Origin of the sequence: Pseudomonas sp. IT-P294, assembly GCF_949767865.1 — a bacterium.
Taxonomy (GTDB): Bacteria; Pseudomonadota; Gammaproteobacteria; order Pseudomonadales; family Pseudomonadaceae; genus Aquipseudomonas.
On record NZ_CATKQW010000058.1, the window covers coordinates 224,617 to 281,143 of the forward strand.

General features: G+C 60.0%; 53 protein-coding genes (2 of these 53 running past the window's edge). 24 read left to right on the forward strand and 29 right to left on the reverse strand.

What is annotated here, in order from left to right:
* Positions 1–754, forward strand: the 3' portion of a protein-coding gene (locus ACM6I0_RS29915) for a methyltransferase domain-containing protein (protein ID WP_414923956.1). 65 nt of this gene lie to the left of the window's left edge; the window shows 754 of its 819 coding nt (coding positions 66–819); the start codon falls outside the window, past its left edge; it ends in the stop codon at positions 752–754.
* A gap of 74 nt (positions 755–828) precedes the next feature.
* Here the strand turns inward: ACM6I0_RS29915 and pcaC are convergent, their stop codons facing one another.
* The 11 genes from pcaC to pcaR all read right to left on the reverse strand — a co-directional run bounded on the left by pcaC (position 829) and on the right by pcaR (position 11,659).
* Positions 829–1,221, reverse strand: coding sequence for a 4-carboxymuconolactone decarboxylase (gene pcaC / locus ACM6I0_RS29920; protein WP_008147336.1), 393 nt, complete (start codon positions 1,219–1,221; stop codon positions 829–831).
* Between the two features lie 10 nt (positions 1,222–1,231).
* Positions 1,232–2,023: a 3-oxoadipate enol-lactonase gene (pcaD, locus tag ACM6I0_RS29925; protein ID WP_414923957.1), complete on the reverse strand. Its 792-nt coding sequence runs from the start codon at positions 2,021–2,023 to the stop codon at positions 1,232–1,234.
* 11 nt (positions 2,024–2,034) lie between these two features.
* On the reverse strand, positions 2,035–3,399 hold the full coding sequence (locus ACM6I0_RS29930) for a 3-carboxy-cis,cis-muconate cycloisomerase (RefSeq protein ID WP_414923958.1): 1,365 nt from the start codon (positions 3,397–3,399) through the stop codon (positions 2,035–2,037).
* Positions 3,400–3,444: 45 nt separating this feature from the next.
* Positions 3,445–4,749, reverse strand: a complete 1,305-nt coding sequence (locus ACM6I0_RS29935; RefSeq protein WP_285430177.1) for an MFS family transporter — start codon at positions 4,747–4,749, stop codon at positions 3,445–3,447.
* A 128-nt stretch (positions 4,750–4,877) separates the two neighbouring features.
* Positions 4,878–5,444 (reverse strand): protocatechuate 3,4-dioxygenase subunit alpha, encoded by a 567-nt coding sequence (pcaG, locus tag ACM6I0_RS29940; RefSeq protein ID WP_414923959.1) that lies wholly within the window; start codon positions 5,442–5,444, stop codon positions 4,878–4,880.
* A 1-nt stretch (position 5,445) separates the two neighbouring features.
* On the reverse strand, positions 5,446–6,150 hold the full coding sequence (gene pcaH / locus ACM6I0_RS29945; protein ID WP_285430179.1) for a protocatechuate 3,4-dioxygenase subunit beta: 705 nt from the start codon (positions 6,148–6,150) through the stop codon (positions 5,446–5,448).
* 36 nt (positions 6,151–6,186) lie between these two features.
* The gene (pcaF, locus tag ACM6I0_RS29950) at positions 6,187–7,392 is read right to left on the reverse strand and encodes a 3-oxoadipyl-CoA thiolase (protein ID WP_414923960.1); all 1,206 of its coding nucleotides are present in this window, start codon (positions 7,390–7,392) and stop codon (positions 6,187–6,189) included.
* On the reverse strand, positions 7,389–8,168 hold the full coding sequence (locus ACM6I0_RS29955; RefSeq protein WP_017336838.1) for a CoA-transferase subunit beta: 780 nt from the start codon (positions 8,166–8,168) through the stop codon (positions 7,389–7,391). Before ACM6I0_RS29955 ends, pcaF begins: the two co-directional genes overlap by 4 nt.
* On the reverse strand, positions 8,168–9,025 hold the full coding sequence (locus ACM6I0_RS29960; RefSeq protein ID WP_007947285.1) for a CoA transferase subunit A: 858 nt from the start codon (positions 9,023–9,025) through the stop codon (positions 8,168–8,170). The genes ACM6I0_RS29955 and ACM6I0_RS29960 overlap by 1 nt, the downstream gene beginning before the upstream one ends.
* A 305-nt stretch (positions 9,026–9,330) precedes the next feature.
* Complete coding sequence (locus ACM6I0_RS29965; RefSeq protein ID WP_414923961.1) at positions 9,331–10,677, reverse strand: MFS transporter; 1,347 nt, start codon at positions 10,675–10,677, stop codon at positions 9,331–9,333.
* A 139-nt stretch (positions 10,678–10,816) separates the two neighbouring features.
* Positions 10,817–11,659, reverse strand: coding sequence for a pca regulon transcriptional regulator PcaR (pcaR, locus tag ACM6I0_RS29970; RefSeq protein WP_010462552.1), 843 nt, complete (start codon positions 11,657–11,659; stop codon positions 10,817–10,819).
* Positions 11,660–12,336: 677 nt separating this feature from the next.
* Between pcaR and ACM6I0_RS29975 the strand changes: the two genes are divergently transcribed.
* Both ACM6I0_RS29975 and ACM6I0_RS29980 read left to right on the forward strand, forming a co-directional pair.
* Entirely contained in the window at positions 12,337–12,537 is a 201-nt protein-coding gene (locus ACM6I0_RS29975; RefSeq protein ID WP_007935837.1) for a hypothetical protein, read from the forward strand.
* Between the two features lie 378 nt (positions 12,538–12,915).
* The gene (locus ACM6I0_RS29980) at positions 12,916–14,391 is read left to right on the forward strand and encodes an inorganic phosphate transporter (RefSeq protein WP_285430184.1); all 1,476 of its coding nucleotides are present in this window, start codon (positions 12,916–12,918) and stop codon (positions 14,389–14,391) included.
* Between the two features lie 1,106 nt (positions 14,392–15,497).
* On the opposite strand, the gene ccoM is transcribed toward ACM6I0_RS29980, so the two are convergent.
* From ccoM to ACM6I0_RS29995, 3 genes are all read right to left on the reverse strand, one after another.
* Positions 15,498–15,611 (reverse strand): cytochrome c oxidase subunit CcoM, encoded by a 114-nt coding sequence (gene ccoM / locus ACM6I0_RS29985; RefSeq protein WP_010462558.1) that lies wholly within the window; start codon positions 15,609–15,611, stop codon positions 15,498–15,500.
* 144 nt (positions 15,612–15,755) lie between these two features.
* Positions 15,756–15,917: a hypothetical protein gene (locus ACM6I0_RS29990; RefSeq protein ID WP_007935839.1), complete on the reverse strand. Its 162-nt coding sequence runs from the start codon at positions 15,915–15,917 to the stop codon at positions 15,756–15,758.
* 72 nt (positions 15,918–15,989) lie between these two features.
* A complete protein-coding gene (locus ACM6I0_RS29995; RefSeq protein WP_090180963.1) occupies positions 15,990–16,331 on the reverse strand; it encodes an aspartate-semialdehyde dehydrogenase in 342 nt (113 codons plus the stop codon).
* A gap of 218 nt (positions 16,332–16,549) precedes the next feature.
* Between ACM6I0_RS29995 and rapA the strand changes: the two genes are divergently transcribed.
* A complete protein-coding gene (gene rapA / locus ACM6I0_RS30000; protein WP_285430188.1) occupies positions 16,550–19,396 on the forward strand; it encodes an RNA polymerase-associated protein RapA in 2,847 nt (948 codons plus the stop codon).
* Between the two features lie 195 nt (positions 19,397–19,591).
* Here rapA and ACM6I0_RS30005 read toward each other — a convergent pair whose 3' ends face one another.
* Positions 19,592–20,941, reverse strand: coding sequence for a spinster family MFS transporter (locus ACM6I0_RS30005; protein WP_285430190.1), 1,350 nt, complete (start codon positions 20,939–20,941; stop codon positions 19,592–19,594).
* 281 nt (positions 20,942–21,222) lie between these two features.
* Between ACM6I0_RS30005 and ACM6I0_RS30010 the strand changes: the two genes are divergently transcribed.
* Positions 21,223–21,588 (forward strand): YkgJ family cysteine cluster protein, encoded by a 366-nt coding sequence (locus tag ACM6I0_RS30010; RefSeq protein WP_414923962.1) that lies wholly within the window; start codon positions 21,223–21,225, stop codon positions 21,586–21,588.
* A 147-nt stretch (positions 21,589–21,735) separates the two neighbouring features.
* Positions 21,736–24,018, forward strand: a complete 2,283-nt coding sequence (locus tag ACM6I0_RS30015; RefSeq protein ID WP_414923963.1) for a putative bifunctional diguanylate cyclase/phosphodiesterase — start codon at positions 21,736–21,738, stop codon at positions 24,016–24,018.
* On the opposite strand, the gene ACM6I0_RS30020 is transcribed toward ACM6I0_RS30015, so the two are convergent.
* Complete coding sequence (locus ACM6I0_RS30020; protein ID WP_414923964.1) at positions 23,909–24,805, reverse strand: NAD(P)-dependent oxidoreductase; 897 nt, start codon at positions 24,803–24,805, stop codon at positions 23,909–23,911. The genes ACM6I0_RS30015 and ACM6I0_RS30020 overlap by 110 nt on opposite strands.
* A 198-nt stretch (positions 24,806–25,003) precedes the next feature.
* Here ACM6I0_RS30020 and ACM6I0_RS30025 point away from each other — a divergent pair, with 198 nt between their 5' ends.
* Entirely contained in the window at positions 25,004–27,205 is a 2,202-nt protein-coding gene (locus ACM6I0_RS30025) for a hypothetical protein (RefSeq protein WP_222590063.1), read from the forward strand.
* A 206-nt stretch (positions 27,206–27,411) separates the two neighbouring features.
* On the opposite strand, the gene ACM6I0_RS30030 is transcribed toward ACM6I0_RS30025, so the two are convergent.
* Positions 27,412–27,717, reverse strand: a complete 306-nt coding sequence (locus tag ACM6I0_RS30030; RefSeq protein WP_285430200.1) for a DUF2288 domain-containing protein — start codon at positions 27,715–27,717, stop codon at positions 27,412–27,414.
* 350 nt (positions 27,718–28,067) lie between these two features.
* Between ACM6I0_RS30030 and ACM6I0_RS30035 the strand changes: the two genes are divergently transcribed.
* The 9 genes from ACM6I0_RS30035 to ACM6I0_RS30075 all read left to right on the forward strand — a co-directional run bounded on the left by ACM6I0_RS30035 (position 28,068) and on the right by ACM6I0_RS30075 (position 35,794).
* Entirely contained in the window at positions 28,068–29,195 is a 1,128-nt protein-coding gene (locus ACM6I0_RS30035) for a branched-chain amino acid ABC transporter substrate-binding protein (protein ID WP_090180945.1), read from the forward strand.
* Between the two features lie 232 nt (positions 29,196–29,427).
* A complete protein-coding gene (gene livH, locus ACM6I0_RS30040) occupies positions 29,428–30,351 on the forward strand; it encodes a high-affinity branched-chain amino acid ABC transporter permease LivH (protein WP_090180942.1) in 924 nt (307 codons plus the stop codon).
* Positions 30,348–31,604, forward strand: coding sequence for a high-affinity branched-chain amino acid ABC transporter permease LivM (locus ACM6I0_RS30045; protein WP_285430204.1), 1,257 nt, complete (start codon positions 30,348–30,350; stop codon positions 31,602–31,604). Before livH ends, ACM6I0_RS30045 begins: the two co-directional genes overlap by 4 nt.
* Entirely contained in the window at positions 31,601–32,368 is a 768-nt protein-coding gene (livG, locus tag ACM6I0_RS30050) for a high-affinity branched-chain amino acid ABC transporter ATP-binding protein LivG (RefSeq protein ID WP_090180937.1), read from the forward strand. The genes ACM6I0_RS30045 and livG overlap by 4 nt, the downstream gene beginning before the upstream one ends.
* The gene (locus tag ACM6I0_RS30055; protein ID WP_030128348.1) at positions 32,369–33,070 is read left to right on the forward strand and encodes an ABC transporter ATP-binding protein; all 702 of its coding nucleotides are present in this window, start codon (positions 32,369–32,371) and stop codon (positions 33,068–33,070) included.
* 292 nt (positions 33,071–33,362) lie between these two features.
* Positions 33,363–33,668 (forward strand): DUF2282 domain-containing protein, encoded by a 306-nt coding sequence (locus tag ACM6I0_RS30060; RefSeq protein WP_285430207.1) that lies wholly within the window; start codon positions 33,363–33,365, stop codon positions 33,666–33,668.
* Between the two features lie 25 nt (positions 33,669–33,693).
* Entirely contained in the window at positions 33,694–34,548 is an 855-nt protein-coding gene (locus tag ACM6I0_RS30065; protein ID WP_414923965.1) for a DUF692 domain-containing protein, read from the forward strand.
* Positions 34,545–35,306 carry a DUF2063 domain-containing protein gene (locus ACM6I0_RS30070; RefSeq protein WP_414923966.1) on the forward strand — a complete coding sequence of 254 codons (762 nt, stop codon included), beginning with the start codon at positions 34,545–34,547 and terminating at the stop codon, positions 35,304–35,306. Before ACM6I0_RS30065 ends, ACM6I0_RS30070 begins: the two co-directional genes overlap by 4 nt.
* A complete protein-coding gene (locus tag ACM6I0_RS30075) occupies positions 35,303–35,794 on the forward strand; it encodes a DoxX family protein (RefSeq protein ID WP_414923967.1) in 492 nt (163 codons plus the stop codon). Before ACM6I0_RS30070 ends, ACM6I0_RS30075 begins: the two co-directional genes overlap by 4 nt.
* On the opposite strand, the gene ACM6I0_RS30080 is transcribed toward ACM6I0_RS30075, so the two are convergent.
* A complete protein-coding gene (locus ACM6I0_RS30080) occupies positions 35,785–36,699 on the reverse strand; it encodes a LysR family transcriptional regulator (protein ID WP_285430214.1) in 915 nt (304 codons plus the stop codon). The genes ACM6I0_RS30075 and ACM6I0_RS30080 overlap by 10 nt on opposite strands.
* Before the next feature lie 105 nt (positions 36,700–36,804).
* Between ACM6I0_RS30080 and ACM6I0_RS30085 the strand changes: the two genes are divergently transcribed.
* A complete protein-coding gene (locus tag ACM6I0_RS30085) occupies positions 36,805–37,404 on the forward strand; it encodes a short chain dehydrogenase (RefSeq protein ID WP_414923968.1) in 600 nt (199 codons plus the stop codon).
* A 19-nt stretch (positions 37,405–37,423) separates the two neighbouring features.
* Here ACM6I0_RS30085 and ACM6I0_RS30090 read toward each other — a convergent pair whose 3' ends face one another.
* Positions 37,424–38,524 carry an acyltransferase family protein gene (locus ACM6I0_RS30090; RefSeq protein WP_414923969.1) on the reverse strand — a complete coding sequence of 367 codons (1,101 nt, stop codon included), beginning with the start codon at positions 38,522–38,524 and terminating at the stop codon, positions 37,424–37,426.
* A gap of 134 nt (positions 38,525–38,658) precedes the next feature.
* On the opposite strand from ACM6I0_RS30090, the gene ACM6I0_RS30095 reads away from it, so the two are divergent.
* Complete coding sequence (locus tag ACM6I0_RS30095) at positions 38,659–39,312, forward strand: COG3650 family protein (RefSeq protein WP_414923970.1); 654 nt, start codon at positions 38,659–38,661, stop codon at positions 39,310–39,312.
* A gap of 95 nt (positions 39,313–39,407) precedes the next feature.
* Entirely contained in the window at positions 39,408–41,021 is a 1,614-nt protein-coding gene (locus ACM6I0_RS30100; protein ID WP_285430220.1) for an NAD(P)/FAD-dependent oxidoreductase, read from the forward strand.
* A gap of 122 nt (positions 41,022–41,143) precedes the next feature.
* Here the strand turns inward: ACM6I0_RS30100 and ACM6I0_RS30105 are convergent, their stop codons facing one another.
* Positions 41,144–42,241 carry a PLP-dependent cysteine synthase family protein gene (locus ACM6I0_RS30105; protein WP_285430389.1) on the reverse strand — a complete coding sequence of 366 codons (1,098 nt, stop codon included), beginning with the start codon at positions 42,239–42,241 and terminating at the stop codon, positions 41,144–41,146.
* A gap of 236 nt (positions 42,242–42,477) precedes the next feature.
* Between ACM6I0_RS30105 and nhaA the strand changes: the two genes are divergently transcribed.
* The 3 genes from nhaA to ACM6I0_RS30120 all read left to right on the forward strand — a co-directional run bounded on the left by nhaA (position 42,478) and on the right by ACM6I0_RS30120 (position 45,198).
* Positions 42,478–43,665: a Na+/H+ antiporter NhaA gene (nhaA, locus tag ACM6I0_RS30110; RefSeq protein WP_285430221.1), complete on the forward strand. Its 1,188-nt coding sequence runs from the start codon at positions 42,478–42,480 to the stop codon at positions 43,663–43,665.
* Between the two features lie 121 nt (positions 43,666–43,786).
* A complete protein-coding gene (locus ACM6I0_RS30115; protein WP_414923971.1) occupies positions 43,787–44,971 on the forward strand; it encodes a colicin E3/pyocin S6 family cytotoxin in 1,185 nt (394 codons plus the stop codon).
* Positions 44,968–45,198, forward strand: coding sequence for a hypothetical protein (locus ACM6I0_RS30120; RefSeq protein WP_285430223.1), 231 nt, complete (start codon positions 44,968–44,970; stop codon positions 45,196–45,198). Before ACM6I0_RS30115 ends, ACM6I0_RS30120 begins: the two co-directional genes overlap by 4 nt.
* Before the next feature lie 84 nt (positions 45,199–45,282).
* On the opposite strand, the gene ACM6I0_RS30125 is transcribed toward ACM6I0_RS30120, so the two are convergent.
* On the reverse strand, positions 45,283–45,747 hold the full coding sequence (locus ACM6I0_RS30125) for a glycine zipper 2TM domain-containing protein (RefSeq protein ID WP_285430225.1): 465 nt from the start codon (positions 45,745–45,747) through the stop codon (positions 45,283–45,285).
* 166 nt (positions 45,748–45,913) lie between these two features.
* On the opposite strand from ACM6I0_RS30125, the gene ACM6I0_RS30130 reads away from it, so the two are divergent.
* Positions 45,914–46,150 (forward strand): hypothetical protein, encoded by a 237-nt coding sequence (locus tag ACM6I0_RS30130; RefSeq protein WP_285430227.1) that lies wholly within the window; start codon positions 45,914–45,916, stop codon positions 46,148–46,150.
* A 5-nt stretch (positions 46,151–46,155) separates the two neighbouring features.
* Here the strand turns inward: ACM6I0_RS30130 and pdxH are convergent, their stop codons facing one another.
* The 5 genes from pdxH to dinG form a co-directional block, all read right to left on the reverse strand.
* On the reverse strand, positions 46,156–46,803 hold the full coding sequence (gene pdxH / locus ACM6I0_RS30135; protein ID WP_414923972.1) for a pyridoxamine 5'-phosphate oxidase: 648 nt from the start codon (positions 46,801–46,803) through the stop codon (positions 46,156–46,158).
* Between the two features lie 24 nt (positions 46,804–46,827).
* Positions 46,828–47,934 (reverse strand): OmpA family protein, encoded by a 1,107-nt coding sequence (locus ACM6I0_RS30140; protein WP_285430230.1) that lies wholly within the window; start codon positions 47,932–47,934, stop codon positions 46,828–46,830.
* 114 nt (positions 47,935–48,048) lie between these two features.
* Positions 48,049–49,194 (reverse strand): serine hydrolase domain-containing protein, encoded by a 1,146-nt coding sequence (locus ACM6I0_RS30145; RefSeq protein ID WP_414923973.1) that lies wholly within the window; start codon positions 49,192–49,194, stop codon positions 48,049–48,051.
* Positions 49,195–49,356: 162 nt separating this feature from the next.
* Entirely contained in the window at positions 49,357–51,867 is a 2,511-nt protein-coding gene (locus ACM6I0_RS30150; protein ID WP_414923974.1) for a beta-agarase, read from the reverse strand.
* A gap of 95 nt (positions 51,868–51,962) precedes the next feature.
* Positions 51,963–54,107 (reverse strand): ATP-dependent DNA helicase DinG, encoded by a 2,145-nt coding sequence (gene dinG / locus ACM6I0_RS30155; protein ID WP_222590044.1) that lies wholly within the window; start codon positions 54,105–54,107, stop codon positions 51,963–51,965.
* Between the two features lie 99 nt (positions 54,108–54,206).
* Between dinG and ACM6I0_RS30160 the strand changes: the two genes are divergently transcribed.
* Positions 54,207–54,671 carry a CopD family protein gene (locus tag ACM6I0_RS30160; protein ID WP_285430234.1) on the forward strand — a complete coding sequence of 155 codons (465 nt, stop codon included), beginning with the start codon at positions 54,207–54,209 and terminating at the stop codon, positions 54,669–54,671.
* Between the two features lie 112 nt (positions 54,672–54,783).
* Here ACM6I0_RS30160 and ACM6I0_RS30165 read toward each other — a convergent pair whose 3' ends face one another.
* The 3 genes from ACM6I0_RS30165 to ACM6I0_RS30175 form a co-directional block, all read right to left on the reverse strand.
* Positions 54,784–55,542, reverse strand: a complete 759-nt coding sequence (locus tag ACM6I0_RS30165) for a collagen-like protein (protein WP_285430236.1) — start codon at positions 55,540–55,542, stop codon at positions 54,784–54,786.
* Positions 55,535–55,813: a DUF1145 domain-containing protein gene (locus ACM6I0_RS30170; RefSeq protein ID WP_090180862.1), complete on the reverse strand. Its 279-nt coding sequence runs from the start codon at positions 55,811–55,813 to the stop codon at positions 55,535–55,537. Before ACM6I0_RS30170 ends, ACM6I0_RS30165 begins: the two co-directional genes overlap by 8 nt.
* A gap of 148 nt (positions 55,814–55,961) precedes the next feature.
* Positions 55,962–56,527: the 3' portion of an OmpA family protein gene (locus ACM6I0_RS30175; protein WP_414923975.1), read on the reverse strand. 154 nt of this gene lie beyond the right edge of the window; only the last 566 of its 720 coding nucleotides appear in the window; its start codon lies off the right edge, out of view — the gene reads right to left on this strand; it ends in the stop codon at positions 55,962–55,964.

Consider the following 56,527-nt stretch of genomic DNA (forward strand, 5'->3'; position numbering starts at 1 on the left):
ATTCTCAAGGCTTCGACAACGGCCGGTTAACGAGCTGCTCGACCGTGTCGAACTCCAACACCCCACACGCATTTATGACCTGGGTTGTGGCACTGGCATTGCCACGCAAGTACTGGCCAAGCGTTGGCCCCGCGCGCACCTCATGGGTGTCGACTGTTCGGAGCAAATGCTTCAGGAAGCCAAGTGTTTACCGATCAAGGCGCACTGGAAGCAGTGCGATCTACAAACCTGGCAACCAGAGCAACCTGCCGATCTGCTCTTTGCCGCCGCTGTGCTGCATTTCATCGGCGATCACGAACACCTGCTGCCGCGCCTGCTGGGTTATCTCAATCCGGACGGTTGTCTGGCGGCGCACATGCCCGACTGGCGGGACGCGGTGTGGTATCAGCTGATGCTGGACACCCTTGACGATGGCGGCCCCGAGGGCAAACCGCTGGGCACGCTGCAACTGCGCGAGGCCCTGGCTGCGCGGCCGTTACTGTCGTTGGAAAGTTATCACCGGTTGCTCTCGCCCATCACCCGTACGCTGGATATCTGGGAGACCGAACAGTTGCAGGTCGTTGACGGCAAGTCGCCGATCTATGACTGGATCAAGGTGTCAGCTTTGCGGTCGGTGATGCATGCGTTGAAGGATAACGAACAGGCGCGATTCATTTACCACTTCATGATGCGGGTGCATGCGCATTACCCGCATGAGAGCGATGGGCGCACGCTGTTTCCGTTCAAGCGGATTTTCATTGTCGCTACGGTTTGACTCTTAGCATTGATGCAAGCTGACGGGCCGCCTTCCGACGAAGGCGGCAGGTCAAGCAACATAAATCCCAATGATCACTCCCGAGACTCGACTCCCAGCTCATCCCACACCGACTCAGCCAAATGGAACGTCGCATTGGCCGCCGGAATCCCGCAGTAGATCGCGCTCTGCATGATCACTTCCTTGATCTCGCCTCGCGTCACGCCGTTGTTGGCGGCGGCGCGCAGGTGCAACTTGAGCTCTTCGTTGCGGTTCATGCCGATCAGCATGGCAATCGTGATGAGGCTGCGGGTGTGGCGCGGCAGGCCCGGACGGGTCCAGATGTCGCCCCACGCGTGGCGGGTGATCATCTCCTGGAACTCCGAGTTGAACTCGGTCAGGGCGTTCAGGCTGCGGTCGACGTGGGCATCGCCCAACACCGCGCGACGAACTTTCAGGCCTTCGTCGTAACGTTGTTTCTCGTCCAAAAGAAAATCCTCAGTGGCCTGCCAGAAATGCCAACACCCGCACGCTGAAAGCGTCGCCGGCCTGGACGTTGGACAAGTGCGCAGCGTAGAACTCGGCGTACTCGGCGCCCTGCACGTGCTCCTGAATGAAGTGCCCGCCGGACGGCGGCGTGACCGCGTCTTCGGTGCCGGCGATGACCAGCATCGGCACCTTGATCGAGGACAACTGGTCACGGAAATCGGCGTCGCGCACCGCGGCGCAATTGGCCGCATAACCTTCAGGCGAGGTGGCCGCGAGCATGTCGGTGATCTGCTTCGCCACCGCTGGATTGGCTTGGGCAAAATCCGCGGTGAACCAGCGCGCAATCGACGCATCACGCAACGCGACCATCGCGGCCGGACCGTCACGCAATACGGTTTCGATCCGTGGGTTCCACACCGACGGATCGCCGATTTTCGCGGCGGTGTTGCACACCACCAGTTTATGCAGGCGTTCGCCGGCATTGATCCCCAGCCACTGGCCGATCAAACCGCCCATCGACAACCCACAGAAATGTGCGCGCTCAATGTTCAGCGCATCCAGCAGCGCCAGCACGTCATGCCCCAGTTGCTCGATGCTGTACGGCCCCGGCGTCACCAGCGATTGGCCATGCCCGCGAGTGTCGAAACGCAGCACACGAAAATGCTCGGCGAACGCCGCCATTTGCGCGTCCCACATGTGCAGGTTGGTGCCCAGAGAGTTGGACAACACCAGTACGGGCGCGTCTACCGGCCCTTGAATTTGGTAGTGCAGTTCGCCATCGGCGAGTTGTACGAAAGCCACAGCAGTCTCCTTCAGGCAGTCAATGCGGAATGTTCAGCCACCGCTCGCTCGACCCAGGTATGGGCCTGGCCGAGGTAGTTGGCGGGGTCCATCAGACGATCCAGTTCAGCGGCAGAAAGCTGCGCGGTCACTTGCGGTTCCTCGCCCAGTACTGCGCGCAGATGACACTGTTGCGCCACGGCGCGTTTGCAGCACTGTTCCAGCAAATGGTGTGCAGTATCGCGGCCGACCCGCTGGGCCAGGACGATGCTCACCGCTTCGGCGAGCACCAGGCCCTGGGTCAGGTCGAGGTTGCGGGCCATGCGCTCGGCGTCCACTTCCAGAGCATCGGCCACCAGCAACGCCTGTTTCAGGCTGCCCGACACCAGGCAGCAAATCTCCGGCAGGGTTTCCCACTCGGCATGCCACAGGCCCAGGCTGCGCTCGTGTTCCTGAGGCATCGCGCTGAACAAGGTCGAGAGCAAACCGGGTACGCGAGTGGCCGCGCCGATCAGCACCGCCGCGCCCACGGGGTTGCGTTTGTGCGGCATGGTCGAGGAACCGCCCTTGCCCGGCGCCGCGGGTTCGAACACCTCCCCCGCTTCGGTCTGCATCAACAGGCTGATGTCACGGCCGAGCTTGCCGAGGCTGCCGGCGATCAAACCCAGCACCGCGCCGAACTCCACCAGCCGATCACGCTGGGTGTGCCAGGGTTGCTCCGGCAACGTCAGTTGCAGCTCACCGGCCAAGGCTTCGGCAATCGGCATCGCCTGGTCGCCGAGGGCCGCGAGGGTCCCGGAAGCGCCGCCGAATTGCAGCACCAACAGGCGCGGCTTGAGTTCTTGCAGTCGTTGTCGGCTGCGGCTGACAGCGCCCAGCCAGCCGGCGATTTTCATGCCTAGGGTGACGGGCGTCGCGTGTTGTAACCAGGTGCGGCCAGCCAGCGGTGTGGCGACGTAGCGCAACGCTTGGGTCGCCAACGTTTCGCCCAGCTGCGCCAGGTCTCGTTCGATCAACGCCAGTGCCTGGCGCAGTTGCAACACCAGACCGGTGTCCATGACGTCCTGACTGGTGGCGCCCAGATGCACGTAACGCTCGGCCTCGGCATCGCTGGCGGCAACTTGCTTGCCCAATGCCTTGACCAGCGGAATCGCCGAATTACCGGCCGTGGCAATCGCCTCGCCCAGTGCGGCAAAATCATAAAACCCGGCCTGACAGGCCGCTTCAATAGGCGCGACAGCGGTGTGCGGAATCAAGCCGACTTGTGCTTGCGCTCGCGCCAATGCCGCTTCGACATCAAGCATGGCCTGAACCCGGCCTTGATCGCAGAACACTTCACGCATGTCGCGGGCAGTGAAATAGGCATCGAACAATTGATTGCCCGGTCGCTGGTTCATAAACAATCCCTGAAGGCGTGGGCCGATGTGGCCCACGCGGATAGATCAAAGGTCGTGGTGCAGGTATTTGGCCTGTTTCGGTAAGCGCAGGCTGAACAGGAACGCCACCGCCATCATCACCGTCACGTACCAGTAGAAGGAGTTTTCCATGCCGCCGGCCTTGAGGCTCAGGGCCACGTACTCCGCCGAACCGCCGAAGATCGCGTTGGCCACCGCGTACGCCAGACCGACACCCAGCGCGCGCACTTCGGGCGGGAACATCTCGGCTTTTACCAGGCCACTGATAGAGGTGTAGAAACTGACGATCGCCAGCGCTACGGTAATCAGCACAAAGGCCAGGAACGGGCTGCTGACACTTTTCAGGCTAAGCAGGATCGGCACGGTGAACAGCGTCCCGAGGGCGCCGAACCAGAGCATGGAATTACGACGGCCGATCTTGTCCGCGAGCATGCCAAACAGCGGCTGCATGCACATATAAAGGAACAGCGCGCCGGTCATGATGTAGCTGGCGGTCTTGGCCTGCATGCCGGCGGTGTTCACCAGGTACTTCTGCATGTACGTCGTGAAGGTGTAGAAAATCAGCGAGCCACCGGCGGTGTAACCGAGCACGGTGATAAAGGCTGCCTTGTGATCGCGGAACAACGCGGCGATGCTGCCGGCGTCCTTGTTTTCACGCATTTCCTTGCTGGTGGTTTCCTTCAGCGAACGACGCAGGAACAGCGAAATCAGGGCCGCCGCCGCACCGACCACAAACGGGATCCGCCAGCCGTAGGCACGCAAGTCATCTTCGGTGAGGAACTGTTGCAGGATCACCACCAGCGACACCGCCAACAGTTGGCCGCCAATCAGCGTCACGTACTGGAACGAGGCGAAGAACCCGCGCTGGCCCTTGAGGGCCACTTCACTCATGTAAGTTGCGGTGGTGCCGTACTCGCCGCCCACCGACAGGCCCTGGAGCAAGCGCGCGAACAACAGCAGGATCGGTGCCCAGACGCCGATGTCCTTGTAGGTCGGCAGGCAAGCGACAAGCAACGAACCGAAGCACATCATCAGAATCGAGATCAGCATCGAATTCTTGCGCCCGTGCTTATCCGCCACCCGGCCGAAAATCCAGCCGCCGATGGGCCGCATCAGGAACCCGGCGGCGAACACGCCCGCCGTGTTGACCAGCTGCACCGTCGGGTTATCGGACGGGAAAAAGGCCGGGGCGAAATAGATCGCGCAAAAGGCATACACGTAGAAGTCGAACCATTCCACGAGGTTGCCGGACGAGGCACCGACAATGGCGAAGATCCGCTTGCTGCGCTCTTCGCCGGTGTAATGAACGGGGGTAGCCGTGGGTGTTGTCATTGTTTTTTTACTCAATGGGGACAGTGAGAGTCTAGACATACTTCGCAACAGTCCCGTTCCGCAGATAGATCAGCAACACATTTCCCCTGTGGGAGCGAGCTTGCTCCCACAGGGGTTGCGGTGATCAATCAATAATCGAAGAACACCGTCTCGGCGTCGGTGCCCTGCAAGATCACGTTCCACTGGTAAACACCGCTCGCATCTTGCTTCGCCAGCAACGTGCCGCGGCGGTCAGCCGGCACACATTCGAGCAGCGGATCAGCCACATTGGCCGGTTCGCCGTCAAAATAAATCCGCGTCAGCAGGTGCTTGACCAACCCGCGAGCAAACACCAGCACAACCAGATGCGGCGCCTGAGTCGAGCCCTTCAGCCCCTCCACGGTTCCAGGCTTGATCGTGGTGAAACGAAAGCGCCCTTCAGCATCCACCGGCACCCGGCCAAAGCCTTCAAAGTTGGGGTCCAGGGGTTTGTCCTGATCGTCTTCCGGGTGGTCATACTTGCCGGCAGCATTGGCCTGCCAGATTTCCAGCATCGCGTCGTTGACGATATCGCCATTGCCATCGATGACTTGCCCGGTGATCGCCACGCGCTCGCCCAGGGTCTGTTCGACGGTCAGGTTTTCGCGGTTCAGCCAAGTCAGGCCGATGTGGTAGTAAGGTCCGACGGTGTGGGACGTAGTCGCAGTCAGCGTCATCTTATTTCTCCATCGGCGTGGCATCGCGGCCGCGCAAGACGATGTCCCAGCGATAACCGAGGGCATAGGAAGGGATGGTTTTTTCCAGGTCGAAACTGGCGATCAAGCGCTCTTTGGCGCTGGTGTCGGGCACGCAGTTATAGATCGGGTCGTAAGCCAGCAGCGGGTCACCCGGAAAATACATTTGCGTGACCAGACGCGTCAGGATGCTCGGTCCGAACAGCGAGAAATGGATGTGCGCCGGGCGCCAGGCATTGTGGTGGTTGCCCCACGGGTAGGCACCGGGCTTGATGGTCTGGAATTGATACCAGCCATCGGCGTCGGTCACGGTGCGGCCAGTCCCGGTGAAGTTCGGGTCCAGCGGCGCATCGTGCAGGTCGCGGTCGTGGTTGTAGCGGCCGGCGGCATTGGCCTGCCAGATCTCCACCAGAATCCCCGGCACGGGAAGACCGTTTTCATCCAGCACACGGCCATGAATGATGATGCGTTCACCCAAGGGCTCGCCCTTGTGTTGGGACGTCAGGTCGTTGTCCTTCTCGTTGACGCGCTCTGCACCGACTGTCGGGCCGGTGATTTCCGACAGCGAATGGGGCAAGAACACCAACGGCTTGGACGGCGAGCGACGGTTGGTGGATTGATAGGCCGGGTGCAGGTAATCAGGCTGAGTGCCTTCCTGCGGACGGCGGTAACCAGGCTTGTCAGTCATTTCGCTTTCCTCTGTTCTTATTGTCACTGCTGCGCGTCAGACGCGTTCGATCGCCAAGGCCAGACCTTGGCCGACGCCGACGCACATGGTCGCCAGACCTTTCTTGCCACCGGTTTTTTCCAACTGATGCAACGCGGTCAGCACCAGGCGCGCACCGCTCATGCCCAGTGGATGGCCCAGAGCAATGGCGCCACCGTTCGGGTTGACCTGCGGCGCGTCATCCGCCAGCCCCAGTTCGCGCAGCACCGCCAGGCCCTGGCTGGCGAACGCTTCGTTGAGTTCGATCACGTCGAAATCGCTGACGGCCACACCGAGGCGTTCGGTCAGTTTGCGCACCGCCGGGACCGGGCCGATGCCCATGACCCGAGGCGCTACGCCGGCGCTCGCCATGCCCAGCACTTTGGCGCGAGCAGTCAGGCCGTGTTTTTTCACTGCTTCCGCCGACGCCAGGATCAGCGCTGCGGCACCATCGTTCACACCCGATGCGTTACCGGCAGTGACCGTTTTATCGGGACCATTGACCGGTTTCAGTTTGGCCAGGGTTTCCAGGGTGGTGTCGGCGCGCGGATGCTCATCCTGACTGACGACGGTTTCCCCTTTCTTGTGGGCAATTCGCACTTCAACGATTTCTTCAGCGAAAAATCCTGCAGCTTGCGCGGCGGCTGTCCGTTGCTGGCTGCGCAACGCGAAAGCGTCCTGATCTTCACGGGACACTTGGTAATCGTCAGCCACGTTGTCGGCGGTCTGCGGCATCGCATCGACACCGTATTGGGCTTTCATCAACGGATTGATGAAACGCCAGCCGATGGTGGTGTCTTCCAGCTTCATGTTGCGCGAGAACGCCGCATCAGCCTTGCCCATCACGAACGGCGCGCGGGACATCGATTCGACGCCACCGGCAATCGCCAACTCCATTTCACCGCTGGCGATGGCGCGGAACGCGGTGCCGATGGCATCCATCCCGGAAGCGCAGAGACGGTTGAGGGTCACGCCCGGAATGGTTTCCGGCAGCCCCGCCAACAGCAGCGCCATACGCGCCACGTTGCGGTTGTCTTCACCGGCCTGGTTAGCGCAGCCGAGGAACACTTCGTCGACCGCGTTCCAGTCCACCGACGGATTGCGCTCCATCAGCGCCTTGATCGGCACAGCGGCGAGGTCGTCGGCGCGCACCGCCGCGAGGCCACCGCCGAAACGGCCGATGGGGGTGCGAATCGCGTCGCAGATATAAACGTCACGCATCACGCTTCTCCGGGTGCTTGGCCGTGGGCGGCGGCTGTGCGGGCTTCCAGATCCCTGAGCGCCTTCAATTCGACCTCGGTCGGCTCGGCGGTGTTTTCCACCGTCTCGGCGAAGCGAATCGCCCAGCCGGTGGCGGCGGTCACTTGCTCGCGGGTCACGCCCGGGTGCAGTGCGGTGACCACGAATTCATGGGTGCCGGCTTCCGGTTCCATGATGCACAGGTCGGTAATGATGCCGACTGGGCCAGCGCCCGGCAGGCCGAGACGCTTGCGTGAATCACCGCCCTCGCCGTGGCCGACCGACGTAATGAAGTCGAGTTTGTCGACGAAGGAACGCGCCGACTGCTTGAGAATGATCAGCACGCTTTTGGCCGAACCGGCGATCTCCGGCGCACCGCCAGCACCCGGCAGGCGGACTTTCGGTGCGTGGTAATCGCCAACCACAGTGGTGTTGATGTTGCCGAAGCGGTCAACTTGCGCGGCGCCGAGGAAACCGACGTCAATGCGCCCGCCCTGCAACCAATAGCGAAAAATCTCACCGGTCGGGACGACCGTGTCGGCGGTTTCCGCCAATTCGCCGTCGCCGATCGACAGCGGCAGTACGCTTGGCTTGGCACCAATCGGACCCGATTCGTAGATCAGGACGACATCCGGCGAAGAGGTCAGGCGCGCCAGGTTGGCCGCTTTCGATGGCAAGCCGATGCCGACGAAGCACACTGAACCGTTTTTCAGGCGGCGGGCGGCGGCGACGGTCATCATTTCATTGGTGGTGTAAGTCATTACTTGGCCTCCGAAGCAGCGGCCAGCTTGGCCTGGAACTCGCTGAAGTCAGCGCAGCCGTGGATGTATTCGTTGATCCACGCGGTGAAGGTTTCACGGTCGCGGGCAATCGGGTCCCAAGCCTGGTAGAAACGGTTGTCGCGCTCGTTGTACCCATGGGCGTAGGACGGATGCGCACCGCCAGGGACGTGGCAGACCGCGCTCAAGGCCCAGGTCGGCAGCACACAGGAGTTCATCGGTGCGTTGAGGTCGTCAACGATTTCTTCAACGGTCACGATGCAACGCTTGGCGGCCAGCGCAGCTTCTTTCTGCACACCGAGAATGCCCCACAACAGCACGTTGCCTTTGCGGTCGGCTTTCTGTGCGTGGATCACGGTGATGTCCGGGCGCACCGAAGGTACGGCGGCCAACACTTCACCGGTGAATGGGCAGGTCACGGTTTTGATCAGCGGGTTGACCTTCGGCAGGTCGGAGCCGGCGTAGGCCCGCAGCACCGCGAATGGCAGGCCGGAGGCACCCGCGACGTAGGCATTGGCCAGGTCGGCGTGGCTGTGCTCTTCGATTTCCAGCGCATGCGGCCACTGCTTCTCGACCGCATCACGCAGACGGTGCAGCGAGCCGACGCCCGGGTTGCCGCCCCAGGAGAAAATCAGCTTGCGAGCACAACCGGCGCCGATCAACTGGTCGTAGATCAGGTCAGGCGTCATTCGTACCAGCGTCAGATCTTTCTTGCCCTGACGAATGATTTCATGACCCGCCGCCGTAGGGATCAGGTGAGTGAAGCCTTCGAGCGCGACAGTATCGCCGTCGTTAACGAATTGCTTCACCGCGTCGTGCAGCGAAAGGATTTCAGCCATGGGGCAGGCTCCCGTTTTTTATTAACCGACAGTGGAAGAAAAAGGCGCGATGCGCTGCGCCGGAATGACTGAAGATTAAGCCTGCGCAAAACGCCAAACAATCCGATAATCGACTGAGTGTTCGTTTATCGAACAGATTGTTGTTTGGCTACCGATCGTCGACTTGAGCGTTCCCACTCTGCGTGGGAATGCAGCCCGGGACGCTCAGCGTCCCAAAAGCGGACGCAGAGCGCCCATTTGAGGCATTCCCACGCGGACGGTTCGACGCCTCGACGTGGGAACGATCAGGTAACGCTCATATACCGTCAGGTCGCATCCGCATGACTGACCATGCCCTTGATCACCACGGCGGTGGTCGCCACGGCTGCGGGAATCACCAGCGCCGTCAGCACTTGCTCGAAATTCCAGCCCAGGCCCAGCAACGTCGCGCCCATCCAGGCCCCGAGGATCGCGCCGAAACGACCAATCCCCAGCATCCACGAGACGCCGGTCGCCCGCCCTTGCGTCGGGTAAAACCGCGCCGCCAGCGAAGGCATCGCCGACTGCGCGCCGTTGACGCACATCCCGGCCACCAGTACCAAGGTCGCCAGGAGCGTGATGTTGCCCAGGCTCTGCCCTACCGCGTAGGCAAACACCCCGGCCAGCAGGTAGAAAATGCCGATGACCTTGTGCGGATTGAACCGGTCCATCGCCCATCCCACACCCACGGCGCTCAACACGCCGCCAAACTGGAACAACGCACCAATGAAAGCTGCTTGCTCCATGCTCGCGCCGCTGTCACGCATCAGCGTCGGCAGCCAGCTGGTCAACAGGTAAACGATCACCAGACCCATGAAGTAGGTCAGCCACAGCAACAAGGTGCCGGTGCTGTAGGTGCCGGAGAAGATCACCGCGAACACGTTGCGCGCCTTCACGGTTTTTTGTTCCGGCACGCTGAAACTCGAGGCCTGAGCGACGACGGTCGGATCAATGGGAGCCAGGGTCTTGCGCACTTTGTCGGTGCCGCGATTGCGCACGACCAGGTAACGCGCCGATTCCGGCAACCAGAACAGCAATACGACGGCGAGGATCAGCGGCAGAATCCCGCCGATCAACAGCAGGCTGTGCCAGCCGAATGCAGGAATCAGTTTGGCCGAGATAAACCCGCCGCCGGCCATGCCGAGGTTGAAGCCACAGAACATGCTGGTCACCAGCAGGGATTTTTTGCGCTCCGGGGTGTATTCCGACAGCAACGTCGTGGCGTTTGGCATGCCGGCGCCCAGACCCAGGCCCGTCAGGAATCGCAGCACTAGCAATTGATCAACGTTAGTGCTGTAGGCCGACGCCAGGCTGAAGATGCCGAACAGCAATACCGCGCCGACCAGTACGACTTTTCGCCCGAAGCGGTCAGCCAACGGGCCGGAGCCCAGTGCGCCAAAGACCATGCCGATCAACGCGGCACTCATCACCGGGCCGAGACTGGCGCGGTCGATGCCCCAATCCTGGGACAGGGCCGGCGCGATGAAGCCCATCGCCGCCGTGTCGAGGCCATCGAGAAAGACAATCAGAAAACACAGGATCACCACTCGCCACTGGTAGCGCGAAATGGGTTGAGCATTGATGAAGGACTGCACGTCGAGGCAGTTTCCTACAGCAGACTGAGGCTGGTTCATTATTTTTATTCCACGCAAGAACGCAGTCGGACAGGTGCCAGCCAAGGCTGGCGCTGCCGCGACAGTAATGATCCCGGGGAAAGAGCGTCAATTCGATAAACGCGACTCTGTGCGTTTATCGAACAGCTTAGAAGAAGGCTCAGGCAAACAGTTGCGCGCTGAGGTCGCGACTGGCGCTCAGCAAACCAGGCAGGAAACGTTGCTCCAGTTCATTGCGGCTGACCCGTCCGGCGTGGGTGCTGACGTTCAGCGCGGCCACGACCTGACCAGATGCGTCGTACACCGGAACCGCAATGGAACGCAGGCCTTGCTCCAGTTCCTGATCGACAATGCACCAGCCTTGCTGCCGCACTTCTTGCAGGCATTCGAGCAACGCCTCAGGGGTGTGCAAGGTTCGGCTGGTCTTGGCCTGGAATTCGGCATGGTCGAGGTATTCGCGCAGCGAAGTGTCGTCCAGCGCAGCGAGAAGAATCCTGCCCATGGACGTGCAATAGGCCGGCAATCTCCCCCCCACCGACAGGTCCACGGAAATCAGGCGCTGGGTAGTGGCCGAGCGCGCGATGTACAAAATGTCGTCGCCCTCCAGCGTCGCCATGTTGCAAGCCTCGTGAAGCTGTTCACTCATGCGGTCCAGATATGGCTGGGCGGACACCGCCAGTGGCGTGGAGGATAAATAGGCATGACCCAGCGTCAGCACCTTGGGCAGCAGCGAATAGGTGCGACCGTCAGTAGTGGCATAGCCGAGTTTGATCAGGGTATGCAGGCAACGTCGCACAGCAGCGCGGGGAATTTCCGTGCGGTGACTGATCTGGGCAATCGTCAGGTGTCGCTTGCGCTCCTGGAACGCTTGCACCACTGCGAGTCCCCGGGCCAGGGACGTCATGAAATCCGGGTCGCCGGTCAGGGCCTGGATGCGCTTGGCGGGCGAGGCCACGATTGGCGGTGCCACTGAAGCGAAGGAGTTGCGCATTTGATCGTTCATATCGGGTCCTTTCCTACATCAGCGGCTATTACAAGCGGCTACCGGTTCTGCACACAAGCCATCGGCCGCCAAGATTGGGCGATTATCGAACCATCGACCGATAATCGCAATCGACCACAAGCAATGCCTGCCCGGCGTGCGCCCTGATGTTAACGTCGACACTAGATGTTTTTATTCTTGTTGGATCGCGGACTTTAAGGTGCGATGTAATTGGCGTAACTTGCTCGACTTTATGGCGCCAGAAAGACATCGGTGCCAAGTGACTTCAACGACGGGTAGTTGCCGCAAAAGTTGCCAGTAACAAAACAATCACACACGGTGAACTACTTTTAACTCCGAGGAGATAGTGTTCTTCGGTTCGACCGCTATAATGGATCTCAGTGGTGACCGGTTTTTACGTGCCGACTCCGCCACTCGACAGCCCGGTACTCTACCGTCGCTGCCCGCAGCAAACGCTTGACGCTCATTTCATATGCTCGACCAACGCGCGCGCTGAAACAGGTAACTGATGCTACGTCAGCTGTTTTTCTCTGGTGCCGTGGCCGCCTGCAACATGGAAGTATTGTTCACCTGCCGTAAAACGATGCCTTGTCCGGCATGGCCTTTCGGCAAGTGTGGTCAATAGATCCACGCAGCGCGTTTCACCAGAATTTATCTCAACTCATACAGGTAGCACTGTGACGAAAGACGAACTGCGCGCGGAACTTGAGCGCCAGGAACAACGTTACAAGGAAGTTTACGGCGGGGAAGTCACCACCTACGCCGCTCAGCCCGAACCCGAGCGCAAGCCTTGGCGTAAACGCGCCACCGTTCAGGATCAGGCGTTCACCCAGGAATTGCAAAAGATGGAAAAGGAACTCAAAGCCGAAGAGCCATGATTGCCTCGGCCTGAATACTTCCAAGGGGTCTGCATCTGCACCTGTTAAAAGCAGGTTGTACGGATGGTGCCTTTCGCGCCCGCTACAAGCGGGCAGCGGCCACCTCACCCATCGGTTGAGGCAAATGGCGCATGCCTGACCCTCTTTTCAGCTATTTCACACAAGCGTTCAAGCCTCTCGACTTTCCGAGCGAAACCCTTGTGGCTGTGGCCTTTCCTCAATAATTCAACGACTTGCAAAACCCCGAAAAAAGCTGGGTCATAAGCTATCAGCGCAAACTAATTCATTGAAGAATGTTACCGATGAGCAGCAAGTGCATCGATTAGCAGTCTTTTCTGGCATAATCGCGCCCCCTTATGACCGGGTCAGAAAACCTTCATGATCGATTTATTCAGCGGACTAGATGCTTGGGTGCTTGTGAGCCTCTTGCTCGCCCTGGCCTTTGTCCTCGCCTTCGAGTTCATCAACGGCTTTCATGACACCGCTAACGCGGTGGCCACTGTTATCTACACCAAAGCCATGCCGCCTCATCTGGCGGTGTTCTTTTCCGGTGTGTTCAACTTCCTCGGCGTGCTGCTGGGCGGCGTTGGCGTGGCGTATGCCATCGTCCACCTGCTGCCGGTAGAACTGCTGATCAATGTGAACACCGGTCACGGACTGGCCATGGTGTTCTCGTTGCTCGCCGCCGCCATCACCTGGAACCTGGGCACTTGGTACTTCGGTATCCCCGCCTCCAGCTCCCACACCCTGATCGGTTCGATCCTCGGTGTCGGCCTGGCGAACGCCTTAATCAACGATATTCCGTTGGCCGATGGCGTGAACTGGCAGAAGGCGATCGATATCGGTGCTTCCCTGGTGTTCTCGCCGTTGGCAGGTTTCATCGTCGCCGCGCTGGTGCTGATCGCCCTTAAATGGTGGCGTCCCCTGTCCAAGATGCACAAGACACCGGACCAGCGCCGCAAGCTCGACGACAAGAAGCACCCACCGTTCTGGAACCGCCTGGTACTGGTGATCTCGGCCATGGCCGTGAGCTTCGTGCACGGTTCCAACGACGGTCAGAAAGGTATCGGCCTGATCATGCTGGTACTGATCGGTATCGTGCCGGCGCAGTTTGTACTCGACCTGAGCAGCACGACTTACCAGATCGAGCGCACCCGCGATGCGACCTTGCACCTGAGCCAGTTCTACAAACGCAACTCTGACACCTTGGGCGAGTTCCTGGCGCTGGGCAAAAGCGTGGAAGGCGATCTGCCGGAGAAATTCCGTTGCAACCCGCAACAGACCGAACCGACCATCACTGCCCTGCTCGGCACCCTTAAAGGTGTAGCGGACTACCATTCGCTGCCATCGGAAAGCCGCATCGAAGTGCGTCGCTACCTGCTCTGCCTGGACGACACCGCGAAGAAAGTCAGCAAATTGCCTACCCTGGCAGCCCGTGAAAAAGCTGACCTGGACAAACTGCGCAAAGACCTGACCACCACCACCGAATACGCCCCATTCTGGGTGATTCTGGCCGTCGCCCTGGCCCTCGGCCTCGGGACCATGGTGGGCTGGAAACGCGTGGTACTGACCATCGGCGAGAAGATCGGCAAGCAAGGCATGACATATGCCCAAGGCATGTCGGCACAAATCACCACCGCGTGCATGATCGGCCTGGCGAACATCTTCAGCCTGCCGGTCTCCACCACCCACGTCCTGTCCTCCGGCGTCGCCGGCACCATGGTCGCCAACAAAAGCGGCCTGCAAGGCGGCACCGTCAAAACCATCCTGCTGGCCTGGGTTCTGACCCTGCCAGCAACAGTGGCCCTGTCGGCCGGCCTGTTCTGGCTGGCCTCGAAGGCACTGGGCAGCTGATATATAGCTGCAACGAAAAGGCGCGCACCGTGAGGTTCGCGCCTTTTTAATGCCTGCAATTCGGCCTCAGTGATCTACTGAAAGCGACGGGCTAGACGCGAGGCCCCATCGTCGGAACACCGCCCAGAGCAAGCCCGCTCCCACAGGGTTCGATGTACATCAGCAGGAGATTAGTCGGTTGGCGGGACGTCATCGCTGGCAGGCCAGCTCCCACAGTGGAACGGGCACACCTGAAAGAGACTGGTCGGCTGTCAGACCGCCATCGCGGGCAAGCCCGCTCCCACAGGGTTCGATGCACACTGCAAGAATCTGGTCGGCTGTCAGGCCGCCATCGCCAGCAGGCTAGCTAGCTAGCTCCCACAATAAAAACCGAAGTACACCGCCCGCTCTTCACCACTCAACAGGCCGAGCGGTAGCTCGCCTGCAGCTCTTGATCTTGATCCGCCCGTCCCTTTGGAACGCGGAGCGTCCCGGGCTGCATTCCCACGCGGAGCGTAGGGAACGATCAGTGGGGTAGCTGGAAGAGAATGGTCGGCTGGCAGGGCTTCATCGCTGGCAGGCCAGCTCCCACAGGGTTCGATGCACACCTGCAAGAGACTGGTCGGCTACCAGGCCGCCATCGCTAGCAGGCTAGCTCCCACAATAAAAACCGAGGTACACCGCCCGCCCCTCACCACTCAATAGGCCGAGCGGTAGCTCGCCTGCAGCTCTTGATCTTGATCCACCCGCCCCTTCGGCAGGCTGAGTGGAGGCGTTCATCTGGGGGGTAGGCGCGTAGCGCCGTTCGACGAAGTCGAACACATCGAGAGGAGGTCGAAGCGAAGCCGACCGGAGGCGATGCCCCCAGATGAATGCCGGAGCGAAGGAACACCGAGCCTAAGCGAGGGGCCGCACGCCGGGGCAAGCCTTTTTGGGTACTTTTTTGGCGTTTGAAAAAAGTGCCTCGCCGTAAGGGCGAAACCGCCAGCCGCCGTTACCGCAGCAACGGATATACACCCCGGTCAACCCAAAACATGGTCGGCCCAAAGGCCGCCACTACAAACAAAAAAAAAAGGGCAACCGAAGTCGCCCAAAATGCCTTGCGTGCTCATTACACCCAGAAAGACCTACGGCTTACGCTTATGCGAATCCTTCCAGATAAAAAATCCAAACCCTGCAAAAAACAGAACCATGAGGCCAACTGTCAGCACTCCGGCGATCACCACGTTATCGAAAAACATGACGTCCCTCCTGCACCTGCCCTGTTGCGATAGGGCTAAGTTAACCAATCAGACAGAAGAGAAAATTGACCGGGATCAATGTCGCCCAAGACAGGGCTTAAAGAAGGGAAAATAACTGACCTGCATCAACCGACGCTGGGTACTTCAACGCTTTTTCGGTTTGTTCTTCGGCTTTTTCTTGGCTTTGCCCAACGGCATCGCCTGCTCAAACGCCTGACGCACTTCATTCAGACGCTTTTCATTAAGGTCATGAACCCGCTTAGCGCGTTCAGAATTAAGATCAATCAACTTGTCATCTTGGCTCATGGTGCTCAATACATCGTTCGGCAGGTTTGTCGCAATAATGCCGCCTGGCGCCAGCGCTGACCAGCCGCAACCTCAAATCTGAATATCGACCCACAACCCCTGACGCGGCTGATCTTCCATCAACGGCGCCACCGGCACAGTATTGTCGGCATTGAGCTCATCACCGGGAACCGCCAGATGCTCCTGCGGATCCTCGTCAGCCTCACGACGTCGCCGGTCGCGCTCAAGTTTGCGGCGCTGCTCCTCGCGCAGCTGAAAAGCCGCCTCTTCGGGATCGCGCTGTTGCAGGTCGATCGTGCTTTCGTTGGAGCTTTCCTGCACCGGCACGACAGGCGGAATATCCGGGCGCTGACGGATAGGGTCGTGCTGTGAGGTGATCGGCACGGCACTCAAGGGGAGCATCGGTGGCAGCATAATTAGTAGTCTCCTGTCAGCAGGCTGTCGGCTGAGCGGATGGCGACTTGAGCCATCGGTCGCAAAGTGTGACCGGTTTGGCACGGATTGGTGCCCGAACCGGCACACGCTGCATCATTGGACTAACGTAAGTCTGCGAGTATTTATGAGAGTCCTTTGGCCCTGAAGCCCTCATTCCGTTAAGATAGCCCGCTTTTTCAAGGTGGGAGTCAGGCAGCATGGCGCAGCAGTATCAACCGGGGCAACGCTGGATCAGTGACAGCGAAGCCGAGCTGGGTTTAGGCACCGTTCTGGCACAGGACGGCCGCTTGTTGACCGTGCTCTATCCGGCCACTGGCGACACTCGCCAGTACGCGCTACGGAATGCGCCCCTCACCCGAGTGCGATTTTCGCCGGGCGATTCGATCACTCACTTCGAAGGCTGGAAACTGACGGTCCAGGAAGTCGACGACGTCGACGGCCTGCTGGTCTACCACGGCCTCAATGCGCAAAACGAAGTGGTTACCCTGCCGGAAACCCAACTGTCGAACTTCATTCAGTTCCGTCTGGCCAGCGACCGCCTGTTCGCCGGGCAGATCGACCCGCTGGCCTGGTTCTCCCTGCGTTATCACACCCTGGAACACACCAGCCGCCAATTGCAGTCCTCGCTGTGGGGACTGGGTGGCGTGCGTGCGCAACCGATCGCGCACCAGCTGCACATCGCCCGTGAAGTCGCCGACCGCATTGCTCCACGGGTATTGCTGGCCGACGAAGTGGGCTTGGGTAAAACCATCGAAGCCGGTCTGGTGATCCATCGCCAACTGCTCTCGGGCCGCGCCAACCGCGTGCTGATCCTGGTTCCTGAGAACCTGCAGCACCAGTGGCTGGTCGAGATGCGCCGCCGTTTCAACCTGCAAGTCGCGCTGTTCGACGAAGAACGCTTCATCGAAAGCGATGCCGCCAACCCGTTCGAAGACACGCAGCTCGCGCTGGTGGCTCTGGAGTGGCTGGTAGAAGACGAGAAAGCCCAGGACGCACTGTTTGCCGCCGGTTGGGACCTGATGGTCGTCGACGAAGCGCACCACCTGGTGTGGCACGAAGACAAGGCCAGCCCTGAATATTCGTTGGTCGAGCAACTGGCCGAAGTCATTCCCGGCGTGCTGCTGCTGACCGCGACCCCGGAACAACTGGGCCAGGACAGCCACTTCGCCCGTCTGCGCCTGCTTGACCCGAACCGCTTCCATGACCTGCACGCCTTCCGCGCCGAGAGCGAAAACTATCGCCCCGTGGCCGAGGCCGTTCAGGAGCTGCTGGACAAGGGGCGCCTGTCGCCTGAAGCGCACAAGACCATTCACGGTTTCCTCGGCAACGAAGGCGAAGCCTTGCTGACCGCGGTGAACGATGGCGACACCGAAGCCAGCGCCCGCCTGGTCCGCGAATTGCTGGACCGCCACGGCACTGGCCGCGTGCTGTTTCGCAACACTCGCGCCGCCGTGCAGGGTTTCCCGGAGCGCAAGCTGCACCCGTACCCGCTGCCATGCCCGGACGAATACCTCGAACTGCCGTTGGGCGATCACGCCGAGTTGTACCCGGAAGTCAGCTTCCAGGCCCAGCCGGACGCCAACGAAGAAGAACGCTGGTGGAAATTCGACCCGCGTGTCGAGTGGCTGATCGATACGCTGAAAATGCTCAAACGCACCAAAGTGCTGGTGATCTGCGCCCACGCCGAAACCGCCATGGACCTGGAAGACGCCCTGCGCGTGCGTTCCGGTATTCCGGCGACAGTGTTCCACGAAGGCATGAACATCCTCGAGCGTGACCGCGCCGCCGCCTACTTCGCCGATGAAGAATTTGGCGCGCAAGTACTGATCTGCTCGGAAATTGGCAGTGAAGGTCGCAACTTCCAGTTCTCGCACCACCTGGTGCTGTTCGATCTGCCGTCCCACCCGGATCTGCTGGAGCAGCGTATCGGGCGTCTGGACCGGATCGGCCAGAAGCACATCATCGAACTGCACGTGCCGTACCTGGAAACTAGCCCGCAAGAGCGCCTGTTCCAGTGGTATCACGAAGCGCTGAACGCTTTCCTCAACACCTGCCCGACCGGCAACGCCTTGCAGCATCAGTTCGGCCCGCGCCTGCTGCCGCTGCTGGAAAACGCCGACGACGGCGAGTGGCAAGCGCTGATCGACGAAGCCCGCGGCGAGCGTGAGCGTCTGGAAGCCGAACTGCACACCGGCCGTGACCGCCTGCTGGAACTCAACTCCGGCGGCGCGGGCGAAGGTGACGCGCTGGTCGAGGACATCCTCGAGCAAGACGACCAGTTCACCCTGCCGATCTACATGGAAACCCTGTTCGATGCCTTCGGTATCGACAGCGAAGACCACTCGGAAAACGCGCTGATCCTCAAGCCGAGCGAAAAAATGCTCGACGCCAGCTTCCCGCTGGGCGACGACGAAGGCGTGACTATCACCTACGACCGCAACCAGGCGCTGTCTCGCGAAGACATGCAGTTCATCACCTGGGAACACCCGATGGTGCAGGGTGGCATGGACCTGGTGTTGTCCGGTTCCATGGGCAACACCGCCGTGGCGCTGATCAAAAACAAGGCGCTGAAACCCGGCACCGTGTTGCTGGAACTGCTCTACGTCAGCGAAGTGGTTGCGCCGCGCTCGCTGCAACTGGGCCGTTACCTGCCGCCGGCGGCCCTGCGCTGCTTGCTGGATGCCAATGGCAACGACCTGTCGGCCCGGGTGTCGTTCGAGACCTTGAACGATCAACTGGAAAGCGTGCCGCGTGCCAGCGCCAACAAGTTCATTCAGGCCCAGCGCGATCAGCTGACGCCGCGGATCAACGCCGGCGAAGAGAAAATCTTCCCGCGTCACGCCGAGCGGGTTGCCGAAGCGCAACGTCGCCTGGCAGCCGATACCGACGAAGAACTGGCGCGCCTGACCGCGTTGCAAGCGGTCAACCCGACTGTGCGCGACAGTGAACTGGTCGCCCTGCGCAAACAGCGCGAGCAAGGGCTGGCCATGCTCGACAAGGCGGCGCTGCGACTGGAAGCGATCCGGGTGTTAGTGGCGGGTTAAGCCCCCTGCTCCACCGTTAAAAAGAAGGCCCGCAGCGATGCGGGCCTTTTTTTTGTCTGCTTGATGATCGTTCCCACGCTCTGCGTGGGAATGCCTCAAGGGACGCTCCGCGTTCCAGCTCTCGAAAGGGACGCAGAGCGTCCCGGGCTGCATTCCCACGCAGAGCGTGGGAACGATCAATTCCTGTGATGGCGATTAAGCAGTCACCGCAGAACCCACAGGCTCAACCACCGCCACCAAACCTTCTTTCATCCGCTTGGCATCCCTGACAAAACACCGCGACGCCAAGAACAGAAACACCATGGTGAAAAACAGCGCCACCGGGATCAAGTACATCGCGTCGTGCAAGCCCACGGCCTTGAACGCCTCGGTCATCTGTTCGGCACCGGCGGCGAACATCGCGGTATGCGCAAAGTGGTCGGACAGGCCACCCACCACCACCGGTCCCAAGCCACCGCCCAGCAAGTACAAGCCAGCAAAGAACAGCGCCATCGCCGTGGCCCGCAAACGGGGTTCGACCACGTCCTGAATCGCCGTGTAGACGCAGGTGTAGAAGTTGTAGGCAAACAGCCAGCCCAGGCTGAACACCGCCACAAACGCCCCGATCTCGATCCGCCCGGCATGCAGCGCCCAAGCGGTGCACACGGTCGAAACGATCAGGCTGAATGCTGCAAACAGCAGTCGCCCATTGGCCACCCGCTGGTGAATCTTGTCGGCCACCCAGCCACCGAGCGTCAGGCCGAACAAGCCGGTCACGCCGACAATTACGCCGGTCGCCACCGCCGCTTCCTGCAACGGCATCAGGAAATAGCGCTGCAACATCGGCACCAGGAACGAGTTACAGGCATAGGTCGCAAAGTTGAAGCACAGCCCGGCCAACACCAGCCACAGGAAAGTCGGGACCGCCAGCACTCGACGAATCGGCCGGTCGACACGTTCCTGGGACACCTGCACGCTTTCCGCGGCACCGCGTTTAGGCTCTTTAATGAAGAACATGAAGATCGCCAGGATCAGCCCCGGCACTGCGGCGATGAAGAACGGCGCACGCCAGCTGTCGAATGCCTTGACCATCGCGCCAATGGTAAAAAACGCCAGCAGCAGACCCAATGGCAGGCCGAGCATGAAAATGCCCATCGCCCGTGCCCGGCGGTGCGCCGGAAACAGGTCGCCGATCAGCGAATTGGCCGCCGGTGCGTAACTGGCTTCGCCGATCCCGATGCCCATGCGCACGATCAGGAAGGCCCAGAAATTGCCCACCAGCCCGTTGACCGCCGTCAGGCCGCTCCAGACCGCCAGCCCCCAACCCATCAATTTGCTGCGCGAACCGGTATCGGCCATCCGCCCCAGCGGCAGGCCGGCAATGGCATAAACGAGGGTGAATGCCGTTCCGATGATCCCCAACTGAAAGTCGCTGAGGTGCCACTCCATGCGGATCGGTTCGATGATGATGGCGGGAATGGTGCGATCGAAGAAGTTGAACAGGTTCGCGAGGAACAGCAGGAACAGAATGCGCCAGGCATTCGCCGCTTGGGTCGAGTTCTGCATGGGTCCGTCTCTTTTTATTGTTGTTGGGGCTTTCACTGTCCCCGGAGCCCTCAATCTAGTCAGGCCCGCCTGAGCTGTCTGTCATTATTCGCAAGGCTGATATCAGCCCATGGCAACCGAACCCGTCCAACCACCACAAGCCGCTGTGGGAGCGGTGTTTTTTCTTACCCGACCGGTTGCTGCAAAATACCTCTGCGCCCCCCTTCACAAGCTCAAGGCGAAGCCTAGAATAGCGACCTTGCTGCCCCACCGTTCCCCCTATCCCTCTTTGACTATCGCCCATGTCCGAAGCCAGTCCGTGTCTGAATTGTGGTGCCTGTTGTTCCCATTTTCGCGTGTCCTTTTTCTGGGGTGAATGCGCCTCGTCCGGAGGAACGGTGCCTGACGACCTTGTCGCGCCGATCAGTCCCAGCCGTGTGGCGATGCTCGGCACGGACTGCAAACCCACGCGCTGCGTCGCCCTGGCAGGGGAAGTCGGCAGCACCGTGAAATGCTCGATTTACGATCAGCGTTCCAGCACCTGCCGCGAGTTCGATGCCTCCTGGGCCAATGGCGAAGCGAACGTAGACTGTGACGCGGCGCGGGCTGCGTTCGGGTTGCCCGCCCTGCAGCCTGAATTTCCGGTGCCTTACGAGCAGATCGCCTGAGGCTTAGTACTGACAGCAATAAAGCTCATTCCAAAATCATCGGCATCAATGTGCCACTACCGCTTGCACTCCTTGTATGGCCTCTATACTCCAACGAACCAACCAACGTTCATGGTGTCGGCAGGCTGATCAATACGGGGCGAACGGATGCAGTGGCCTGATGTGTATTTCACTACCCAGCTGCCAGAAAGCGGTCAGGTCATTCTCAATTGCACACATAACCCACTCCTGGTGTTGCTGGCCTACGTGGTTGCGTGCGCGGCCGGATTTGCCACCCTGGGCATCACCGAACGGATCGGTCATACCGAAAAGTCCACCTCCCAACGCATCTGGCGCTGGGTCGGTGCCGGGTGCCTGGCGGGCGGCATCTGGGCCATGCATTTCATCAGCATGCTGGCGTTCCAGGCGCCGATCGAAATCCACTACCAGCTCCCCGTCACCCTGATTTCGTTGCTGTTTGCACTGAGCGCCTCGTGGCTGGCGATGCAAACCCTCAGCCATGCTCATCTGAGTGTCTGGCAACACGTGCGGGCGGCGGTGTGGATCGGCCTTGGCATCGCAACCATGCAATACGTGGGCATGGCCGCGATGCGCTCGGCGGCGACGGCCTATTACGACCCGACGTTATTCGCCCTCTCCATCGTGATCGCCATCGGCGCCAGCCTGGCCGCGTTGCTGATTTCCAGGCACCTGCGCGAGGGCTGCGGCGTGGTTCATCAACTGCTCAAATACACCGCCAGCCTGGTGCTCGGCGCCGGCATCGTCAGCATGCATTTCACCAGCATGGCGGCGCTCAAACTGGTGCTTCCCGAAGGCAGCCTCCAGCCGCTGCCCAACGAAAACAATCATCTGCAATTGGGCGTGACGGTGGCGGTCATGATGTTGCTGATCATCGGCAGCAGCATCAGCGCCGCAATGGCCGACAAGAAACTTCAACACAAGGAAGGCGACCTGCAACGGGTCAATGCCCTGCTCAGTCAGCTCGATCAGGCGCGCCTGTCGCTGCAACAGGTGGCGCACTACGACGCACTGACCAACCTGATCAATCGCCGTGGTTTCAACCAGCTCTTCGCCGAAAAGCTGAGCGAAAAAACCAACGAAGGCGGGATGCTGGCGGTGATGTTTCTCGACATCGATCACTTCAAGCGGATCAACGACAGCCTTGGCCATGACGCCGGCGACCTGATGCTCAAGGTCCTGGCCAGCCACATCAAGAGCTCGGTACGCAGCCACGAAGATGTAGTCGCGCGTTTCGGCGGTGACGAATTTTGCATCCTCATCGGCCTGCATGACCCCGAAGAGGCGCGGCACATGGCCCAGCGCATCATGTTGAAGATGAAAGAGCCTATCGAGCTGGCCGGTCGCAACATGGTCATGACCACCAGCATCGGCATCAGCCTGTTCCCGCAAGACGGCAAGACGTGCGAAGAACTGCTGAAAAACGCCGATCTGGCGCTGTACCAATCCAAGGGCAACGGGCGCAACGGGCTGCATTTTTTCAGCCCGCACATGAAGGCTCGAGCCACGCTGGAACTGCAAGTCGAAGAAGAACTGCGGCACGCCCTGCGCAACGACGACGGATTACTGCTGTTTTACCAACCCATCTATGACCTGAAAACCGGCCAGGTGACCAAGCTCGAGGCGCTGATTCGCTGGCAACACCCGGTTCACGGGCTGCTGGCGCCGGATCGATTTATTGCCATTGCCGAGGCCAACGGCCTGATCGCCGAACTGGACAACTGGGTACTGCGCCAGGCTTGCGAGGACCTTGGCGAACTGTCGCGTCAGGGCTGTGAAGAACTGAAGATTGCCGTGAACTGCTCACCGCTGAACCTTGCGCGCGAAGACCTGGCCAATGAAATCGAACAGGCGCTGCGCATCTGCGGGGTCGCGCCGCAACGGCTGGAACTGGAGGTCACCGAGAACGCATTGATGGGCAATCTCACCGACACCCTGGCGCTGCTGCGCCAGATCCGTGCTCTCGGGGTCTCCCTGTCGATTGACGATTTCGGCACCGGCTATTCATCGCTGGCCTACCTCAAGCGCCTGCCGCTGAACACGCTCAAGATCGACCGCTCGTTCATCCAGGACATTCCCAGGGCGACCCAGGACATGGAAATCGTCCAGGCCATTATTGCCATGGCCCATACCCTGCATTTACAGGTGGTCACCGAGGGCGTCGAAACGTTCGAGCAATATGACTTTCTCGAACGCCAGGGCTGCGACTTCGTTCAGGGCTACCTGCTCAGCCGCCCGGTGCCACTGGCTGAATTGCATCCGGTGCTGAACGAAATCAATCAGCGCAAACACGCCTGCCCCGTCAGTCCTCTGACCCTGGCGCGCGGTACATTTGCACTAGCGTCGACGGATCTTTTTCCAAAAAACCCTGCGCCCCATGCAGGCGCATCAGTTGTGCAGCCAATCCGCTGATCGGCGTGGATGAGCCCTGTTCGCGGGAAAACTTCACAGCGGTGTCGAGGTCCTTGAGCAACGTGCGGACATGCCACTTCACGGGCTCGAAACGGCTCTCGGCCATTTGCGGGGCCAGGATCTGCAAGGGTCTGGAATCGGCGAAACCACCGGCCAGGGCTTCGGCGATCAGACCTGCGTCGACCCCGGAACGCTCGGCCAATGCCACCACTTCGGCGATCACCAGCGCGTTGCAGGCGACGATCATCTGGTTGCAGGCCTTGGTCACCTGCCCGGCGCCGACGCCGCCCATGTGCGTCACCTGTTGACCGAGGTTCAACAGGATCGGCTTGACCCGCTCAAGGTCCGCTGCCGCGCCGCCGACCATAATCGCCAGGCTGCCAGCCTCGGCACCGACCACGCCGCCGGACACCGGCGCATCCAGCCAATTCATGCCGCACTGGTCGGCAAGCGCCGAGGCCATTTCCCGCGTCGCGGTGGGCTCCAGACTGGAAAAATCCACCAGCAGTTGACCGCTTTTCGCCCCACTGGCGATGCCGCCGGGACCGAAAACCACCTCGCGCACCACCGACGTGTCCGCCAGGCACAGCATCACCACATCAGCGTGTTGGCACAGCTCGGCCGCTGTCGCCACTTGCCGGGCGCCGGCCTCGACCAAGGGCGCGCACTTGGCCGGATTGCGATTCCACACCGTCAGCGGATACCCCGCAGCCAACAGACGTCGGCACATGGGCAATCCCATCAGGCCGATTCCGGCGAACCCCAACGAAGGTTGCGTTGACATCATTTAGCCTCCTTTTGATTAAAGATCGTTGAATACTGGCCGATTCATCATGACTAAGGAAAGGATTCCCCCCGAGCGATGCTCAGGCTTCGGCCATGACGCTTGGGCGAAATACGCGCTGAAAAAGTCGCGAGTAACTATTCCGTGAAGGTTCGGCGACAGCGTGTTGCCGGGCCCATCAGCCCAGGTACATGGCGCCCAATGACTTCTAAAAATAATCCGGCCACTGCGGTTTCCGATCTGACACTGAGTCCCGCGGCAAACAGCCCCTCATCGTCGAAGCCATTGGTTGCATCACGCCCGCTGGCCAGTCAGCAATACCTGTATTTCACCGAAACCAACACTGACCGCATCCTCGACAACCTCGACGGGCTGCGCGACATGGTGTTCCCGCGCCCTCCACATCTGGATGGCGACAGCGAACAGCATAGCGATCAGGAATTCCCTTCGGTGTGCCTGATCGGCCTGGGCCGTTGCGGCTCCAACATTGCGCTGGATGTCGCGGAGCTGGTGTACAACGCCCGCAAGTTCTACCTCAACGAATTCAACAACGAAGACCGTCCTTCGGCGGACAAACGCTACGCGGAAAAGGGTTACAGCCCGGCGCAGTGGATCCGCAACAACTTGCGCCTGGGGCCGAACAAGGCCACCAAGCCGGTGTTCCTGGTCGAGCCTCTGGTAATGCTCGGCGACCTGGACAAAGACATCGCTGGTCGCATCCGTTTCTCGCGCAAGGGCGAAAAAAGCGGCTTCCTGCGCGACTACAGCAAAATGAAAATCATGGACTTGTCGGAAGTCCACGCCGGCGGCGCCGGTAACGCGCCGATCCTCGGTCAGTACCTGGCCAAGATTATCCTGAACAAGGACACCCAGCGTTTCTCCAGCCCCGACTGGAAAATGATTCACTCGTACCTGATCGACAGCTGCGGCATCAAGGCCAACCAGTCGCGCCTGTATTTCTCGATCTTCAGTGCCGGCGGCGGTACCGGTTCGGGCATGGCCTCGGAGTTCGGCCTGGCCCAGCAGCACTCGTACATGAACAAGACGTTCGACACCAAGCCGATGGACGAGCACGACGGCAAGAGCGGTCATTCGTTCGTCTTCGAGCCGATCTTCACCAGCGGCATCTGCGTGCTGCCGAACATTTCCGATCACCGCAGCGAAATGTCCGAGGCGCTGCACATCAACGCCGGTCGCCTGCTGTGTAAATACCTGTCGGAAGAGTGGGACTTCTCCTACAACTTCGCCAATGAAGACAGCAGCGAAGCCAGCGTCATGGGCCGTATCCGCCCATGGAACGCGATGATGCTGATCTCCAACGACATCATGCGCTACGCCGAAGAAAGCGATGACGGCAACATTCAGAACATCGACGTCAACGCGATGGAAAAGCACGCCAACCAATACATCTCGCAGCAGATCTTCAACATTCTGACGGCGCAGGCGGTCACGACTGACTACGACCAGAACTATTTCCGTCGTGCCGGCATCGACATCGGCGAAACCATTCGCCTCGACGCCAACGATCTGTTCATGAGTCTGGCCGGCCCGGTGGCGATTGCCTATGCCGAATCGGTGGTACCGGAAAGCCCGCCGCCGAGCAGCGACAAATTCAAGGTATTCGAGAAAGAGCCACAGCGCCTGAACATCGATGATCTGTTCTTCCGCTCCATCGACTTGCCGCACTTCAACAAAGTGACGCAAGCAATCGAAGGCATCAGCCTGCTGCCGATCGAGTCCAAGCGTTATCGTGCGTCCCTGGAGCAGTACAAGAATTCCGGTTACGACGCGGCCGCGTTGCACGACCTGCACTTCTTCAAGAACTGCTCGTCGGTGGTGTCGATCGTTTCGCTACCGAAAGACTACAAGCTGTCCTACATGGACCTGAACCGGTTGAAGACCCACCTCAACAGCCTGTTCCCGAACACTACGCTCAAGCGCTACGCGCTGGTGATCGGCGCCTCGGCCAACCTGTCGCTGACCACGTTGATCGCCAAGAGCCCATGCCTGTCGGATGACTTCCTGACCCTGATCGTGGCGTTCATCAAGCGTTGCTTCGCGAAAACCCCGTACCGCTTTGATGAAACGCTGGATAACTCGATCCTGGACTTCATCATCAATGAAGAATTCGATGAGGACCGGATCGACGAGTTGCTCAATGAATTCGAAAACCCGGCGAAGATCCTCGACACCAACTGGTACGCGATCAAACCGATGTACGAGAAGAAGTACCGCGAGCTGATCAATGACAAGGACAAGTTTGTCTCGATCAACGACATCCGCCTGTCGCGCGATTGCGTGAAGAAGGCGATCAAGTACCTGCGTGAGATCTACCGTCACCGGATTGGCAAGACCAAGGTTATTTCTCTGAATAACCATACTGGCAAGACGTTTTCGGTCTGATTCGATCGTTCCCACGCTCTGCGTGGGAACGATCACATCCAGAAACAATTAAGCAGCCCAACGGCTGCTCAATAAACTGTTCCCGTTACGTTTACGTCACCCTCGCCAAGACCCTTCTGTGGCCTTTCTCTACGGCAACATGCCATCACGCTACTCGCCTACACACTTTTGCGCGATCAAGCATCGCACCAATAAAGTGCACGCCTTCAGTTCGTCGCCCTTTCCTGGATCAAAATCCACGGCGAGACGACCACGGCCCACAGCTCGGGGTCACGCTCAAAAAGATCCAGCGCCCGCGTTTCAGACAGCTTGGCGACTTTGTCGGCGGCCAGCCAGGCAGCCACTTTCTCGCCTTCGTCCGTCGCCACCGCCTCAGCTGCGGCGATCAAATCCAGACCTGGGTCGACCCACAATAGGGCACCCTTGGCAAAGAACGGCTCCAACTCTTTCCAGGTAATAGATGCGGTTTCACCAAGCAGCTTGGCATAGAGGGTGCTAGGTTCTTGAGTCATGGGTCCTGTCCGGAAAAGAAATCGACGCGAATGATAACGTCGGTGGTCCGCCAGAAAAACCCGGATGCAATTGAGTCACCGATTGAAAAGACCAGGAGTGCCAGGGAATGCCGCTGAATCAAGCAATTAGCCAGCTAACATCCCGCCGCAATTCTGTCTTTTTCTTTCAATAAAGCGACACCCTCAGGTTTTGCCCCCTGGCGCCAGCTTCCCAGGCTAACAATTGGCGCTCTACACTGTACCGGTACAGTTGCCGGGGGCATTTTCCGGAGGATATCGAAGATATCTGACCCGGTTCTGCTGCTACGGCGCCAGGACTATAAAAACTACAACAGTAAGAGTGGAGCACTATGACTAAGGCTACTAAGCAGATTTCCAAACTGTTTGCCGCTATGGTTCTGGCCGGGGTTGCCAGCCATTCGTTCGCAGCTGACACCATCAAGATCGGCATCGCCGGCCCTAAAACCGGTCCTGTAGCCCAATACGGCGACATGCAGTTCAGTGGCGCCAAAATGGCCATCGAACAGATCAACGCCAAAGGCGGCGTAGACGGCAAGAAACTCGAAGCCGTTGAATACGATGACGCCTGTGATCCGAAACAAGCGGTAGCGGTCGCGAACAAAGTCGTCAACGACGGCGTCAAGTTCGTGGTCGGTCACCTGTGCTCCAGCTCCACCCAACCGGCTTCTGACATCTACGAAGACGAAGGCGTGATCATGATCACTCCGGCTGCCACCAGCCCGGACATCACCAACCGTGGTTACAAAATGGTGTTCCGCACCATCGGTCTGGACAGCGCCCAAGGCCCTGCCGCCGGTAACTACATTGCCGATCACGTAAAACCGAAAATCGTTGCTGTACTGCACGACAAACAGCAATACGGTGAAGGCATCGCCACCGCCGTGAAGAAGACCCTGGAAGGCAAAGGCGTCAAGGTTGCCGTGTTCGAAGGCATCAACGCCGGCGACAAAGACTTCTCCTCGATGATCTCCAAGCTCAAGCAAGCCAACGTTGACTTCGTCTACTACGGCGGCTACCACCCAGAGCTGGGTCTGATCCTGCGTCAAGCACAGGAAAAAGGCCTGAAAGCCAAGTTCATGGGTCCGGAAGGCGTGGGTAACGACTCCATTTCGCAGATCGCCAAAGACGCTTCCGAAGGCCTGCTGGTAACCCTGCCGAAATCTTTCGACCAGGATCCGGCCAACGTTGCACTGGCTGACGCGTTCAAAGCGAAGAAAGAAGACCCAAGCGGTCCGTTCGTGTTCCCGGCCTACTCGGCTGTTGAAGTCATCGCCGGTGGTATCACTGCCGCCAAGAGCGAAGACCCTGCGAAAGTGGCTGCTGCCATCCACGCAGGCACCTTCAAGACCCCGACTGGCGACCTGAGCTTCGACGCCAAGGGCGACCTGAAAGACTTCAAATTTGTGGTTTACGAGTGGCACTTCGGCAAACCAAAAACTGAAGCTTCGCCTCAGTAAGGCCTTGCCTAACTGACTGCCAACAAAGCCCACGGCGTGCCGTGGGCTTTGTTTTACGAACGTATTGGGCCGCGCTGGCGTGATCCGCCAGTCTCCCCACCTGAAAATCTCAAAACCGTCATCAGCGGTTCGCTGGCAAACCTCGCGTTCGAAGTGGATGCAGATCCACGGGGCTCGAGCGGGAAAATGACTCCACCAGTGAAATGCGTATCAGGTTTTTAGGAGCGCTGTAATGCCTGACATCTATCACTTCTTCCAACAGCTGGTTAATGGCCTGACCATTGGCAGCACGTATGCCCTGATCGCCATCGGCTATACGATGGTTTACGGCATCATTGGAATGATCAACTTCGCCCACGGCGAGGTGTACATGATCGGTTCCTACGTGGCGTTCATCGCCATCGCGGGCCTGTCCATGATGGGACTCGACAGTGTTCCGCTGTTGATGACCGCCGCTTTCCTCGCGACTATCGTCGTGACCAGTGCCTACGGCTACAGCATCGAGCGAATTGCCTACCGCCCTCTGCGCGGCAGCAACCGTCTGATCCCGCTGATTTCCGCCATCGGTATGTCGATCTTCCTGCAGAACACGGTTCTGCTGGCGCAAGACTCCAAGGACAAATCCATCCCCAACCTGATCCCCGGCAACTTCGCCATCGGGCCAGGTGGCGCACATGAAGTGCTGATTTCCTACATGCAAATCGTGGTGTTCGTGGTGACCCTGGTCGCCATGCTCGGCCTCACGCTGTTCATCTCCCGCTCTCGCCTGGGTCGCGCCTGCCGTGCCTGCGCCGAAGACATCAAGATGGCCAACCTGCTGGGTATCAACACCAACAACATCATCGCCCTGACCTTCGTCATTGGTGCCGCCCTGGCGGCCATCGCGGCCGTGCTGCTGAGCATGCAATACGGCGTGATCAACCCGAACGCCGGTTTCCTCGTCGGCCTCAAGGCCTTCACCGCCGCGGTATTGGGCGGCATCGGCAGCATTCCCGGCGCCATGCTCGGCGGGATCGTGCTCGGGGTGGCGGAAGCCTTTGGTGCCGATATCTTCGGCGACCAATACAAGGACGTCGTGGCGTTCGGCCTATTGGTTCTGGTGTTGTTGTTCCGGCCAACCGGCCTGCTGGGCCGTCCGGAGGTTGAGAAAGTATGACTAGGAATCTTAAACAGGCGTTGTTCAGCGCCTTGCTGGTGTGGGCCGTGGCCTACCCGGTACTCGGTCTGAAACTGACCATTGTCGGTATCAACCTCGAAGTCCATGGCACCAGTACAGGTACGTTGATCACCATCGCCGTGTGCTCGGTGCTGATGTTCCTGCGGGTGCTGTTCGACCAGCAGATCAGCTCGGCCTGGAAGTCCTCGCCCAACATGCCGGTGATGCCGGCCAAGGCCAGTAACTTCCTGACCCTGCCGACCACCCAACGCTGGATCATCATTGCGTTGATCATCGGTGCTTTGGTCTGGCCGTTCTTCGGCTCGCGCGGCGCGGTGGACATCGCAACGCTGGTGCTGATCTACGTGATGCTCGGCCTGGGCCTGAACATCGTGGTCGGCCTGGCCGGCCTGCTCGACCTCGGTTATGTCGGCTTCTACGCCGTCGGCGCCTACAGCTACGCGCTGCTGTCGCACTACTACGGTCTGAGCTTCTGGATCTGCTTGCCGGTTGCCGGTCTGATGGCGGCCACCTTCGGCTTCCTGCTCGGTTTCCCGGTACTGCGTCTACGCGGTGACTATCTGGCGATCGTGACGTTGGGCTTCGGTGAAATCATCCGCCTGTTTCTGCGTAACCTGACCGACCTCACGGGCGGCCCGAACGGCATCAGCAACATTCCCAAGCCAACACTCTTCGGACTGACCTTCGATAAAACCGCCGCGGAAGGTATGCAGACTTTCCACGAGTACTTCGGCCTGACCTACAACCCGGTGAACAAGGTGATTTTCCTTTACCTGATCGCTGTGCTGTTGTCGCTGTTCGCCCTGTTCGTCATCAACCGCTTGCTGCGCATGCCGTTGGGCCGTGCCTGGGAAGCGCTGCGTGAAGACGAGATCGCCTGCCGTGCACTGGGTCTCAACCCAACGGTCATCAAGCTGTCGGCCTTTACCCTCGGTGCGTGCTTCGCCGGTTTCGCCGGCAGCTTCTTCGCCGCGCGTCAGGGCCTGGTGACACCGGAGTCCTTCACCTTCATCGAATCGGCGACCATCCTCGCCATCGTGGTACTCGGTGGCATGGGCTCGCAGCTGGGCGTCGTGCTCGCCGCCACGGTGATGATCCTGTTGCCGGAAATGATGCGTGAGTTCAGTGAATACCGCATGTTGATGTTCGGCGCCTTGATGGTGCTGATGATGATCTGGCGTCCTCAAGGTCTGCTGCCCATGCAACGTCCTCACATGGAGCTGCGCAAATGAGCCGCGAGATCCTGAAAGTAGAGAATCTGAGCATGCGCTTCGGCGGCTTGCTCGCGGTCAACGGCGTAGCCCTGAGCGTGAAGGAAAAACAGGTCGTGGCATTGATCGGCCCCAACGGCGCCGGCAAGACCACCGTGTTCAACTGCCTGACCGGTTTCTACAAACCGAGCGGCGGCAGCATCCTGCTGGACGGTGAGCCGATCGAAGGCCTGCCCGGCCACAAGATCGCCCTCAAAGGCGTGGTGCGCACCTTCCAGAACGTGCGGCTGTTCAAGGACATGACGGCGGTCGAGAACCTCTTGATCGCCCAGCACCGTCACCTGAACACCAACTTCCTGGCGGGCCTGTTCAAGACCCCGGGCTTTCGCAAGAGCGAACGCGAAGCCATGGAGTTCGCCGAGTACTGGCTGGAGAAGGTCAACCTCAAGGGCTTCGCCAACCGTCCGGCCGGCACCCTGGCCTACGGTCAGCAGCGCCGCCTGGAAATCGCTCGCTGCATGATGACGCGCCCGCGCATCCTCATGCTCGACGAACCGGCTGCCGGCCTGAACCCGAAGGAAACCGAAGACCTCAAGGCGCTGATCAGCGTGCTGCGTGAAGAGCACAACGTCACCGTGCTGTTGATCGAACACGACATGAAACTGGTCATGAGCATTTCCGACCACATCGTTGTGATCAACCAGGGCACGCCTCTGGCCGACGGCACGCCGGAACAGATCCGCGACAATCCTGAAGTGATCAAAGCCTACCTGGGGGAAGCGTAAATGCTGCAATTCGAAAACGTTTCCACCTTCTACGGCAAGATCCAGGCGCTGCACAGCGTCAACGTCGAAGTCCGCCAGGGCGAGATCGTGACGCTGATCGGCGCCAACGGTGCCGGCAAATCGACCCTGCTGATGACGCTCTGCGGTTCGCCGCAAGCCCACAGCGGCAGCATCCGCTACATGGGTGAGGAACTCGTTGGCCAGGACTCGTCGCAGATCATGCGTAAGAGCATCGCGGTCGTGCCGGAAGGTCGTCGGGTATTCGCCCGTCTGACCGTGGAAGAGAACCTCGCCATGGGCGGATTCTTCACCGACAAGGGCGATTATCAGGAACAGATGGACAAGGTTCTCGGACTTTTCCCACGCCTGAAAGAGCGCTTCGCCCAACGCGGCGGCACCATGTCCGGCGGCGAACAGCAAATGCTCGCCATCGGCCGTGCGCTGATGAGCAAACCCAAACTGCTGCTGCTCGACGAGCCATCGTTGGGTCTGGCACCGATCATCATCCAGCAGATCTTCGACATCATCGAACAGCTGCGCAAGGATGGCGTGACCGTGTTCCTGGTGGAGCAGAACGCCAACCAGGCACTAAAAATCGCTGACCGCGCCTACGTTCTGGAGAACGGCCGGGTAGTGATGACCGGCACCGGGGAAGCGCTGCTGACGGATCCGAAAGTGCGTGAAGCGTACTTGGGTGGTTGAGTCTTTGCGGTAAACAGAAAACGGCCTTCGGGCCGTTTTTTTGTGCCTGATACAAACCCTCTAACGATGAAGTCCTGTGGGAGCGAGCTTGCTCGCGATGCTTATCACATTCACCAGAAATGTTGGATGACCCACCGCTATCGCGAGCAAGCTCGCTCCCACAGGGACATGGGTGCTTTGAGTTTTTTTTAAAAAGTTTGCATTGGGCTGTAACGCATCGCGATGACCTTCCTCTAGTGAGACAAGCAAGCACAAACGCTTGCCAACCCAAACTCACTATCGGAGAAACATCATGACTACTACCACCCGCACCCTGTCCGCTACCGCCCTCGTTCTGGCCCTCGGTTCCGCGCTGAGCATGGCCGCCGTTTCCACCGTCCAGGCTGCCGACAGCAACATGGAAAAGTGCTTCGGCGTGGCCATGAAAGGTCATAACGATTGCGCCGCCGGTGCCGGCACCACGTGCGCCGGTACGTCGAAAACCGACTTCCAGAGCAACGCCTGGAAACTGGTCCCTAAAGGCACCTGCACCACCACCGAAAGCAAGACTTCGTCCACCGGTTTCGGTCAGATCGAAGCCTTCAAAGCCAAAGCCTGATCCGTTCCCAGCCTGAGTGTCGACCATGAACAATTCACCGTTCGGGCTCCCGCCTCGCGCCGGGCTGGGGCTCAAGACCGAGCACTTTCGTGAAGTGCTCGGCTCACAACCGGACATCGGCTTCTTCGAGGTACACGCCGAAAACTACATGGTGGCCGGCGGTCCTTTTCATCATTACCTGGGATTGATCCGCGAGCAGTATCCGCTGTCGTTGCATGGCGTTGGCTTGTCCATCGGTGCCGAAGGTCCGCTGGACACCCAGCACCTGCAACGCCTGGCCAGTCTGATCGAGCGTTATCAACCCCACGCCTTTTCCGAACACCTGGCCTGGTCCAGCCACGGTCCGGTGTTTCTCAATGACCTGTTGCCATTGGCTTATGACACGCCGACGCTGAACCGCGTCTGCGAGCACATCGATCAGGTGCAGACCACGCTCAAACGCCCGATGTTGCTGGAGAATCCTTCGACATATCTGGCGTTCGAACGCTCGACGATCGATGAAGCCGACTTCATCCGCGAAGTCATAAACCGCACGGGCTGCGGGTTGCTGCTGGACGTAAACAACGTCTACGTCTCGAGCATCAATCATCAACGCGATCCGTTGGCCTATATCGACGCCCTGCCCCTTCACGCCGTGGGCGAGCTTCATCTGGCCGGTTTTGCCGAAGACACCGACAGCCTCGGCGACCGCCTGCTGATCGATGATCACGGTGCGCCCATCGACAACGCCGTGTGGGCGTTATATCGGCAGGTACTGGAGCGAGTGGGCCCGGTGGCGACGTTGATCGAGCGTGACAATCAACTGCCCGCCTTCAACGTGCTGCACGCCGAAGCGCGTCAGGCCGACCGGCTGTTGCAATGTGCCGAGGTCCGGACATGAGCAACCAAGCCGATTTCGCCGCCGCCCTGCTCGATCCGCAACGACCCTGCCCTGATGGATTGATCAGCGCCAATGGCGCCGATCCGGCCAGCCGTTTCTCGGTGTATCGCAACAATGTGCAGAGCTCGTTGATCAACGCGCTGGCCGACAGTTACCCCGTGGTCCAGCAGTTGGTGGGCGACGAGTTCTTCAGGGCGATGGCCGGAATTCATGTGCAAAACAGCCCGCCCACGAGCCCGCTGATGAACAGCTATGGCCACGATCTGGCGACGTTCATCGAAGGCTTTGCGCCTGCCGCCAGCGTGCCGTATCTGGCCGACGTCGCCCGATTGGAGCGCCTGCGCGTCATGGCTTATCACGCCGCCGATGCGCAACCCCTGGGCCCTGAACGGATCGCCACCGCACTCGCCGACCCGCAAAGTCTGAGCGAACTCACCGTCACACTTCATCCCTCGCTGCACCTGTTGAATTCAGCCTTCGCCGTGATCGCGATCTGGGCTGCGCATCAACAGCAAGCAACGCTGGCAGGGATTGATCTGAACCTCGGACAACACGCCTTGGTGTTGCGCAACGGCCTGGATGTCGAAGTCTTCGCCATCGACCACGGTGCGAGCGTGTTCATACAGCATCTGCAAAACGGCCAGTCACTGATGCAGGCTCTGGAAGCCGCCCCGGCCTTCGACCTTGGCCAGACCCTGGCGCTGCTGATCAGCCGCAACGCCATCACCCACTTACACAAAAACAAGGTATCGCCATGAACATTCGGACTGAATCACTGAACCCCATCGACCGCGCCATCGTATGGCTGGAGAAGATCCCTCGCAGCCTGATCGCCTTTATCGCGCGTTTCTCTATCGCCGCGGTGTTCTGGAAATCCGGGCAAACCAAGGTCGAAGGCTTGGCAATCGACCTGCTCGACGGCTCCTTTCAACTGGGTGTCCCCCATCTGGCGGACTCGACCATCCCGCTATTCCAGAGCGAATACCACGTGCCGTTGCTGTCCCCGGAACTGGCGGCGCACCTGGCAGCCTTTGCCGAGCATTTCTTCCCGATCCTGATTCTGATCGGCTTCGCCACCCGGTTTTCGGCCCTGGCGTTGCTGGGCATGACCCTGACCATTCAACTGTTCGTGTACCCCGATGCTTACCCGACTCATGGCACTTGGGCAGCAGTGTTGCTGTATCTGATGGCGACCGGGCCGGGCAAACTGTCGATCGATCACCTGATCTCCAGGCGTTATCGCTGAAGCCGATCCAGTGCCTCGCCGCTGCGCTTGAACCAGACGATCAAGTAATCCGCCAACACTTGCGTACGTTTCGGCAGACCGCCCTGATAGGCGTGCACCAGGTACATCGGCATGCTTCGAGTCTGGTAATCGCGCAAGAGCCAGCGCAATCGACCGTCCGCCAGTTCCGCTTGCAACAGGTAAGACGGCAACCGTGCAATGCCGGCGCCCGCCAGCGCGGCTTTTTTCAACAGGCTGTAGTGATTGCTGGCGAACGGGCCCGAGACCCGCACTCGCATCAACTCGTGCTGCTGGTGGTACAGCCATTCTTCGCGACCGCTGTAATGGCTGTTGAGCAGGCAGCGATGATCGGCCAACGCCTGAGGCGTCAGCGGTTCGCCAAATTGTTCGAGGTAGGCCGGGCTGGCACAGGTCATCTCGTGCCAGGCCAATAACGGACGCGCCACCAGCCGGTCGTCATTGTTCGCATCGGAGCGAATCGCCAGGTCAAAACCGTCGCGGGACAAATCACGGTAGCTGTTGCTCAGATCCAGTTCGATCTGCACCTCGGGGTATTGGCTGGAAAACTCCAGCAGCAGCCCATCGAAGAAGGTTTCTCCCAGTGAAACCGGAACCGTCATGCGCACCGGCCCTGCCATGTCGTCCTTCAACCGCGCCAATGCCTGACGTGCCTTTTCGACCTGAACCACCAACGCCTGAGCCTGCGGCAACAGCGCCGCCCCCGCCGCGGTCAGGCTCAAGCGCCGCGTGGTGCGTTGCAACAAGACCACGGAAAAGCGCGTTTCCAGCAAGCTGATGCGCTTGGATAGCTGCCCTTTGCTGCAACCCAATTGTTGCGCCGCCAGGGTAAAACTCCCCGCTTCAATCAACACCGCAAACGCCGCCAGATCATCCATCTCGCTCATGGATTGTTTCCATTTGAAAACCAAAGGTTGCCTATTAGTGCGCTTATCAATGGAAAAAACCAATCTAGACTTCAACCTCGTTCAAACACTTCGAGGAACAGCACAATGAAAATTCTTTTGATAGGCGCAGGCGGCACCATCGGTTCGGCCGTCGACAAAGAGTTGTCCCAGCGTCACGAAGTCATCCGCATCGGCCGTAAAAGCGGCGACTTGCAGGTTGATATCAGCGACAGCGCATCGATCCGCAAGCTGTTCGAAAAGACCGGAAAGTTCGATGCTCTGGTCTGCGCCGCCGGCAATGTCACCTTCGCGCCACTGGATGAAATGACCGAAGAAAGCTTCGCGCTGGGCCTGAAAGACAAGCTGATGGGCCAGGTCAATTTGCTGCTGATCGGCCGCGAATTCGCCAACGACGGCGCCTCGTTCACGCTCACCACCGGCGTGCTAAGCCATGACCCGATTCGCAGCGGCGCCTCGGCCGCACTGGTCAATGGCGCGCTGGACAGCTTCGTGCGAGCAGCGGCCATTGAACTGCCTCGGGGCCTGCGGGTGAACTCGATCAGCCCGACCGTACTGGTCGAAGCGATGGGCAGTTATGCGCCGTACTTCCGGGGCTACAAGCCGGTTCCGGCGGTGGATGTGGCATTGGCCTACGCTAAAAGTGTGGAAGGCTTGCAGACAGGTCAGACTTTTCACGTCGGCTGACCGCCCCTTCTGACAGGCGTTACTGGCGAGCGCTTACACCGCTCGCCAGGCGCTCGCGCCCGAATTGCCGTAGCCACTGCTGCATTGGCCTTTCGAACCAGCGATGGCAGATCAGACTGGCACCGATCAGTACCGCAAAGAACAGCAACAACGTCCACTGTTGATAAAAGACGATTCGCCCGGGAACAAATTTGTCCGCCAGCAGTGCGGCGAAGATTTGCAGCGGGAAATGCAACAAATAGGAGGCGTAGCTGATATCGCCCAGCCACGCCATGCGCCGGGCGACTGGTTCGAGTAACTGGTGATTGGCGGCAATGGCCATGATCGTCAGCGGGAACAACAGCGCAAACTTGATCAACGGCTGATTCGCGCCAAACAACCACCACCCCCCCACACACCCGATCGTCAACCCCATTCCCACCCAGCGCGAAGGCATCCGTTGCAGCAGCCACGCCACAACCACATAGCCAATGCCACCGCAGAAAAAACTGAACACGCCCAGAGTGACTTTGTACTGCGCAGGAAAGACGTAAGCGGCCACAGCGATCATGAAAATGCTGATTGGGATTGGCAGGGGCGAATAGCGCCACAGCAGGAAAAACACCGCGTAGAGCAGCACTTCAACCGAAATTGACCAGGCCGGCGCGTTGAAAGACCAGCCTTGCTCCAATCCCCACGCGGGGGCGAGAAAAACATTCAACACGCCGTGATAGAGATCGTTGAACGGATAAACAAAAGCGTTCCCCGTATACCGTGTGTACATCGTCTGTAATAGCGCAACAGCGGCAAAGGTCGCCAGATGCAGCGGATAGATGCGGCTGAAGCGCTCGACAAAGAATTGTTTTCCGGTCAGATCCCCGCGCGCCAGGGCATGACCGAACAACCAGAAAAAGATGAATCCGGACAAGCTGAAAAACAACGCGACCGCATCGCCACCGTGTCGATAAAACAAGCCAAACACGCTGTAGAAAGGCTGCTGCTCCGTTTGCAACTGCCCCGGTAACGCCCCTTGAAAAAAGAAGTGCTGCCAATGCCAGAACACCACCGCCAACGCCGAGATACCGCGCAGTGCATCCAGTGCGTACAGCCTTTTGGGGAAAACAGACAGGTGTTCGTTCATGCCGAAATGGGGCCGTTCCTGGACAAGTGCGCCACTATGCTGGGACGCACTCGGCAACTCAATCCCTGGCACACAAGCCTTGTGGTCACCGGCGCCCCTGCGTAACGTGGCGGCACTTGCCTGGAGAACCGAAGATGCGTGTTGCCCGTTCCTTAGTCCTTGTCGCCCTGCTGCCGTTGTTTGCCGCCTGCCAATTGTTTGATGGCTCGCGTGAAAGTGCCTCCCACGTGGGCCAGACCCGCCTGCAGGGGCAGTTGACGGCGGCGGATGGCAAGCTGCTGTTCCAGCCGTGCAATGAACAACGCAGTCTGGTGGTCAACGACACTGGCGGCACCAGCATCCTGCAAGAGGCCGCAAGCCTGGCCGATGATCAGGGCAAGCTGTTTGCCGACGTGCGTGGCCGGATTGACGGCAGTCGCCTCGATCTCGAACAGCTGTACCGCGTCGAGCGCTCGGGCACCGCGTGCGACGACCCCAATTTCAAACTGCTGATCCTGCGCGCCGCCGGCCACACGCCTGAGTGGAACGTCAAGGTCAGCGGCAAGGGCATGGTCATCGACCGTGCAGGGCAACCGCCCTTGGCAGTGCCTTATGTTGAAGAACAACTGGGCGATGGCCGTTTCAACCTCAGCACCGAAGCCAATAACCAGCACATCGAACTGTGGGTCGCGCCACAACGTTGCGTCGACGGCACGACCGGCGCCGTCAACCACATGAGCGCCGAACTGCGCATCAATGGCCAGGTGCAGCGCGGCTGCGGGTATTTCGGCGGATCGCGTAACGACTGATCGTTTTAGCCTCACTGGAATCATCCTTTGAGGCTTATAATCGCGGGCTTCAAACGCCTTGGCGCAGTTGTGCGCCCCGCGAACCGGATCCTGTCATGTTACGAATCACCGAACTCAAGCTGCCAATCGACCATCCCGATGAAGACCTGCGCCCTGCCATCGTGCAGCGCCTGGGCATCGCCAATGATGACCTGCTCGATTTCACCTTGTTCAAGCGCAGCTACGATGCGCGCAAAAAATCCTCCGAACTGTGCTTCATCTACACCATCGACCTCACCGCCAAGGATGAGGCCGCGCTGCTGCACACGTTCGCCGATGACCGTAACGTCAACGTAGCGCCGGATGTCAGCTACAAAGTCGTCGGCCAGGCACCAGCCGATCTGCAACAGCGCCCGATCGTCGTCGGCTTCGGGCCCTGCGGGATTTTCGCCGGCCTGATACTGGCGCAAATGGGCTTCAAGCCGATCATCCTCGAACGCGGCACCGAAGTGCGCCAGCGCACCAAGGACACCTGGGGCCTGTGGCGCAAAAGCGTGCTCAACCCGGAATCCAACGTGCAATTTGGTGAGGGCGGCGCGGGGACGTTCTCCGACGGCAAGCTCTACAGCCAGATCAAGGACCCGAAATTCATCGGTCGCAAGGTCCTGCACGAGTTCGTCAAGGCCGGTGCGCCGGAAGAAATCCTTTACGTCAGCAAGCCGCACATCGGTACATTCCGCCTGACCGGCGTTGTGGAAAACATGCGTGAGCAGATTCGCGCCCTGGGTGGCGAAGTGCGCTTCCAGCAACGCGTCACCGACGTGTTGATCGAGGACGGCCAACTGGTCGGCGTCGAGCTGGATGGCGGCGAGCAGATTCACTCCAAGCACGTGATTCTGGCCCTCGGCCACAGCGCCCGGGACACTTTCCGCATGCTGCATGGCCGTGGCGTGTACATGGAAGCCAAGCCGTTCTCGGTGGGTTTCCGCATCGAACACCCGCAGTCGCTGATCGACCGCGCGCGTCTGGGCAAGTACGCCGGTCACCCGAAACTCGGCGCCGCCGACTACAAACTGGTGCACCACGCCAAAAATGGTCGTTCGGTCTACAGCTTCTGCATGTGCCCGGGCGGCACCGTGGTCGCGGCGACCTCGGAGCCGGGCCGCGTGGTCACCAACGGCATGAGCCAGTACTCGCGCAACGAGCGCAACGCCAACTCCGGGATCGTCGTCGGGATCACCCCGGAAGTCGATTACCCGGGCGGCCCATTGGCCGGTATCGAGTTGCAGGAACGCCTGGAATCCCACGCCTATGTGCTGGGCGGCAGCAATTACCAAGCACCGGCGCAACTTGTCGGCGACTTTATTGCGGGCAAGCCTTCCACCGAGTTGGGCAGTGTCGAACCTTCCTACAAACCCGGCGTTGCCCTGGGTGATCTGGCGCTGGCCTTGCCGGCGTTCGCCATCGAAGCCATTCGAGAAGCGTTGCCGGCCTTCGAAAAGCAGATTCGCGGTTATTCGCTGCATGACGCAGTGTTGACCGGGATCGAGACGCGTACCTCATCTCCGCTGCGCATCACTCGCAATGAGTCGATGCAGAGCCTGAACGTGAAGGGCTTGTTCCCGGCGGGTGAAGGTGCGGGTTATGCAGGCGGGATTCTGTCGGCGGGTGTCGACGGGATTCGGATTGCTGAAGCGGTTGCCCGGGACATTCTCGGCCTGGAAGCCTGATCCCGAGATGATCGTTCCCACGCTCCGCGTGGGAATGCAGCCAGGGACGCTCCGCGTCCCAAAAGAGGACGCAGAGCGTCCGGTGAGGCATTCCCACGCAGAGCGTGGGAACGATCATCGTGTCAGATATTGGCGCGCAGTACGGTGTCTGGCAGCGGCTCGCCGCGCTCGACCGTTGCTGCCACCGCAGCCATCAACCCACTCAACTCATACCCCTGAGCCTTGAGCCAGTCCTGGTCGTAATAACTGGTCTCATAACGCTCGCCGCCGTCACACAGAATCGCCACGATCGAGCCCGACTCCCCCGCCGCCACCATCTGCTGCGCCGCCATCAAGGCGCCGATCAGGTTGGTGCCGCTCGACCCGCCGACCCGACGACCCAAGCGCTGCGCCAGGTAATGCATGGCCGCCAGTGACAACGCGTCCGGCACCTTGACCATCGCATCGATCACTTTGGGCAGGAACGACGCTTCGACCCGGGGCCGGCCAATGCCTTCGATCCGCGAACCGTGATCCAGCCGCAGCGTGGCATCGCCGCTCTGGTAGTAATCGAAGAACACCGAACGCTCGGCATCGGCGCACAACACGCGGGTGCAATGCTGGCGATAACGCACGTAGCGCCCCAGCGTGGCGGTGGTACCGCCAGTGCCGGGGCTGGAAATCAACCAGCTCGGCTCGGGGTGCTGCTCGAAGCGCATTTGCTGGAAGATCGACTCGGCGATGTTGTTGTTCGCGCGCCAGTCTGTGGCGCGTTCGGCGTAGGTGAACTGATCGACGAAATGCCCGTCATGCTCACGCGCCAGGCGCTCGGACTCGGCGTAGATCTGCGTCGGATCGTCAACCAGGTGACTCTTGCCGCCATAGAAAGCGATCTGCGCGATTTTCTCCCTGGAGGTAGTCGCCGGCATCACGGCAATGAACGGCAACCCCAGCAACCGGGCGAAGTACGCCTCGGAAATCGCCGTCGAACCACTGGACGCTTCGATCACCGGGGCACCAGGTTTTAGCCAGCCGTTACACAACGCATAAAGAAACAGCGAGCGGGCCAGGCGGTGTTTGAGGCTGCCGGTGGGATGGCTCGACTCATCCTTGAAATACAACTCGATGCCCGGCAAACCCGGCAGCGGCAGAGGGATCAGGTGCGTGTCGGCGCTGCGCTGGAAATCGGCTTCAATGATCCGGATGGCTTCGCGGGCCCACTGGCGGTTGTCGTTCATGATGGTTTTTCTCGTCAGGTCGGCCTTGTTGCAAGGCTCAGCTCACAAGCTTAGGAAAAATCCCACAGCACGCACAGATACAGCTGAGACCCAATACGTCTGACAACTGCTAGGCTCTGGTCCGTGCCACCTTTCGCGTTGTAACGACATATAACAAAAAAGAATATAACTTTTGTTTTAACAACTAACGGTACGGGTTAGGGTGTGCCACCTTTTGAATTCATCGATGGAGAGCGACCTTGCCTCTGCGTAGCACTTTCACGCGTTTCTTTCAGTTGGAAGCTGCCAGCGGTCTGTTACTGATCGCCGCCGCAGCTCTGGCTTTGATCATCAACAATTCCCCGCTGTCGTGGCTTTACAGCAGTTTTCTGGACACGCCGGTCGTGGCTCAGATCGGCGCGCTGCAAATCGCCAAACCGGCGCTGCTGTGGATCAACGACGGCCTGATGGCCTTGTTCTTCCTGCTGATCGGCCTCGAAGTGAAGCGCGAAGTTCTCGACGGTCAGCTGTCGAAACCTTCGCAAATCGTCCTGCCCGGCGCGGCAGCGATTGGTGGCATGGTGGTGCCGGCGTTGCTCTATTGGTTTCTGAACCGTGACAACCCTGCCGCCCTGAGCGGCTGGGCCATTCCGATGGCCACCGACATCGCCTTCGCCCTCGGCGTCCTTGCCCTGTTGGGCAAGCGCGTGCCGGTATCGCTGAAACTGTTCCTGATGACTCTGGCGATCATCGACGACCTGGGCGCGATCATTGTCATTGCGATCTTCTATTCCGGCGCGCTTTCAACCCTTTCACTGACATTGGCCGCCGCGTGCATCGTGGCGTTGATCGCGATGAACCGACTTGGCGTGGTGAAGCTCGGGCCGTACATGATCATCGGTTTGATCCTCTGGGTTTGCGTACTCAAGAGCGGTGTCCACGCGACGCTGGCCGGCGTGACCCTGGCGTTCTGCATTCCATTGCGCACGAAAAACGCCGAGCCGTCGCCGCTGCTGACCCTCGAGCACGCCCTGCATCCGTGGGTGGCCTACGGCATCCTGCCGCTGTTCGCCTTCGCCAACGCCGGGCTGTCCCTGAGCGGCGTGACCGCAGAGAGCTTCACCCACCATGTGCCGATGGGCATCGCGGTTGGCCTGCTATTGGGCAAGACGCTGGGTGTGTTCGGCCTGACCTGGCTGGCGGTGAAAATCGGCATCGCCGCCCTGCCCCAAGGCGCCAATTGGGGCCAAGTGCTGGGTGTGGCGATCCTTTGCGGGATCGGTTTCACCATGAGCCTGTTTGTCGGCTCCCTGGCGTTTGAGCCGGGCGTCAGCGAGTACGCCGGGATGGACCGGATGGGGATTTTGACCGGTTCGATTCTGGCCGCCTTGATCGGTTATGCGGTAACGGCGGCGGCGAGCCGCAAACGCACTGCGCTGCAATCCTGAGCGTTAGAGAACACTCTTAACGACATTCAGGATTCGTCCTACAGCCACGATTAGCCTCGTTCGTTAACGTCGCACAGCCCATTTTCAAAGGGCTGTCGACGTACGAACGCAAGGAAGATCAGTGGCTGGCAACAAGGAAGTCCCCAGGGTTCAGAACCCACCGTCCGGCGACGGACATCACATCAGTCACCGCTTCATGACGGCCACTGAGCTGGCCGAGCGGGAGACCCGACAGAACGCTTACGAGGCCATGCTCGCCAGGCAAGACGCCTTCGAGCGCAGTCGTGAAATCGTCGCAAAAACACACGAACCCGTTCGCGCGGGCTGTGTCTTCGCCAAGTCCTGCAATCTGCCGGACGCCATCATCGACTACTCGAATCCTTCAGGCGTGGTGCCCACCGACAGCCTCAAGGATTACGGCGAAGTCGCCTGGCTCGGCGCCCGCGAAGCAGACGATGCCGGGCTGCTGAACCTCGAAACCATCAGCGGCAGCACCCTCTCGCTTGGCATTGGCAGACTTGCACTGAACGCCCCCGCGCTCTCTGCTCCAGTCGCCGCAATCGGCGCTGCTGGAACCGCCGCATTGGCGACAGTGGTCGCGCTGTTCTGGACACCCAGCCTGGGCGACAGCGCGCTCTACACCGAAGACCAACTGCGCGCCCTGAAACAGGCCAGAACCCGCGTTCGTCTACAGGTCGAGCAACAGGCTGACGGCAGTCTCAAGGGTTACGGCTTCTATACCGGCAAGAACCGCGATTGGGAAATGGTTGATGTTGTGCAGTTCACATTGCGCGGCAGTCAGCAGGTGGCGGATCTGGGGGATGGGGTTGAGCTGATCTGGACACCGGCTGTGGATGCTTCGGACATGCTCGGGATTCCAGCATTGGAGGCGGCACCGCAAGCGCCGCATGTTTGGGTTTATCCGCCAACGGAAGCGGCTGACGGGATAATTGTGAATCCGGTTTATCCGCCTGAGTACAAGGATTTCATTCTTGTGTTTCCGGTGGGTTCGGGGATTTTGCCGGTTTATATTGTGGTCAGTGCTCCTAACCACAAATATTATCCGGCGCCAAAGGGACTGACCGCTTTTCCCGATGCTACGAAAGCAACTCGTAAGAACCCAATTAAAGGGGGCGGCGGCCTTAGAAAACGCTGGAAAACTCCAAATGGGAAAATTTTTGAATGGGACTCACAGCATGGGACTGTCGAGATGTACGACAAACGTGGCCGTCATCTCGGTGAATATGATCCGACTACTGGCGAGCAGACCAAACCAGCGGATAACACCAGGAAAGTAGAACCATGATTTACGTTATAGAGGCATTTGATAAAAAAACCGAACTCCTCGCATTCGAAGAAGAGTTACCGAACGGCTACGAAAAAGAATTAAAAGCAATTATGGGATGGACAGCGGATCAACAAGGCTGGGAGGGATACAACCTCACGACCGAGCAACTTAATTCCCTGGAAGAAATACTCGGAAAGAAAATTTATAACCCATCATTTCTATTTCAACTCACCTGCAACGTCTAAAAATAGCGCGGTTTGATTCTCACTTCAAAAAACAAACCCCGACCAGTCACCTGATCGGGGTTTTCTTTTACCCTTCGTTCCCGCTTAGTGCGAAACGCGGCTAGTCCCATTAACCGTGGCAATCCGCACACGCTCGCCCACACGGAACACTTCGTTTGGCTGAACTTCCTGAACGTAGGCGCGCATGCTGCCATCGTCTTCGCGAACGGTGATTTCGACGCCTTGGGTACGGGTCAGGCCTTCTTCGGCAGCCGAGCCTGCAAGGCCGCCGGCGACGGCGCCGATGACGGCTGCGACGATGCTGCCGCGACCGCCGCCGATGGCGCTACCGCCAACACCACCCACAACAGCGCCTGCAGCGCCGCCGATTGGGGTCTTGGTGCCTTCGATTTTGACCGGACGCAGCGCTTCGATGGTGCCCATGCGAACGGTCTGTACACGACGCGCTTCATCACGGGAGTAGGAGTCACCGGTCAGGCTCGATTGGCAGCCAGTGAGCAACATCGCCATCGTGGAAAAGGAAGCAACCAGCAGAACAGACTTACGCATAGCATCAACTCCAAAGGACAGGTATTCATTAAACTCCGCAGCTTGACGCCTGTCACGGCATCGCCCGGATAAAATTGTTTTCATTCAGGCCCGGTACAGGCGCCTCGGAACTCACCACACAGTAGCGGCAAATTCAAAAAACTGCGCCACTGACCCTAGGATTCTCATGGATTATTTCATCATTGTCGTCACCACTGCGGCCGGTTTGTACTTCCACTGGTGGCTATACGTGCGGATCAAACGCTGGATGGACCGCGACCTGGCGTTGGCCCTGGCGGGTAAAGACGAGAAGAAGCGGGCCTTCATGCTCCAGCAACTGGCAAACGCGCACGCACAGAAAATCAAGCGCAAGGACCTGCCCCAGTGGCTTGAAGCCGCTGCGGCAGGCTATCCCGATCGGTAGACTGTTTAAGGTGCCAGACGTTCAAGCGTCCAGTGGGAGCCTTGCAAGCGGTAGTTGAGGCGATCGTGCAGGCGGCTCGGACGACCCTGCCAGAACTCGATGCGCTCGGGTAGCAAGCGATAACCGCCCCAGTGTTCCGGGCAGTGTGGCTGGGTGTCACTGAAACGTTGCTCGGTGGTCTTGAGCAACGCTTCCAGCTCGGCACGGTCGGCGATCACACGGCTCTGAGGCGATGCCCAGGCACCGAGGCGACTGCCCAGAGGCCTGACCTGGAAATAGGCGTCGGACTCTTCAGGTGTGACCTTCACGACCCGCCCTTCGATGCGCACCTGACGCTCCAGGGTTGGCCAGAAAAAAGTCATGGCGGCGAACGGATTCGCCGCCAGATGCTGGCCCTTGGCACTGTCGTAGTTGGTGAAGAAGGTGAAGCCCTCCTCATCCAGCCCCTTGAGCAGCAGAATGCGACAATGCGGTCGACCGTCCTGATCGACCGTGGCCAGCGTCATGGCGTTGGCCTCCACCGGCGGTTGCTCGGTTTTCACCGCATCGCCAAACCACTGATGGAACAACCCGAACGGCTCGGCCGGGGCTTGCGCCTCGGTCAGGCCATCACGGGTGTAGTCGCGACGCATATCAGCCAGGCCCTGTGTCATGGCGCATTCCTTTTAGTTAACGAATCACTTCTTGTCAGCATCGGCGGCAACGACTTTCTTGTCAGCTGCTGCGGCTTTGGCGGGAGCCGCTTTTTTCGTCGATGTTGCGGTTTTAGCCGGTGCTTTCTTGGCGGAGGCTTTCTTGGCCGGCGCTTTTTTCGCCGCAGGCACAGCAGCCTTCTTCGCCGCTGGCGCCGGGGTGACCGGTGCAACCACTGGCTTGATGGCCGTGGACGCGACCACTGTCAGAGGTGCGGGTGCCGGCATGTTGTACTTGCTCAGCAGCGCGACCATAGTGTTTTGCGGCGATACCAGCAACTCCACGCGACGGTTCAGGGCACGCCCCTCATTGCTGTCGTTGGCTGCACGCGGGGCTTCGCCGCCCATACCGCGCAACATCAAACGATCACGTTGCAGACCGCTGAGACGGAAGATCGCGGCAACGGCTTGTGCGCGCTCCTGGCTCAGTTTCACGTTGTCCGGTGCAGAGCCCGAGGTGTCACTGTGACCGAGCACCAACACGGCAGTTTTCGGATCGACTTCAAGGATTTTCGCGACGCGAGTGAACGGACCGAGGGTCACCGGCAGCAGCATGGCTGGGCGAGCCGGGTTGAACGAGCCTTCTACCGGCGCGGTGACGACCAGCACGTTTTCACGGCGTTCCAGTTGCAGGTTGCTGTCCTTGATGGCCTCGCGCAGGCGCGGCTCATAATCGTCGAGCCAGGCCTGGGTGACTTTAGGGTCTGGCATCGGTACGACTTTGGCAGTCGGTTGTTCTTTGCCACCGAACGGCCACCACCATTTGCCACCCGCATCGGCTTGAGCCTTGGCGACGTCGACAGGCTTGGCTTCAGGTTTCACTTCTGGCTTGGCTGGAGTTTTGACTGCAGTGTCATCAGAGCCGAACGGCCAGTACCAAGGGCTGGCGCTTTCCGTTTTGGCGACCGGTGCAGTAGCGGCAGGCTTCAAGGGAGCCGGCGCTGGAGCCGGGGCGGCAGGGTCTTTTGCGGCGACTTTGTCGGACGAACCGAACGGCCACCAGCTGCTGCCATCCGAATCATTTTTTGGGGTCTGTGCACAACCAGTGATAGCGAAGCAAAGGGCCAAGGCAAGGGTTTTATTGGATGACATTGGATATCCGCAAAATAAAGTAATGAAAAAATCTGACCGAATCGGCCCGCATAACCAGATGATTTGAAACTGAAAAGGCTTTCAGGTTCCGACACTGGAACCTTTGAGCGGGATTTACAGACAAGTGGCCAGTACTCGCACAAGTTTCTGCGCTCGCGGATCCATCAAGACGTACGGCCCTAAGGTATTGGTCACAAAGCCGAAGGCAACATCATGTTCCGGGTCAGCGAAACCGATGGAGCCGCCAGCGCCCGGATGGCCGAATGCCCGTGGCCCGAGGCCATAGGTTGCATTCGGGACATCCGGTTGATCGAGCATGCAACCCAGGCCAAAACGGGTCCGGGTCAACAAAGTCTTGTCTTCGCCGAGGCTGTGTTCGCGAGTCAGCTCATCGAGCATCTCGCTTTCCAGCAGGCTGCCGTCCAGTAGACCGGCGTAGAACCCGGCCAGGCTGCGGGCGTTGCCGTGGCCATTGGCGGCGGGTTGTTGCATGCGCCGCCACTCGGGTTTGTTGGTGCTGGTCATGATCGACGGCGGATTGGTGAAGGCCCGTGTTGTCATGGCCGTCGGTTCGCGCATGGTCACTTGCAGCAGGCGCTGGGCCGCGGCATCGCCGACGTTACCCTTGCCACGTGCGATATGCGCCACGCGATGGAATTCTTCATCGGCCAGGCCGACATGAAAATCCAGCCCCAACGGCTTCGCGACCCGCGCCACGATTGACTCTCCCGGCCCACGACCATCGACACGGCGCAACAGCTCGCCCACCAGCCAGCCGTAAGTGATGGCCGCATAGCCGTGGCCTTCGCCCGGCGTCCACCACGGTTCTTCGGCAGCCAGGGCATCGACCATGGTTTGCCAGTCGTAAAGCGCTTCGGGCGCCAGCAACTCGCGCAACGCCGGCAGACCGGCCTGATGGCAGAGCAATTGTCGCAGGGTCACGGAGGCTTTGCCGGCGGCGGCGAATTCAGGCCAGTAACGCGCAACCGGGGCGTCCAGTTGCAGCTTGCCTTCGGCCACCAGTTGCAGCGCGGTGACGGCGGTGAAGGTCTTGGTGCAGGAGAACAGGTTGGCAATGGTGTCGCTGTGCCAGGCCTCCAGGCCATCCTTGTCGGCGGTCCCGGACCAGAGATCAAGGACGGTTTCGCCACCGACCTTGATGCACAGCGCCGCACCACGTTCCTGAGGATCGTCGAACAGCGCCGCAAAAGCTTCACGCACCGCTTCGAACTGGAGTTCGTAATGACCCTGAATCTGCACCCGCAACGCTCCTGGATTAACGCTATACAAAGTGGTCCGCATTGTTCCAGCCCCCGAGGGTTTTGGGAACAGGGTAAGGCTGGGCGGTCGGTTGCCCATGGAGTGGGCAACCATTGATGTGCCTGTCAGGCCGCAAAGAACGGTAAAGCGATCCAGCAGGACTCAGTGACCGTTGGCCGAATGCCCGCCCGCATGGCCAGCGCCCTGCCCCGCCCCTTTGCCGGCGTCACCTTTTCTGCCGCCCTCGGAATCGTGACTGACTTTATCCGCCTCGGCCTTGGCCTTCTCGGCTTCTTTGCCCAACTGATCGACCATCGCCAGGTTGCTCTTGCGCACGCTGTCGACGAAGCCCTGGAACGGCAGATCGGTGATGCCTACCAGGCCAAAGTGACCGTTCTCGCCATCCAACAGACGACCGGTCACCGGTTGATCGAGGTACTGGAACCAGTGCACCCCGACAATCGACGGCTCGCTCATCGCCTGTTTGAGGAAGTTGGCGTACGCCGGGCCACGGTCTTCTTCCTTCGCCAGTTGCGTCACGCCGCCCCAGAAAGGGCCGCGATCCGCCGAGCCGAAGTTGAATTCGGTGATCAATACCGGTTTGTCGAGGCTGCGCAACCGGGCGAAGTCGTAACCGTCCTGCGGTTGCAGGGTGTACATGTTGAAACTCAACACATCGCAATACTGCGCGCAGGACTCGACGGCTTCAGGGGTGCTGATGGCGAAACGACCGCCCAGCAGCAACTGGTTCGGTGCATGCCACTTGAGCGAATCGGAGATGGTCTTGAAGTAAGTGTCAGCGAAGACCTTCTGGAAATATTTGAAGTCGGCCTCGATTTCCGGGTGATCGGCACTTGGCAGCGGCGCCACGAAGCCCGGGTCTTCCATTAATTCCCAGGCAGGCAAGTCGATGCCCCAGGCTTTGGACAGGCCCGCTTGGTTGCGATACTTGTCGCGCAGTTGCTTGAGGAACGCGCGTTTGGCTGGCACGTCAGTGGTCATTTTCAAGGTGCCGTAAGCCAACGCGTAACGAGACTTGGGGTCGTCGCCGGGACCGGCCCAGGCCAGTTCGTTGTCGGCGAAATAACCGATCAGCCATGGATCGTCGCGATGATCCCGGGCTGCGATGGCCACGGCACGTTCGGTCGCCATGGCGAAGCGCGGATCGAACGGATCGGGCATGCCACCCCACCAGTCGGTGCCGGTGCTGATGCTGGCGTAATCGCCGACGATCGACAGCGGCAAGGTGTATGGCACGCGATCAGCGTTGGCCAGCACCGGGTCGCTCCAGTTACCGATGGTGTTGAAGCCCCAGGCTTGCAGACGGTCCAGCGTATGGTTGGCCCAGCGTTGCTCATCAACCACGGCTTTGCAGGGTTCGGCAGGTTTTTGCTCGGCCGTGTTCGCGGCGCTCGCTTCAACCGCGCTGCTCTTGGCGGCTTCGGCGACACCGGATTCGGTGGTCGAGGGAACGACCGGTGGCTCAACGGCTTTTTCGGCCGTCGCCTCAACCGCTTCAGCCTTGGCGGCTTCAGCGACACCCGCCTTGGTGTCACTGCCTGGCTTGCAAGGTTCGCCATACAGGCGCTGCAAGTTGGCGGCGTAGAAGTCATACCAGCGACCGGCGTTGTAGCTTCGGCCCTGATCAACCCCATTGCCGCCACGGTTGTCGCCTTCACCAAAGTGGCTGGCCAGTGGCTCGCCGGGTTTTGGCAGGGATTCGAACATCCACTCGCGACCCTCGACGTAGGTCTGGTTGATGTCCGGGCTGACCGTATTGACCCCCAGCGAATAGAACGGATGACCTTCAGGGGTCACCAGGTACCAGCGACCGTCACGCTTTTCCGTGCGGAAAAAACCGCTGGCCTTGAACGCAGGGCCTTTGTTCAAGCCGCCGAACTTGTCCAGCGACGATTTCTCGCGCTCGGCGAGCCAGGTTTTGGTTTGTTGCTGTTCTTTGGCAGTAGCGCCTTTAAGTTGCTCGTCACTGCCGACCTTCTCCGGCCATTTGGCCCGGGTCGATTGACCGTAAGCGTCCACCAGACCGCCATAAGCCGCCTTGGTCACGGCGTCACCGTCCTGCACGCCGAAGCGCTCAAGCAGGATGCTTTGGGCCACGTTGGGCTGATCCATCGACAGGGTCACCGAGACCACTTGACTGCGATCCAGATCACCGCTGCTGCTGGCCAACAACACGCGCTGACCGTCAAAAGTCATCGGCATCGGCGGGCCGGCTTTCATGCCCAGGTTCAATGGCGAAAACGGCTGCAGCGGCACCAACAGGGTTTGCGCAGGCCCAGCCGGCAAGTCGACACGACTGATCAGCGTCTTGCCATCGTTGCTCTGGATCTTTACGTACAGGGTCAAGGCCCAGCTCATTGCGCTCTGGACCCGCAAGGTCATGACGCCCGACTGCGACCAGTCCCAGACGCCCGTTTGCGGTGCCAGACGCACATTCGGTTGTGCGACCGGGTTGAAGGTCACCCGACGCAACACTTCACCGTCGGCTGTTTGCTCAGCATTGGACTGCGGCAGGCTGGCATCCTGAGTCGTCACCTGAACTACATCGGCAGGGCGCACAAAGTTGAACAACGTCTGTTGGCCGGCAGGAGCCGCCAGCAAAGGGGTTGCGAACATCAGGGCAAAAACAGCGGGCAACGAACGGCGGATCATAAGAACGAAGTTCTCCCTAACGGCCAACGATGGCCAGTGGAAAAGCGATGGTAGAGAGATAGACAACAGGTTGGGCAAAATTGCCCAGCCCTGTATCAGGAAATTTCACGACGGAATGGCGGCAACGCATTGAGGATCGCTTTGCCGTAACGCTGGGTGACCAGGCGCCTGTCGAGCAAGGTGATGGTGCCGCGGTCTTCTTCGGTACGCAGCAGGCGGCCGCAGGCCTGGACCAGTTTCAGCGAGGCATCCGGCACGGAGATCTCCATGAACGGATTGCCGCCACGGGCTTCGATCCATTCAGCCAGGGCCGCTTCAACCGGATCGTCCGGCACCGAAAACGGAATCTTGGCGATCACCACGTGCTCGCAATAAGCACCGGGCAAGTCGACCCCTTCGGCAAAACTCGCCAGGCCGAACAGCACGCTGGAATCCCCGCCATCGACGCGCGCCTTGTGCTTGTTCAGGGTTTCCTGTTTGGACAAGTTGCCTTGAATGAACACTTGCTTGCGCCAGTCGCGGTCCAGCCCGTCGAACACGTCCTGCATCTGTTTGCGCGAGGAGAACAGTACGAGGGTGCCGCGCGAACCTTCGACCAGTTGCGGCAAATCACGAATGATCGCCGCCGTGTGGGCCGGCGCGTCACGCGGGTCGGCCTTGAGGTCCGGTACCCGCAACACGCCCGCATCGGCGTGATGGAACGGGCTTGGGACCACGGCGGTCACGGCTTTTTTCGGCAGCCCGGCGCGCATGCGGTAGCGGTCGAAAGTGCCCAGCGCGGTCAGGGTCGCGGACGTCACCAAGGCGCCGTAGGCCACGTTCCACAGGTTGCGCCGGAGCATTTCCGCCGCAAGGATCGGGCTGGCGTTAACCTCGATGTCGAACAACGAACCGCTTTCGGCCAGGGTCAGCCAGCGCGCCATGGGTGGGTTGTCTTCCGGGTCTTCGGCGGTGAACGCGACCCACAACTCCCAGTTGCCCGAAGAGCGCGACAACAGGCTGCCGAACAGCGGATACCACTCTTCGGCCTGGTTGCTGGCGATGCCGATGTTGACCTCGCCGTCCATGCCTTCCTTGAGCAGCTCGGTGAGCCGGGTGAACAGGTCGGTCAGACGGGCAAAGCCCTTCTTCAACTCGACGCCCATCTCGCGCATGTGCTCGGGAATCACTCCGCCGACGAATCGGTGACGCGGCCGCTCGCGGCCCTCGACGTCTTCGCCGGGTTTGAAATCAGCGACCTGTTCGCAGGCAGTGAACATGAATTGCTGCTGGGTCTTGATCTCACGGGCCAGTTCCGGCACCTGCTCGATCAACTTGCCCAGATCGCCGGGCAGCGGGTGCTGGGCAAGCAGTTTGGTGAGGTTCTTGGCTGTGGTTTCCAGCCAGTCGGCAGTGGAACGCAGGCGCGTGTAGTGGGCGAAGTGGCCGATGGCCTTGTCCGGCAGGTGATGGCCTTCGTCGAAGACGTAGATGGTGTCGCGCGGATCGGGCAATACCGCGCCGCCGCCGAGCGCCAGGTCGGCCAGGACCATGTCGTGGTTGGTGACGATGACGTCGACCTTGCCCATGCCTTCGCGGGCCTTGTAGAAGGCGCACTGGCCGAAGTTCGGGCAATGACGGTTGGTGCACTGGCTGTGATCGGTCGTCAGGCGCGCCCAGTCGGCGTCCTCGAGGGCTGTCGACCAGCTGTCTCGGTCACCGTCCCATTTATTGCCGGCGAGTTTCTCGATCATGCTGGTGAACAGCTTTTGACTGGCCTCGTCGACTTCGATCTTGAAGCCTTCTTCTTCGAACAACTGCGCCGTGGCGGTTTGTGCGTGGCCTTCCTGGAGCAACATATCGAGCTTGGACAGGCACATGTAGCGCCCGCGCCCCTTGGCCAGTGCGAAGGTGAAGTTCAGCCCGCTGTTACGCATCAGGTCGGGCAGATCCTTGTAGACGATCTGCTCTTGCAGGGCCACGGTTGCCGTGGCGATCACCAGGCGTTTGCCGGCAGCCTTGGCGGTGGGGATCGCCGCCAGGCTGTAGGCCACGGTTTTGCCGGTACCGGTGCCGGCTTCCACCGCGACAATCGCGGGGTCGCCACTGCGCCGGCCTTCATCGTCGGTGTCGATGTCACCGAGGACCTTGGCAATTTCGGCGATCATCAGGCGTTGCCCGTAGCGCGGCTTGAGGCTCTTGGCTTCAAGAAAACGCGAATAGGCGCCCTGGATCGTAGTTTTGAGTTCGGTGCTGATCATGGATTGTCGGGCGCAAAAAACGCTGGATAAATTTTCAGTGGTTCGGTTCGGCGGCTATCATACCTCGCTAATTAATCCCGCGCAGAACGGAGTACCCCAATGACACCTTTTGGCATCGTTTACACCCTGCATGTCCTGTCTGCCCTGGTCTGGGTGGGCGGCATGTTTTTCGCCTGGATGGTCTTGCGGCCCGCGGCAATGAAGGCGTTGGAAGGCCCTGCCCGGTTGAAGCTGTGGGTAGAAGTGTTTCAAGGTTTTTTTCGATGGGTCTGGGTCGCGGTGGTGCTTTTGCCCATCAGCGGAGTGGGCATGATTCATCTGCAGTTCGCCGGGTTTGAGACAGCGCCAAGGTATGTGCAGGTGATGATGGGGTTGTACGTGGTGATGACGGCGCTGTTCATCCGGATTCAGGCGTTGCTGTTGCCGCAATTGCGTACGGCGGTCGTGGCGCAGGACTGGCCGGCCGGAGCAGCGACGCTGGGGCAGATTCGCAAACTGGTGGGGATCAATCTGATCGTCGGGCTGGCGTTGGTGGCGATCGCGGCCGCGCGCCCCATGTTTTGATGATCGTTCCGATGCTCCGCGTGGGAATGCCTCAAGGGACGCTCCGCGTCCAGTGACGCGGAGCGTCACTGGCTGAATTCCCACGCAGAGCGTGGGAACTATCGGCCAGCGCTTACAACCGCTGAACCGTCACAGAACCCGCCGCGCCAGCAGGCCCCGGTTGACCATCGACGCCTGGACGCCCGCTCTTGCCGCCATCGGCCTTGTAAACGAAGCAGCCCTTGGCCTTGCCGCCAGCGCCCGGCTTGCCGCCGGGACCGGCGAGGCCACCGGCGCCGCCAGCCACCTCAACCTTGATCTGTGGCGCCGGGTAGTCACGCGGCACCTCCAATCTGACCAACGCTCCCGGCGCTCCAGGCTGGCCATCACTGCCATCGCTGCCATCGGCACCGCGACCTGCCTGGCCCCAGGTGCATCCCGGTGCCTCGCCGTTGGCGCCATCGAGGCCAACAAACCCTGGCGCGCCCGCACCACCGCGAGCATCCACCGACAGGAGCGACGCATTCAGCGCCTTGATCTGCAAATTCAGGTTACGGCCAGCGCGGGCAGCCTTGAGGTACGTCCCCGGCGCGCCACGCGCAGTGATCTGGCTGCCCTCAGACAGCTCGGCACGACTGACTTTCAATTCCAGCGCCTGCTCACTGGGCACGATAGCGATCCGCGCTTCACGCCCCAGATGCAAATCGCCGACCGTCAATTCGGTCACGTTCGAAGGGATCAGCAAGGTGCCGTAATCGGCGACTTCCAGACGCTCCAACTGCAAGGTGCTGGCGGTGTTGGGCAAGCGCATCAGCGAGTTGGTCTGGACACTGACCACCTGAGCGCAGGCCAATGGACTGATGAGAGCGGCGAGCAGACAGAGTTTACGCATGGGAAGCCTTCGATGCGGTCGGAGCCGGGAGGGTTTGCAGGTGGAATACGCCGAAAAACAGGATCTGCAGGCGATCGCCCCAAGGATGAGCGCGCCCCCTGAGGCTGCGGTAACAGAACACCGCCTCAAGTAGATGCAGGCCCGCCAACAGACCGCCGGCCAGATTGACCAACAGGTGCAGCGGATTGACAAACGGCGTCAGCAGATTGACCAGCACCACCAGCCAGAACAGCAGGGTCAATAACTTCCCCAGGCCCCAAAACACCTTCATACGCTCCCCCGTTGAGAATTATTATTTGCACGCACAGTAACGGCTTCCGCGAGGAATACGCCAGAGGGCAACGGAAAATTCTTCATGAAGGCCGCCGAATGGCCGTCGGATCAACTGTCGTTGTCACCCGACGGCTCTATTTCGGGGCTTAGCGATTAATGTGCAACTCCACGCGACGGTTTTTCGCACGCCCTTCATCAGTACCATTATCGGCCACCGGCTGGCTTTTGCCCTTGCCTTCACTGGTGAGTTTGTTCGGGTCCAGGCCCTGGCTCAACAGATAGGCCGCCACGCTGCTGGCCCGGCGTTCCGAGAGTGCCTGGTTATAGGTATCCGAACCCACGCTGTCGGTATGACCGATTACCTTGATGCTCACGACATCGGCACCTTGCAGCTTGCTCATCAGCGCATCCAGTTCGCTGCGCGCGGCGGGGGTCAATTCGGACTGATTGAACGCAAACAGGACGTCGCCCGCATCGCTGAGGGTGATGACTTCCGATTGAGCAGGTTCGGCAGGTTTCACGCTGGCCGGATACTGCGGCAGCGGACAACCGTGATGGTCGACGGGCGTATTGGCTGGCGTATCGGGGCAACGATCACGCCGATCGAAGACACCATCACCGTCCTCGTCGCCATCCTGGGCGTAACAGATCAAGCCACCGGTGAAGATCCCGAGCGCCGCACCACCGCCTGCCCAGCCGCCACTTTCAAGCG

What these genes read in the sequence shown, in the direction of transcription:
- ACM6I0_RS29930 (WP_414923958.1), bottom strand. Translation starts at nt 3,399, where the DNA reads ATGAACCAGCGACCGGGCAATCAATTGTTCGATGCCTATTTCACTGCC.
- ACM6I0_RS29935 (WP_285430177.1), bottom strand. Translation starts at nt 4,749, where the DNA reads ATGACAACACCCACGGCTACCCCCGTTCATTACACCGGCGAAGAGCGC.
- pcaG (WP_414923959.1), bottom strand. Translation starts at nt 5,444, where the DNA reads ATGACGCTGACTGCGACTACGTCCCACACCGTCGGACCTTACTACCAC.
- pcaH (WP_285430179.1), bottom strand. Translation starts at nt 6,150, where the DNA reads ATGACTGACAAGCCTGGTTACCGCCGTCCGCAGGAAGGCACTCAGCCT.
- ACM6I0_RS29955 (WP_017336838.1), bottom strand. Translation starts at nt 8,168, where the DNA reads ATGACTTACACCACCAATGAAATGATGACCGTCGCCGCCGCCCGCCGC.
- ACM6I0_RS29960 (WP_007947285.1), bottom strand. Translation starts at nt 9,025, where the DNA reads ATGGCTGAAATCCTTTCGCTGCACGACGCGGTGAAGCAATTCGTTAAC.
- ACM6I0_RS29965 (WP_414923961.1), bottom strand. Translation starts at nt 10,677, where the DNA reads ATGAACCAGCCTCAGTCTGCTGTAGGAAACTGCCTCGACGTGCAGTCC.
- pcaR (WP_010462552.1), bottom strand. Translation starts at nt 11,659, where the DNA reads ATGAACGATCAAATGCGCAACTCCTTCGCTTCAGTGGCACCGCCAATC.
- ACM6I0_RS29980 (WP_285430184.1), top strand. Translation starts at nt 12,916, where the DNA reads ATGATCGATTTATTCAGCGGACTAGATGCTTGGGTGCTTGTGAGCCTC.
- ccoM (WP_010462558.1), bottom strand. Translation starts at nt 15,611, where the DNA reads ATGTTTTTCGATAACGTGGTGATCGCCGGAGTGCTGACAGTTGGCCTC.
- ACM6I0_RS29990 (WP_007935839.1), bottom strand. Translation starts at nt 15,917, where the DNA reads ATGAGCCAAGATGACAAGTTGATTGATCTTAATTCTGAACGCGCTAAG.
- ACM6I0_RS29995 (WP_090180963.1), bottom strand. Translation starts at nt 16,331, where the DNA reads ATGCTGCCACCGATGCTCCCCTTGAGTGCCGTGCCGATCACCTCACAG.
- rapA (WP_285430188.1), top strand. Translation starts at nt 16,550, where the DNA reads ATGGCGCAGCAGTATCAACCGGGGCAACGCTGGATCAGTGACAGCGAA.
- ACM6I0_RS30005 (WP_285430190.1), bottom strand. Translation starts at nt 20,941, where the DNA reads ATGCAGAACTCGACCCAAGCGGCGAATGCCTGGCGCATTCTGTTCCTG.
- ACM6I0_RS30010 (WP_414923962.1), top strand. Translation starts at nt 21,223, where the DNA reads ATGTCCGAAGCCAGTCCGTGTCTGAATTGTGGTGCCTGTTGTTCCCAT.
- ACM6I0_RS30015 (WP_414923963.1), top strand. Translation starts at nt 21,736, where the DNA reads ATGCAGTGGCCTGATGTGTATTTCACTACCCAGCTGCCAGAAAGCGGT.
- ACM6I0_RS30020 (WP_414923964.1), bottom strand. Translation starts at nt 24,805, where the DNA reads ATGATGTCAACGCAACCTTCGTTGGGGTTCGCCGGAATCGGCCTGATG.
- ACM6I0_RS30025 (WP_222590063.1), top strand. Translation starts at nt 25,004, where the DNA reads ATGACTTCTAAAAATAATCCGGCCACTGCGGTTTCCGATCTGACACTG.
- ACM6I0_RS30030 (WP_285430200.1), bottom strand. Translation starts at nt 27,717, where the DNA reads ATGACTCAAGAACCTAGCACCCTCTATGCCAAGCTGCTTGGTGAAACC.
- ACM6I0_RS30035 (WP_090180945.1), top strand. Translation starts at nt 28,068, where the DNA reads ATGACTAAGGCTACTAAGCAGATTTCCAAACTGTTTGCCGCTATGGTT.
- livH (WP_090180942.1), top strand. Translation starts at nt 29,428, where the DNA reads ATGCCTGACATCTATCACTTCTTCCAACAGCTGGTTAATGGCCTGACC.
- ACM6I0_RS30045 (WP_285430204.1), top strand. Translation starts at nt 30,348, where the DNA reads ATGACTAGGAATCTTAAACAGGCGTTGTTCAGCGCCTTGCTGGTGTGG.
- livG (WP_090180937.1), top strand. Translation starts at nt 31,601, where the DNA reads ATGAGCCGCGAGATCCTGAAAGTAGAGAATCTGAGCATGCGCTTCGGC.
- ACM6I0_RS30055 (WP_030128348.1), top strand. Translation starts at nt 32,369, where the DNA reads ATGCTGCAATTCGAAAACGTTTCCACCTTCTACGGCAAGATCCAGGCG.
- ACM6I0_RS30060 (WP_285430207.1), top strand. Translation starts at nt 33,363, where the DNA reads ATGACTACTACCACCCGCACCCTGTCCGCTACCGCCCTCGTTCTGGCC.
- ACM6I0_RS30065 (WP_414923965.1), top strand. Translation starts at nt 33,694, where the DNA reads ATGAACAATTCACCGTTCGGGCTCCCGCCTCGCGCCGGGCTGGGGCTC.
- ACM6I0_RS30070 (WP_414923966.1), top strand. Translation starts at nt 34,545, where the DNA reads ATGAGCAACCAAGCCGATTTCGCCGCCGCCCTGCTCGATCCGCAACGA.
- ACM6I0_RS30075 (WP_414923967.1), top strand. Translation starts at nt 35,303, where the DNA reads ATGAACATTCGGACTGAATCACTGAACCCCATCGACCGCGCCATCGTA.
- ACM6I0_RS30080 (WP_285430214.1), bottom strand. Translation starts at nt 36,699, where the DNA reads ATGAGCGAGATGGATGATCTGGCGGCGTTTGCGGTGTTGATTGAAGCG.
- ACM6I0_RS30085 (WP_414923968.1), top strand. Translation starts at nt 36,805, where the DNA reads ATGAAAATTCTTTTGATAGGCGCAGGCGGCACCATCGGTTCGGCCGTC.
- ACM6I0_RS30090 (WP_414923969.1), bottom strand. Translation starts at nt 38,524, where the DNA reads ATGAACGAACACCTGTCTGTTTTCCCCAAAAGGCTGTACGCACTGGAT.
- ACM6I0_RS30095 (WP_414923970.1), top strand. Translation starts at nt 38,659, where the DNA reads ATGCGTGTTGCCCGTTCCTTAGTCCTTGTCGCCCTGCTGCCGTTGTTT.
- ACM6I0_RS30100 (WP_285430220.1), top strand. Translation starts at nt 39,408, where the DNA reads ATGTTACGAATCACCGAACTCAAGCTGCCAATCGACCATCCCGATGAA.
- ACM6I0_RS30120 (WP_285430223.1), top strand. Translation starts at nt 44,968, where the DNA reads ATGATTTACGTTATAGAGGCATTTGATAAAAAAACCGAACTCCTCGCA.
- ACM6I0_RS30125 (WP_285430225.1), bottom strand. Translation starts at nt 45,747, where the DNA reads ATGCGTAAGTCTGTTCTGCTGGTTGCTTCCTTTTCCACGATGGCGATG.
- ACM6I0_RS30130 (WP_285430227.1), top strand. Translation starts at nt 45,914, where the DNA reads ATGGATTATTTCATCATTGTCGTCACCACTGCGGCCGGTTTGTACTTC.
- pdxH (WP_414923972.1), bottom strand. Translation starts at nt 46,803, where the DNA reads ATGACACAGGGCCTGGCTGATATGCGTCGCGACTACACCCGTGATGGC.
- ACM6I0_RS30140 (WP_285430230.1), bottom strand. Translation starts at nt 47,934, where the DNA reads ATGTCATCCAATAAAACCCTTGCCTTGGCCCTTTGCTTCGCTATCACT.
- ACM6I0_RS30150 (WP_414923974.1), bottom strand. Translation starts at nt 51,867, where the DNA reads ATGATCCGCCGTTCGTTGCCCGCTGTTTTTGCCCTGATGTTCGCAACC.
- dinG (WP_222590044.1), bottom strand. Translation starts at nt 54,107, where the DNA reads ATGATCAGCACCGAACTCAAAACTACGATCCAGGGCGCCTATTCGCGT.
- ACM6I0_RS30160 (WP_285430234.1), top strand. Translation starts at nt 54,207, where the DNA reads ATGACACCTTTTGGCATCGTTTACACCCTGCATGTCCTGTCTGCCCTG.
- ACM6I0_RS30165 (WP_285430236.1), bottom strand. Translation starts at nt 55,542, where the DNA reads ATGCGTAAACTCTGTCTGCTCGCCGCTCTCATCAGTCCATTGGCCTGC.
- ACM6I0_RS30170 (WP_090180862.1), bottom strand. Translation starts at nt 55,813, where the DNA reads ATGAAGGTGTTTTGGGGCCTGGGGAAGTTATTGACCCTGCTGTTCTGG.